Origin of the sequence: Mesorhizobium sp. AA23, assembly GCF_001672435.1 — a bacterium.
Classification (GTDB): domain Bacteria; phylum Pseudomonadota; class Alphaproteobacteria; order Rhizobiales; family Rhizobiaceae; genus Mesorhizobium.
This window is the reverse complement of sequence record NZ_LYTP01000008.1, coordinates 56,208-110,868: the sequence shown is the minus strand read 5'-3', so window position 1 is coordinate 110,868 and position 54,661 is coordinate 56,208. Positions and strand designations below refer to the sequence as shown.

Below are 54,661 nucleotides of genomic sequence, written 5' to 3'. Positions count from 1 at the left end.
TCGCGGCCACCTTCCCCCTCAACGGAAAAGGGAAATCTAAAGCGGCATCTCCGAAGTCTGCTTGACCGTCTGGCTGGGCACGTCGGTCTTGACGTTCTGCACCCCCTTGATGCGACTTAAGTGCTCCGACTGGAAGCGGCGATAGTCCTCGATGCCCGCCGCCACAACCCGCACCATAGCGTCGCAATCGCCCAGCATCAGATAGCATTCCAGCACCTCGGGCAGCTTGGCCACCTCCCTGGCGAAATGCTCGATCGTGTCCTCGTCCTGCTGCTTCAGCCAGATGCGAGTGAAGAAGGTATGACCGCGACCGATCTTGGCCGGGTTGAGCAGCGCGACATAGCGGTCGATGACGCCAGCCTCCTCCAGCAATTTTACGCGCCTGAGACAGGGTGACGGCGACAGGCCGACCTCCCTCGCAAGATCGTTGTTGGCCATGCGCCCGTCGCGCTGCAGGGCGCGCAGGATCCGCTTGTCGATCTCATCCAGCTTCATGGCGTCTGATTCCAATATTGGCTTAATTCTCGCTATCCAATGCCAAACCTTGGCAGAAACGGCGCATCTTCGCAACCCGATTGCGGAGCATTTCGGCTATGGTGGCCAGCGATAACCGACCATCGAGCAACCGGAGAAGGCGGCCCCGCAAGGCTGGCCGAAGAACGCCATGAGCGTTTCCGAGATAACCCTGGGCCACCCTCCCGCCGAAGCACGCGGCGCCGAATTCCGGCGGGGCGCCGCCGCCTCGACGCCGGTGCTGCTTGGCATTGTCCCCTACGCACTCGTGCTGGGCGCGCAGGCCGCGCAGAAGGGCTTGAGCGTCGTCGAGGTGCCGTTGATGACGGGCCTCAACTTCGCCGGCGGCTCCGAATTTGCCGCCATCCAGCTCTGGACCTCGCCGCCGCATGTGCTGTTGATCGCCGCCATCACATTGCTGGTCAACAGCCGGCATTTCCTGATGGGCGCGGCACTTGCGCCGTTCCTGCGCCACCTGCCCAAGCGCAAGGCGCTGCCCGCGCTGTTCTTGATGTGCGACGAGAGCTGGGCGCTCGGGCTCGCCGACGCGAAGCGCCGCGCGGCAGGCGGGCTGCGGCCAGCCTTCAGCCTCGCCTATTATGCGGGAACTGCCCTTCCTTTCTATCTTGCCTGGGTGATTTTCACGACCTGCGGAGCGGCGCTCGGGCCGGTGCTTGGCGACGTCGAGCGTTACGGCTTCGCCATGGCCTTTCCGGCTGTGTTCCTGGTGCTGCTGCGCGGCATGTGGAAGGGTTTTGCCGCGGCGCGCCCCTGGCTTGTCAGCCTGGTGGTGGCGGCGGCAACTTATCTGGTCGTTCCGGGCGCCTGGTACGTGGCGGCAGGCGCGCTGTCCGGGTTGGTGTCCGCCTGGCTTCTGGCAGGTGAGAAATGATCGAGCCCTGGACCGTTCTCGCCATCCTTGCCATGGCCGGCGTCACCTATTTGACGCGGATCGGCGGCTATGTCGTGCTCAGGAACCGCACGCTCAGCCCACGCGCCACCGCCGTGATGGAAGCCGCGCCTGGCTGCGTGCTGATCTCGGTGATCGCGCCCGACTTCGTGTCGAAGAATCCGGCCGACCTGGCGGCGCTCGCCATCACATTGCTCGCGGCGACAAGACTGTCGATGCTGCCGACGGTGGTCATCGGCGTGGCTTCGGCCGGGGTATTGCGGTGGGTGATGGGGTAAACGCCGGCGGCCGCCCTCTGCCATGCCGGGGCATCTCCCCAAGGAGGAGATTGGCTCTCCATCGCATCAACTGCCGTAGACCCCAATTTCGCCAGACGCGATCGAAGCGGTCTCGTCGATCCAGCCCAGATGCTTTTCCAGCGCCGGTCCAGCGGGTCGGGATCCTGCGGGTCGATGATCGCGGGACCATTGTATCGGGCGAAATGCCGAGCTGATCCAGGCCGAGCTGCTGTTCGATCTCGGCAATCGCGGAGGGTGCTCGCGTTTTTAGCCGCGGCTTATTTTGCGACACCCACCCGGGCTTGTGGCTTCTCAGCCGCGGCCCGCGCCACGATCGCCTCCAGCGGCTCTGGCCGGTGCAGGAAATAGCCTTGGCCATAGCCGACGCCCATGCCGACGAGGATCTCCAGCGCGCTTTTCCCCTCGACCTTCTCGGCCACGACGGCGCAGCCCATCGAGCGGGCGATGCCGGCGATTGCCGAGACGATCTCGCGGTCGAAGCGGCTGTCGGCGATGTGCTGGACGAAGGAGCCGTCAATCTTGATCGCATCGATAGGAAAGCGCCGCAGATATTCGAACGAGCTCATGCCGGCGCCGAAATCGTCGAGGCTGACACGGCAATGGCGCAGCCTTGCCCGGCGCACGAATTCCTCCGCTGCGTCGAAATTGGTGACAGCCGCGGTCTCGGTGATCTCGAAACCGATTGCAGACGGCGGCGCGCCGTTCTCGGCGATCGCCGCGTCGACGAAATCCCAAAGCTGCGGATCGGAGAGCGTCTGCGCCGACAGGTTGAAGCCGAGCGAGACGGCGCCGGAGAGCATCGCCCTGCCATGGCGCGACAGCGCCGTGCGGATGATCCAGCGGTCGAGCCGGGCGGCAAGCCCGAAGCGTTCGGCCACCGGCATGAACTCGCCCGGCAAGATCAGCTTGCCGTTGCGCGCCTCGAGCCGCGCCAGCACCTCGACATGGCGGCTGTCTTGCCAAGGCCTGCCGAGGCGATGGATCTCCTGGCCGAACAGCTTCAACCGGCTGTCCTCCATGGCATCGACCAGATCGGCGGCAAGCCGCGCGGCGTTGAGGCCGCCGGCTCCGGAAGCTGTTTCGGCCGAGAACACGGCGAAGCGGTCGCGCCCGCCGGCTTTGGCGGCGTAGCAGGCATCGTCGGCGCAGGCGAGCGCATCGGTTACCGTCGTCCGGGGATCGCGCACGAAGGCGATGCCGATGCTGGCGGCTAGCCTGCGGGACGACACGGCGGAGCCGAGATCGGCGTCGCGCACCGCGGCGAGCACGGCACGCGCCAGCCGCTCGGCGCAAGCGTCGCTGCAGTTCGGAACCAGCAGCGCGAATTCGTCGCCGCCGAGGCGCGCGGCGTGCGCCGAAGGCGGCAGGCTGGCGCGGATGCCGCCGGCGACGCTCTTCAGCGCGATATCGCCCGCGGCATGGCCGGCATAGTCGTTCAGCGCCTTGAAGTAGTCGAGGTCGACATAGAAGACGGCAAGCGGCAGCCGGTCCGCCGCGCCGATGTTTTCGGCGAGCAGCCGGTCGAAGGCCGAGCGGTTCCACAGCCCGGTCAGCGCATCGTGATGGGCGGCGTAAGCGAGCTCCTCGGCGCGCTTCGTCTCGTCGGTGATGTCGCGCACCGTGCCGAGGATCTGGCCGGCCGAGCCGGCGACGGCGATCAAACGCACCAGCGACTCGACATGGCGGACCGAGCCGTCGCGCCGGACGATACGGTATTGCGTGGCGGTCACGCTTTTCGAGCCCGGCGGCGGCAGATGCGCGCGCTCGGTGGCCTCCTTGTCGTCCGGGTGGAGATAGGTGTGCCAGAGATCGGCCGTCACCTCGTCGGTATCGCTGACCATGCCGAAGATCTCCCTGGTGCGCGGGTCCCAATAGCTCTTGTTGGTGCCGATATCGTAGTGCCAGATGCCGGTGCCGCTGGCGGCGAGCGCGAGCCGCAAGCGAACATTGACCTGCTCAAGCGCGGCCTCGGCCTCCTTCTGCCTGGTGATATCGGTCTGCACGCCCATCAGGCGCAGCGGCTTGCCCTCGGCATCGCGCTCGACGATGCCGCCGCGGTCAAGCACCCAGACCCAGCGGCCGTCCTTGTGCTTCAGCCGTAGTTCCGTCTCGATCGACTCGGTGTCACCAGCGATATGGCGGTCGCCGCTCGCCAGTGCTCGCTCGCAGTCGTCGGGATGAGTGAGCTTCAGCCACAGATCGGAGGTATCGAGCTCGCCCTCGGCATAACCCAGCATCTTCCACCAGGTCGGCGAATAGTAGCAATCGCCCGTCGCGAGATTCCAGTCCCATAGGCCGAGCTGGGCGCGATCGAGCGCCAGCGCCCAGAATTCGCCGTTGCGTTTGGTGTCGTCCGCCATGCCCTCGTTCTTGCCGTCCCCGTTCGGGCATAGTGCATGAAAGCTGACAAAAAAGGGTTACTGGGGTGAAGCTGCCAATCTCCCCGCTTTTTGGAGGAAATGTCTGGCAGAACAGGGGGCGCGAAGGATCGCGGCCCATCTGCTTCGTCATCCGAGGGCGAAGCAAGGAGCGAAGCGACGCGCGCAGACCCTGGGATTCATGCCGTTACGCTAAAGCGTTGCAACAGCTACAGTATTCTGCGCTGCCGAACTCTACGCCAAAGGGCATCGAATGGATCCTCGGGTCAAGCTCGAGGATGACGAAGCAGAAGCTCCGCCGCTTTCGCCAATCGCAGACGCCCTTACCCCGCCGCCAGCCTTCGCCTCACCACCGCCGCGTGGAAACGCGCGCCATGCAGCAGGCCTTCATCGTTGAAATCGTAGGCCGGGTTGTGCAGCGGGGCGGAATTGCCGTTGCCGAGGAAGACGAAACAGCCGGGCACTTCGGTGAGGAAGCGGGCGAAATCCTCCGAGGCGGTCATCGGCTCGGCGGCGATGCCGACGGCATCGCCGGCCAGCACCGTTCGGGCCGCAGCAAGCGCCTCATTCACCAGCGCCGCGTCGTTGATCAAGGGCACGAACTCGCGCGTGTAAGTGACCTCAGCCGCTACGTTATAGGCCTGCGCCGTGCCTTCGGCGATGAGGCGCATCTCCTTCTCGATCGCCGCGCTCACCTCGGGCCGGAAACTGCGACAGTCGCCAAGGATGCGGGCGAGGCCGGGCAGCGCGTTGCGGGTGCCGTCGGTGATGAGCTCGGTGACCGAGACGACGCCGATATCGACGGGGCTCAGGCGCCGCGAGACGATGGTCTGCAGGTTGACGACCAGCGCGCAGGCGGCAATCAGCGTCTCGCGAGCGTCGTGCGGCCTGGCGGCGTGGCCGCCCAAGCCTTTCAGCACGATCTCGAAATTGTCCTCGGCCGACATGATCGGACCGCTCCGGGTTTCGAAGTGGCCGATGGGCAAGCCCGGCATATTGTGCAGCCCGAAGATTTCCTCGAAGGGAAAGCGTTCGATGAGCCCGTCTTCGATCATCGCAAGCGCGCCCCTGCCCCACTCCTCGGCCGGCTGGAAGATGAACCGCACCGTGCCGTCGAAGCCCCCTTCTTCCGCCAGCAGCTTCGCCGCGCCGAGCAGCATGGCGGTGTGGCCGTCATGGCCGCAGGCATGCATGGTGCCGGGCGTCTGCGAGGTCCAGGCTCGCGTCCCTTGCTCGGCGATGCGCAGCGCATCCATGTCGGCGCGCAGCGCAATCGCGCGATTGCCGCTGCCCCTGGCCAGCGTGCCGACAACGCCGGTGCCGCCGATGCCTTCCGCGACTTCGAGCCCGAAGGCGCGAAGCTTCTCCGCCACGAAGGCGGCGGTGCGTTTTTCCTCGAAGCCGAATTCCGGGTGGGCGTGGAGGTCGCGCCGCCAGGCCGTCATCGCGCGATGCAGCTGCTGCTGGTCGAGGTCAGCCATCTTCTCTTTCCCCAGCGCTCGTTCCAGGCGAGTCTTCCCGAAGTTGCGCTTCATTTCCATCGATTCCGGGGGGAAGCCCGCTTTCCTGAAAATCCTTCAGGCGATCTGCAGCTCGAGCTCCCGCGCCACCGCCCCGACCAGCTCGGTGTAACGGCCGGCGTCGGTTGCGCCTTCCGAATTGATGACGACGACGCGCGACGTCGCATCGAGCCCGAGAGCCGCGCGCATGCCCTTGTCTCCGGCTGCGCGGATCAGCCCGGCAAGCCCCGCGCCGCCGCTCTCGCCGGAAACGATGGCCGGATCGTTGCCCAAGGGCCGGGCCAGTCGGTTCATCACCGCGACTGCGTCTTCTTCGTCGACGGTCATGAAGGCATCGCCGACGCGGGCCAGCACCCGCCAGGCGATCAGGGACGGCTCGGCACATTCCAGCATGGCCATCACCGTCGACTGCTGAGGCGCGATCGTTACGGGACGGCCGGCCTCCATCGAGGCGTAGACGCAAGCCGAGCGCCTCGGCTCGACCACCACGGCCTTCGGCCGCCGCTCGCCGAGCAGAATCGCCATATAGCCCGCAAGCGCCGCCGCAAAGCCGCCGACGCCGGCCTGCAGGAAGACGTGCGTGGGCGGTTCGGCCATGTGCCGCAGCGCCTCGCGCACGATCACGGTGTAGCCCTGCATGACAAGCCCCGGAATGCGCTCGTAGCCGCGCCAGGAGGTGTTGGAGACGATCTTCCAGCCGCGCTCGGCGCCGACCCGGGCGACCTCGCGGACCGCATGATCATAACCGCCCTCGACCTGCACGATCTCGGCGCCGAAGCGGGCGATGGCCGCCACGCGCTCGGCGCTGACGCCGGCATGGACGTAGATGACCGAACGCGCGCCGACGAGGCCCGCCCCCTGCGCGACCGATCGGCCATGGTTGCCATCGGTGGCGCAGCAGAAGGTCATCTGGGCGGCGATAGCGCGCAGCTTCGGATCGTTGATTTCGCAGATATCGACTTCGCGACCGAAGCGCTTGCCGGCCTCTTCCAGCACCAGCCGCATGACGGCATAGGCGCCGCCCAGCGCCTTGAAGCTGCCAAGGCCAAGACGCTGGCCCTCGTCCTTGACATGCAGTGCTGCGATGCCGAGGCCATTGGCCAGCGCCGGCAGGGCATAGAGAGGCGTTTCGGCATGGTCGTCGCGAGCCCTGAGATAATGCTCGGCCCGGTCGGCGCCCGCCAGGGCGAGGGCCTCGGCGTCGGCCGGCACCAGCGGCTGGTTGTGTTCGGGGCGCTGGTTGATGAGCAGCATGCTATTCTTTCTTCGATACACTGAACTTTTTTGACGCGCGCGAGAATCGCGCTCCCTAATCTGGCTAGTGATTGAAGTTTGTTTCGATCAGATGTCGCCGGATTCCCGCCTTGGTGGCACGCAACGTTTCGAGATGACTATTTTTGGTGGTGTTTCGCCTTGGCGGCACCTGCCGTCGACAACATACCGTTTGGTTCCGCGATCAGTCGGCTGCCAGCCGGGCGGCGACGCCAAGCAGGACATTGGCGCCCGCAACCAGTTCGTCGGCGGCGGTGAACTCGTCCGGGCTGTGGCTGATGCCGCCCCGGCTCGGCACGAAGATCATCGCGGACGGCGCAATGCGGGCAATCATCTGCGCGTCGTGCCCCGCGCCCGACGTCATGCGCCGGCAGGAGAGGCCGGCGGCTCTGGCGCCATCCTCTATCAGCGAGACGATGCCGGCATCGAACGTCACCGGCTCGAAGCGCGCCAGGCTTTCGGCATGGATGGTGACGCCGGCGCTTGCGGCAAGGTCGTCCAGGAAGGCGGCGAGCGCCGCTTCCGCTTCGCGAAGATGCATTTCGTTCGGATCGCGAAGGTCGATGGTGAAGATTGCCCGCGACGGGATGACGTTGATGGCGTTTGGCTCGAAAGCGATGGTGCCAACGGTGGCGACCGTGGGCGTCGGCGAGGCGCTGGCTCGGTCCGCGAGGAAGCTGATCACCCGCGCGGCGGCGACGCCGGCATCCTGGCGCATCGACATCGGCGTGGTGCCGGCATGGTTGGCCACGCCGTCGATGGTTATGCGCTGCCAGGAAATGCCCTGCAGGTTTTCGACCGCGCCGATGGCGATGCCCTCGCGCTCCAGCACCGGTCCCTGTTCGACATGCAGCTCGACATAGACATGCGGCTTGAGGAAGCCGGGCTGATGTCGGCCGGCATAACCGATGCGCTCCAACTCTCTGCCCAGCACCGAGCCGTCGGTGCCGATCGAGGCCAGCGCCTCTTCGATATCCCGGCCGGCGGCAAAGACCAGCGAGCCCATCATATCAGGCGAATAGCGCACGCCCTCCTCATTGGTGAAGGCGGCGACCACAAGCGGGCGCGCCGGCGCGAATCCTGCCTCCTTCAGGCTCTCGATCGCTTCGAGGCCGGCAAGCACGCCGTAGCAGCCGTCATAGATGCCGGCGTCGATCACCGTGTCGATGTGCGAGCCGAGCATCACCGCTTCCTGGCCTGCCTCGGCGTCGCCCTGCCAGATGCCGAAGATGTTGCCCATACGATCGATGGCGACGTCGAGCTCTGCCTCTTCCAGCCAACCGACAAGGCGGTCGCGGCCAAGCTTGTCCATGTCGGAGGCGGCAACGCGGACGAGCCGGCCCTGCGCATCGCGACCGAGGCTGCCGAGCTCCTCGATACGGCCAAGCAGACGGTCGGCATTGATCGTCAGATTGCTCATGCCGGCTGCCTCGCCAGCGCAACCTCGTCCGGCGCCATCCCGACCAGCTCGGCATAGCGGCCGGGGTCTGTCGCGCCTTCGGAGTTGATGATGAGCACGCGCGAATGGGCATCGAGGCCGAGAGCCCCGCGCATCTTCTTGTCGCCGGCAGCGCGGATCAGCCCGGCGAGCCCCGCCCCGCCGCTCTCGCCGGAAACGATCGCCGGATCAGTGCCTGAAGGCCGCCCCAGGCGGTTCATCACCGAAACCGCGTCGTCCTCGTCCACGGTCATGAAAGCATCGCCGAGCCGCGACAGGACGCGCCAAGCGACCAATGACGGCTCGTAACATTCGAGCATCGCCATCACCGTGGGCTTGCTGTGCGCAATCGCGACTGGACGCCCCGCCTTCGCGGTGGCGTAGACGCACGCCGCCCGCGCGGGCTCGACCACGATTGCCGTCGGGCGATCTTCGCCAAGCACGATGGCGAAATGGCCGGCCACCGCCGCGGCGAGGCCGCCGACGCCGGCCTGCAGGAAGACGTGGGTGGGCGGCTGCGGCAAGCGCCTCAGCGCTTCGCGCACGATAACGGTGTAGCCCTGCATCACCAGCCCCGGGATGCGCTCATAGCCCGGCCAGGATGTGTCGGAGACGACGGTCCAGCCGCGCTCGGCGGCGACACGGGCGGCTTCCCTGACCGACTGGTCGTAATCGCCGGCGATGCGCACGATCTCGGCGCCGAAGCGGGCGATCGCCGCCACGCGTTCGCTGCTTACGCCCGAATGGACGAAGATGACGGAGCGCGCACCGACCAGGCCGGCGCCCTGCGCCACCGAGCGTCCATGATTGCCGTCGGTCGCGCAGGCGAAGGTCATCCCGGCCGCAATCGCCTGCACGTCGGGCCCATGCAATTCCGCGACATCGATGGCGCGGCCGAGCCGTTCCTCGGCCTCTTCCAGCACCAGTCGGATGACGGCGTAGGCGCCGCCCAGCGCCTTGAAGCTGCCGAGGCCGAGGCGCTTACCCTCATCCTTGACATACAGCGAGCCGACGCCGAGTTCGCCGGCCAGCGCCGGCAAGGCATGCAGCGGCGTCTCGGCATGGTTGTCGCGCGCGGCCAGGAAGCGCTCGGCGTCCGCGGCTCCGGCGAGCCCAAGCGTCGCGGCGTCTTGTTCGGTCAGCGGCTGGCGATGGCTCGGGTGGTGGTTGAGCAGGAACATGGATCGGCTTTCTCTGTCTTGTTGGCTGAAATTTATTGCAATTCCAGTGAGAAAGGCGCCTCTATTTCGGCACCTGAAATGCAAGTTTGTTTCGTTTAGATGCTGTCATGTCCATTTTGCCCGACCTCGACGCCTTCGACCGCGCCATCCTCGCCATCCTGCAGAAGGACAACAGCACGCCCCAGCGCATTATCGGCGAGACGGTGAACCTCTCGGCGCCGGCCGTGCAGCGGCGCATCAAGCGCATGGAGGAAATGGGCGTCATCCGCGCCAATGTCGCGCTGGTCGATCCGGCCAAGGTCGGCCATCCGATCACCATCTTCGTCGAGGTCGAGGTGGAGAGCGAGCGGGCCGAGCTGATCGACGCCGCCAAGCGCGGCTTCGCCGCGGTGCCCGAAGTACAGCAGTGCTATTACGTGACCGGCGAGGCCGACTTCATCCTGGTCGTCACCGTGGTGACGATGGCCGACTACGAGGCGCTGACCCGGCGATTGTTTTTTGAGAACAACAACGTCAGGCGGTTTCGCACGTTCGTTGCGATGGATCGGGTAAAGGTCGGGCTGGAGGTGCCGGTGGGCGCACCTCACTCAACATGATCCCTCGAGGCATTTCGTATCGCGGCATGATACTCTGCGCTTGATCTCGCAGACGTATCATGCAAAGATACGTTGCGAGGGGCAGTGGATGATACGTTCGTTCACAGACAAGACCACTGAAGCGATTTCGACAGGCAAAGCTCCGAAAGGATTTCCGGCAGATCTCATTCGTGTCGCTCAGCGGAAACTGTTCATGCTGGACAACGCAGCCGAACTGGCCGACCTCAAAGTCCCACCGGGAAATCGGCTTGAAGCGCTGAAGGGCGATCCCGCCGGTCAGTACTCAATCCGTATCAACGACCAATTTCGTGTTTGCTTTCGGTGGACCGATGGAGGAGCGGACAATGTGGAGATCACCGACTACCATTAGCTAAACCAACCAGCTCTGTCCGACAGGAGCGGAACCAATGATCAACCTCGATAAGCCTATTCATCCCGGCGAGATATTGCGGGCCGAGTTCCTTGAGCCACTCGACCTGAAGCCCTACACCCTGGCGAAAAAGCTTCACGTCCCACGTACCCGCATCGAGCGCCTCGCCAACGAGACCACGCCCGTTACGCCGGACACCGCTCTGCGTCTCGCCAAATTCTTTGGCACCACGCCACAGTTCTGGATGAACATGCAAGCCAGTTACGACCTGGCCGTGGAGGGCGCGTCGCTGCAGGAAGAGCTCAAGGAAATTAAACGGTTCGAGGCGGCTGCTTAAGAGCTCTTGCCGCCCTCCCTCCCCAGCAACCGCGCATAGATCTCCCCCACGATCCCGCGCCGGAAGATCAGCACGCAGACCATGAAGATCACGCCGGTCGCTATCGTCACCGGGAAGCCGGAGGTGGCAAGCGTGTTCTCGAGGCCGACGACGAGGCCGGCGCCGACCACCGGGCCGACCATGGTGCCGATGCCGCCAAGAAGCGTCATCAGGATGACCTCGCCCGACATCTGCCAGGTGACGTCGGTGAGGGTCGCGAACTGGAAGACGATCGCCTTCACCGCGCCGGCGAGGCCGGCAAGGGCCGCCGACATGACGAAGGCGGCGAGCTTGTAGCGGCCGACGGAATAGCCGAGCGAAATGGCACGGTTCTCGTTCTCGCGGATCGAGCGCAGGATCATGCCGAAGGGCGAGTTGACGATGCGCCAGATGGCGAAAAGGCCTATCAGGAAGATGGCGAGCACGAAGAAATACATGTTCATCGGCACGTTGAGGTCGAGCATGCCGAAGAGATGGCCCCGCGGCACGCCCTGGATGCCGTCCTCGCCTTCGGTGAAGGGCGCCTGCACGCAGAAGAAATAGAACATCTGCGCCATCGCCAGCGTGATCATGGCGAAATAGATGCCTTGCCGGCGGATGGCGAGGAAGCCGACGACGAGGCCCATGCCTGCCGCGCCCGCAGCGCCGAGCAGGATGCCGGCCTCGGGCGGCCAGCCCCAGGCTTTCACGGCATAGGCGCAGAAATAGGCGGCGCCGCCAAAGAAGGCGGCGTGGCCGAAGGAAAGCAGCCCGGTGTAGCCGAGGAGCAGGTTGAAGGCGCAGGCGAACAGCGCGAAGCACAGCATCTTCATGACGAAGATCGGGTAGATGACGAACGGGGCGGCGACGAGCGCCATGATCCCCAGCGCCACAAGCGCCCGTTCCAGCCGGACGGAGGCAGCGGCGCGCTCTGCGTGAAGGGTCGCCTCGCTCATCTTACGCGTCCCTTCCGAACAGGCCCGCGGGGCGGAGCAAAAGCACGATTGCCATGATGACGAAGACCACCAGGTTCGAGGCCTCCGGATAGAAAACTTTGGTCAGGCCCTCGGCGAGGCCGAGCATGTAGCCGGTGACGATGGCGCCGAGGATCGAGCCCATGCCGCCGACCACGACGACGGCGAAGACGACGATGATGAGGTCCGATCCCATCAGCGGGCTGACCTGGTAGACGGGCGCCGCAAGAATGCCGGCCAGCCCGGCAAGTGCTGCGCCCAGCCCATAAGTGAGCGTCAGCAGCAGCGGCACGTTGACGCCGAAAGCCTGCACCAGCTCGGGGTTCTCCGTGGCGGCGCGCAAATAGGAGCCGAGCCTGGTCTTTTCGATCAGCAGCCAGGTGCCGATGCAGACGATGAGCGAGGCCACCACCACCCAGCCGCGGTAATTGGGCAGGAACATGAAGCCGAGATTGGTGCCTCCGGCAAGCAGGGTCGGCACCGCGTAAGGATTGCCGGAGACGCCATAATAGAAGCGGAACACGCCTTCGATGACCAGCGCAAGGCCGAAGGTGAAAAGCAGGCCATAAAGCGGGTCGAGCCGGTAGAGCCGCGACAGTGCTACGCGCTCCACCACGATGCCGAACAGGCCGACGGCCAAAGGCACGATGATCAGCGCCGGCCAGTAGCCGATGCCGAGATGGACGAGCAGCAGATAGCCGATGAAGGCGCCGAACATATAGAGCGCGCCATGGGCGAAATTGATGATGCGCAAGAGCCCGAAGATGACGGCCAGCCCGAGGCTGAGCATGGCGTAAAAAGAGCCGTTGATCAGGCCGACAAGCAGTTGGCCGAGCAAGGCTTGGATGGGGATGCCGAAGATCATGGTCATTTGGCCATCATACCCCCAGCACCTCGTGCAGTTTGTCGGTGTGCGCGGAAAGCTGGCCGACCGGGAAACCTTCCACCACCTTGCCGTGATCCATCAGGTAGAAGCGATCGGCGATGCGGGCGGCGAAGCGGAAATTCTGCTCGACCAAAAGGATGGTCATGCCACGCTTCTTCAGCGTCGCCAACAATTCGCCGATGCGCTGGACGATGACCGGCGCAAGGCCTTCGGTCGGCTCGTCGAGCAAAAGCATTTCGACGCCGGTCCTCAGGATGCGGGCGATCGCCAGCATCTGCTGCTCGCCGCCGGAAAGCTTCGTGCCCTGGCTGTTGCGACGTTCCTTGAGGTTGGGGAAGAGGTCGAAGATCTCCTCCACGCTCATGCCGCCCTTGGCCACCACCGGCGGGAGGATCAGATTTTCGTCGACGGTGAGCGTGGCGAAGATGCCGCGCTCCTCCGGCACGAAACCGATGCCCTGGTGGGCGACGCGGTGCAGCGGCAGGCGGATCAGGTCCTTGCCATTGAAAGTGACGCTGCCCGTCCGTTTGCGGATCAGCCCCATGATGGCGCGCAGCGTCGTCGTCTTGCCGACGCCGTTGCGGCCAAGCAGCGTAACCGTCTCGCCGCGCAGGACTTCGAGGTTGACGCCGTGCAGCGCATGGCCCTCGCCGTACCAGGCATGAAGGTCGCGCACGGCAAGCAGTGGCTCACTCATGCTCGGTCCCCATATAGGCGACGCGCACGCGCTCGTCCTGGCTCACAGTCGCGTAGTCGCCGGCGGCAAGCACCTGGCCGCGCTGCATGACGGTGATCCAGTCGCAGAGATCGGCAACGACGGTGAGGTTGTGCTCGACCATCAGCACGGCGCGGTCTTTCGCCAGCGAGCGGATGATGCCTGAGATCGTGCCGACATCCTCATGCCCCATGCCGGCCATCGGCTCGTCGAGCAGCAGAACTTTTGGATCGAGCGCCAGCGTGGTGGCGATTTCCAGCACACGCTTCCTGCCATAGGAGAGATCGCCCGCCAGCCGATGCGCGGCGTCGTCGAGCCCGACTATGGCTAGCAGCTCGCGCGCCCGGGGCGTCAGCTGGTCCAGCGCCGAGACCGGGCGCCAGAACTGACAGCCCAGCCCGCCCGGACGCTGCAGCGCGACGCGCACATTGTCGAGCACGCTGAGATGCGGAAAGATCGCCGATATCTGGAAGGAGCGTACAAGGCCCATGCGCGCCACCTTGGCCGGCGGCGTGCGGGTGATGTCGGTGCCGAGCAGCTGGATGGTGCCGCTGGTCGGCTGCAGGAATTTGGTCAACAGGTTGAAGATGGTGGTCTTGCCGGCGCCATTCGGGCCGATCAAGGCATGGATCCTGCCGTGGTGGACGTCGAGGTCGACATCCTTCACGGCGACGAATCCGGCGAAGTCGCGCCGCAGGCCGCGTGCGGAAAGCACCACCCGCGGCGTCTGGTCGATGCCGTCCCGGCGGACGGCGGTGGCGGTGTCGAGCGTCACTTGCTGACGAGCGGGCAGCCGCTGTCCTCGGCCTTCATGAAGGCCTTGTCGCCGGGAATGGTCGCCAGGTAGGTGTAGTAGTCCCAGTCCTTCTTGCTCTCCTCCGGCTTCTTGACCTGGTAGAGATACATGTCGTGCACCATCGAGCCGTCGGCCTGCACCTTGCCGTTCACAGTGAACACGTCGTTGACCGGCATCTCATGCAATTGCTTGGCCACCGCTTCGGTCTCGTCGGTGCCGGCCTTGTCGATGGCCTTCAGATACTGCGTCACCGCCGAATAGGTGCCGGCCTGAACCATGTTTGGCATGCGGTTGGTGCGCTTGAAGAAGCGTTGCGCGAAATCGCGGCTCACATCGTCGCGGTCCCAGTAATAGCCTTCCGTCAGCACAACGCCCTGCGCCGCCTGCAGGCCAAGGCCATGCACCTCGGCCAGCGTGAAGAGCAGCGCCGCCAGCCGCTTGCCGCCGGCGACGATGCCGAACTCGGCCGCCTGCTTGATCGAGTTCGAGGTGTCGAGGCCGGCATTGGCTAGGCCGATGATCTTGGCGCCGGAGGACTGCGCCTGCAGCAGGAAGGAGGAATAGTCGGTGGAGCCAAGCGGATAGCGCACCTCGCCCAGCACCTTGCCGCCACTGGATTCCACGAGCTTGGCGGTCTGGTCCTTCAGCGAATAGCCGAATGCATAGTCGACGGTGATGAAATACCAGCTGTCGCCGCCCTGCTGCACCAGCGCGCCGCCGGTGCCGACCGCCTGGGAGTGGGTGTCGTAGGCCCAGTGGAAACCATAGGGCGAGCACTGCTTGCCGGTGAGGTCGGTGGAGGCGGCGCCGGTGACGATGTCGATCTTCTTCTTTTCCTTGGAAAGCCCCTGGACGGCGAGCGCGACGGAAGACGTGGTGAGCTCCATGATCGCGTCGACCTGCTCGGTGTCGTACCACTGGCGCGCGATGTTGGAGGCGATGTCCGGCTTGTTCTGGTGGTCGGCGCTGACGATCTCGATCGGCGCGCCCTGCACCTTGCCGCCGAAATCCTCGACCGCCATCTTGGCGGCCTCGACCGACCATTTGCCGCCGAAATCGGCATAGACGCCGGACTGGTCGTTCAAGATGCCGATCTTGACCTTGCCGTCCGAGATTTCGCCAGCCGCCGCCGGCATTGCGGATGCCGCAATGAGCGCGGCGGAGACGAGATAGGATGCTTTCACTGGTAGTTCCTCCCTTGTGGTCAACCACGGGAAACGCGGCGGACCTCGCAATGGTTCAACAGTTCCGTCGGATTGTGGATTGAGGCCTCGATCCCCCCTGCCACTCCTATTCTTGCGGGCCTGCTCGTTTGCGGCTGGGCCGCCGCGCGCCTTGGGTGCACGGGCGCGAGCCTAGCATCACATTTCGCTGGCCGGGAATGCTATTTTCGTAGCATGCGGATGGGTTGGGGGCAGCATGGTGTCCCTTCACCAGGGCAGCCGCTTGCCATCGCTAAAAAGCCGCCGCTCGGACCGTCGGGCAAGGTTGCGGCGCAGACGATGCCGGCTGCGCCTTGCGCGACGGGGCGGCCGCCGGCACCCCCCATGTCGCGACCCAGCCGGGGCAGGTCGAATTGACCAGCAAGCGCCCCCTCCCCGCCAGACACAATCCGGAAACAAGATTCAACAGCCCGGAAAAACTCGCGAAAAGACCGGCTGTCATAAGCGGCACCGGAGCAGCCGAACTACGGCCAGCGACAACCTGATATCGATCTTCGAAAAAGGAATGCCGACTTATGAAAAAGACCCTTCTCTCCGTTCTCGGCCTGGCGGTCGCGCTTGCTTTCGCGGTGCCGGCGCTCGGCACTACCGAAGCCAACGCTGCCGCGACCACGACGGCTGCGACGACGACGACCACCGCGGCTCCGGCTGCGGCCACCGAGACGGCCAAGCCGGACGCCAACGGCCCGCACAAGAAGCATGTCAAGCATCATCGCCGTCACGCCCGCAAGCATTACGTGAAGAAGCACTCGAAGCATCACGCCAAGAAGCATCATGTGAAGCACCACACCAAGAAGCGTACCCACAAGAAGCACGGCAAGAAGCTCGCCGCATAAGGCGCGTCGCCGGCTTTTGGCTTTTCAGCAATTGGCCAAAGACTTCATGACCGGATGATCCCGGACCGCTTCAACAGGGTTCGGGATCATCGCTTCCCGGAAACGCCGTCCCTCAAAGGCGGCGTTTTTGCTTACCGGGTCGCTGGCGCGGTCGTCCGGTCCGGATCGTGCCCTACTTCTTCTGCGGATAGATCGTCTCGCCGCGCTTCAGCATTTCGACGAAGGTCTCGATCTTCTTCTTGCGCCCCGCCTCGGTCTTCATGTTGTGGACGCGGAAGGCGAGCGCGAAACGGTTCTGCGCCGAAAGCTTTGCCAGCATCGCTTTGCCCTTCGGTTCGGCATCGATCGCGGCCTGCAGGTCGGGCGGAATTGTCATCTCTTTCGAGCCGCCATAGGCGCGGTCCCAGCGGCCATCGGCTTTGGCCGCCTCGACTTCGCCCAGGCCATGCTCCGTCATGCGGCCGTCTTCGATCAAGCGCGCGACGTTGTCGACGTTGATCCTGCTCCAGATGCTCTTCCTGCCGCGCGGCGTGTAGCGCTGCAGAAAGCTCTTCTCGTCGAGCGACTTGCGCACCGCATCGATCCAGCCGAAGCAGAGCACGACGTCGATCGCTTCCTTCGGAGTGATCGAAGGAAGGCCAGAGCCAACCTTGTGGATCTTGATCCAGACCTCGCTTTCGCCGGCGTGGTTTTGGCTGAGCCAGGCGTAGAAGCTTTCAGCGTCCGAGAACTCGTGGACCTTGCTCGGGTCGACCTTGATGGGGGCCATCGGTGTTCCTTCTTGCCTGAGCCGAGGCTCCGATCTTCCCCTTTGTTGGGGAGACGGCCGGCAGACCAGAGGGCGCGCTGCCCCGCCAGCCCTGTCGAGACGCCGCCGCCTTAGCTTATAGTCGTGGGAATTTAAGGCCGCGTTTCTTCGCGCCCCCCTGCCCTGCCTGGTTGAATTATCAAAGCCGCGCCAGCCAACCATCGGACTCTCCGATAACACTATCGGTTTCTTCCGTTTCCGCTCCGCCGGCCGGCCTGCCACATCACCGTCCATGCAAAGGAAAGGCATGGACATGGACGAGACAAAAATCCTGATCGTCGGCGGCAGTTCGGGCATGGGGCTGGCGCTTGCCAGGCGCTGCCTCGCCGAAGGCTCCGGCGTCATCATCGCCGGGCGCAATGCAGCGAGGCTGAACGCCGCGCGCGATGAGCTCGGCTGCCCGGCCGCGCTGGAAACGGCGGTGGCAGACATCAGCCGCGAGGCCGAGGTCGCGGCGCTGTTCGCGCGCGTCGGCCGGCTCGAGCATATCGTCAGCACGGCGGCCGATATCGAAGGCGCCTACCGGCTTTTGCCCGAGATCGAGCTTTCGGCGGCGCAAAAAGTTGTCGACAGCAAGTTCTACGGGCCGCTGCTGTTGGCCAAGCATGGCGCGCCGAAACTTTCGGCCAATGGTTCGCTCACCTTCGTCTCCGGCATTGCCGCCTACCGCCCGGCCGCGCGCGGCTCGGTGGTCGCGGCCGTCAACGCCGGGCTCGAAGGGCTGGTGCGGGCCTTGGCCATCGAGCTGGCGCCGATCCGCGTCAATGCCGTCTCGCCCGGCTGGGTCGACACGCCGATCTGGCAATTCGTTGCCGGCGATGCGAAGGACGAGACGCTTGCCGCGATGGCGAAGCGCCTGCCGGCGGGACGGGTCGGACGGCCGGAAGACATTGCGGACGCGATCCGCTTCCTGATGGGCAACGGCTTTACGAAGGGAACGAGCGGATCGGGCCCGGCCATGCGATTTCGGCCACCTCGCCGCGATCGAGCGCCGCGGCGACCGCCAGCCGCGGCACAAGGCCGAAGCCGGCGCCGGCCGCCACCAGGCCGGCGATGGCGTCAATGCTGCCAGCCTCGGCCGCGAGCTTCGGTCCGCCGAGGCCCGCCTCGGTGAAGGCCGTGTCGACCATGGCGCGGTAGACGCATCCGGTTTCGGTGGCGACGAAGCGCTTTTCGGCAAGCTCCCCCAGATCGACATCCGCCCGGTTCTCGCCCGGCGGCGCGATCAGCACCAGTGGCTCGGCCGCGACGGGGCGCCTGGCGAAGCGCTCGTCGGGCTCGCTGGCGCCCGGTCTGTCGAAGCAGAAGGCGACGTCGATCCCGCCCTCTCCCAGCCTGCGGCTCAACTCGCCGCTGCCTGCGATTTTCAGCCTGATGTCGATGTCGGGATGAACGGCCTGGAAATCGGCGAGCCAGCCGGGAAGTTTTGCCGAAGCGATCGTCTCGAGCGCGCCGATCGACAGGCTGCCGGCCGTCTCGGCCTTGGTGGCATCGATGGCGGCCCGGGCGTCGTCGGCGAGCGCCAGCAATTCCTCGGCGTAAGCTTGCAGCGCCTCGCCGGCCGGGGTCAGGTCCAGCCCTTGCCGCGACCGTGTCAACAGCGTCGCGCCCAGCTCGGCCTCGAGCGACTGGATCTGGTCGCTGACGCTCGACTGCGCGAGATTGAGCTCGCCCGCCGCGCGCGTGACGTTGCGTGTGCGCGCGACCGCGAGAAAGGTCTTCAGCAGCCTTGGATGCACGTTACTGCAGCTGCGGCTTCTTGAGGAAGGAGTTGCGGTCGGCCGATTTTACGCGAAGCCAGGTCTCACGGCCGTCGCGCACGACGCGCAACGGAATTTCCGCGCCGGCCGGGTTCTGCCAGAGTTTTCGATAGAAGTCGGCGAGACCGTCAACCTCGCCGTCGCGCACGTCGGAGATGATGTCGCCTTGGCGAAGGCCAGCCTTTGCCGCGGGACCACCTTCGGCGACGCTCATCACCACCACCATGCCGTTCGACTCCGCCGAGAAGGCGCCGAGCCACGGGCGCGGCGGCTTGCCGACCTGGCCGCGCTTGACCAGATCGTCGAGGATCGGCGTCAGAAGGTCGATCGGCACGATCATGTTGATGTCGGCGACCTCGCCGGCGCGGCTCATCTGCAGGCGCAGCGAGCCGACGCCGAGCAGCTTGCCGTCACGGTCGAACAGCGCAGCACCACCCCACGACGGATGCGCCGGCGCGGTGAAGATCGCCTCGTCGATGAGATATTCCCAATAGCCGGCGAATTCCTGCTTGGTGACGATGTGGGCGTCGACCTGCTGGCCGATGCCGTCGGCAAGCGTCACGGCGTCGCCGATATTGGCCTTCCTGGCATTGCCGAACTTGACTGCCGGCAGCCCGAGCGGCGCCAGCGCCTGCACCAGGCCGAAGCCGGTCTCCTGGTCATAGGCCAGCGCATGCGCCGCAACCACGCGGCCGTCCTGGTCGGTCAGCCAGACCTCCTCGGCCTCGGTGATGAGATAGCCGATAGTGAGAACCAGCCCGTTGTCGCGGATCACCACGCCGCTGCCCTCGCGGCGCGTGCCCAGCGCATTGGCGGTAAAGGCGTCGTCCGGAACCGTGGCGCGCACGGCCACGACGGAGCGCGAGATTTTTTCGATGGTCATCGTCGATCCTGAATTGCGGGTCTTTTTCTATAAGTATGGCCAAAGGGACGCGGTGCAAGGGCATCTGTCCCTGACGGAGAAGGCGGGGCGCTGCTGGCCCAAGCATTAGTTCAACGAAATTTGAACTTTTTTCTTTGACGCCCGCGCAACCGCACCTAAATCTTGCGCCAACGAACCCCGCATCCGCCCACCAGCAACAAGGCCTCCCGAGATGAACCAGTACAACCCGCCGAAAGTCTGGACCTGGAACAAGCCGAATGGCGGCACCTTCGCCTCCATCAATCGGCCAGTCGCCGGGCCGACGCATGAGAAGGAATTGCCTGTCGGCAAGCATCCGCTGCAGCTCTATTCGCTGGCCACGCCCAACGGCCAGAAGGTGACGATCATGCTGGAGGAGTTGCTGGCGCGCGGCCACAAGGGCGCCGAATACGACGCCTGGCTGATCCGCATCAATGACGGCGACCAGTTCGGCTCGGGCTTCGTCGAGGTCAACCCGAACTCCAAGATCCCGGCGCTGATGGACCGCAGCGAGCCGAAGCCGGTGCGCGTGTTCGAGTCGGGCTCGATCCTCACCTATCTGGCGGAAAAATTCGGCGAGTTTGTGCCGACGGAGCGTGCAGCGCGGGCCGAAACCTTCTCGTGGCTGTTCTGGCAGATGGGCTCGGCGCCCTATCTCGGCGGCGGCTTCGGGCATTTCTACGCCTATGCGCCGGAAAAGATCGAATACGCCATCGACCGCTTCGCCATGGAAACCAAGCGGCAGATGGACGTGCTGGATCGGCGGCTGGCCGAAAGCGAGTATCTCGCCGGGCCGGATTACACCATCGCCGACATGGCGGTCTGGCCCTGGTATGGCGGGCTCGCCAAAGGCCGCAGCTACAACGATGCCGCGCAGTTCCTCGCCGTGCATGAATACAAGCACGTGCAGCGCTGGGCCGACGCGATCGACGCCAGGCCGGCGGTAAGGCGCGGCCGCATGGTCAACCGCATCTCCGGCGATCCGGCCTATCAGTTGCACGAGCGCCACGACGCCAGCGATTTCGAGACGAAGACGCAGGACAGGTTGCAAGCGGCGGAGTGAGCTGCTGATCTCCCCGCCTTGCGTGGGAGATGGCCGGCAGGCCAAAGCGGGTCGATGCGCCTGGAGCGCCGACGCCCGACGAACCATAAGAGGGCAAGTTGGCGCATAATGCGCGCCGACCCCCTCTGTCGCCTTCGGCGACATCTCCCCCTCGAGGGCCCTCAAGGGGGAAGATCAGCTACCTCCCGTAGGTATACGTCACACTGGCCTCCGCCAGCGCCTGGCTCTTCGCCGCGACCGACACCATTTCGGGCGACGGATTTTCCGGCGTGCGCAGCTTTGCCTCACTCAGCGCATAGAGCGTGAAGACATAGTGGTGCGTGCCGCTGCCGGGCGGCGGACATGGGCCGAAATAGCCGGCGCGACCGACGCCGCCCGTGCCGGACACCGTGCCCTTCGGCAGGCGCTTGCCGCCTTTGGAGCCGGCGCCTTCGGCGAGGCCCTTGGCGCTTGCCGGGATGTTCCAGGCAAGCCAATGCCAGAACCCCTTGCCGTCGTTGGCATCGGGATCGAACATGGTGAGCGCGTAGCTCCTGGTGCCCGCCGGCGGATCCTTCCAAGCAAGCCCGATCGAGACGCTCTTGCCGCCGCATCCGGGCTTGTCGCCGAGATATTTTGCGTCCCACTTGTCGTTGGAAACCGATGGGCTGGAGATCTCGAAGGCGGATGCCTGGGTGGCGAAGGCAGCAAAGGCAAGTCCAATCAGGCTGAGGCGCGAAGTCATGGCTTCACTCCTTCTACTTGGATTGCCCAAAGTCTATCCGAAAGGCGCGCCGGAGCCGAGCAACTTTGCGTGACGGCCGGCAGGCGCCGGAGCTGCCGATTCCCCCACAAGGAGGAGTTCCGGAGCACTGCCGACGAGCAGTGTCACGCGCGGCGGCGAGTCCATACTATCCCCCTCTCGCCAACGCGGGCGACCCGATTTGTCCTTGCCGGCCCTTCCTAAAAGTGCCGCCACCCGATCTCGCTGTCAGGCCAGAATAACAGAGCTATGCGGTTCTTCACGAATTTTTTCAGCCGGAACATCCCCTGGAAAGCTCCGTTGGAAACTTAGTCAACGATGCAAACCAATGGAGATTTCCTGATGATGAAGAAGATTCTCGCAGCTTCCGTTCTTACCCTGGCGCTCGCGACCTCGGGCGCCATGGCTCAGACAGCCGGTGCAAGCGGCGACGCCAGCGGCAGCGTTTCGGGCGGCGTCTCGGGCACGACTGGCGGCGCCTCGGGCAGTGCGACGGGCGGTGCCACGGTCACCACGCCGACAACCCCTGGCACGGATACGACCACCACGAATTCCATGAATTCCACGAATTCGACGAACCAGCCGGCCGGCATGCAGGATCGCTGCAAGGATACGGGCGCCAACGATACCGACAACAACACGGCCAGCGGCAATACGACCTCGAACATGCAGAACTGCAACAAGTAGGGCGGTTTCGATTCGCACCGGATCGCCGACACAAAAAAGCCCCGCCGGTGGAAGCCGTCGGGGCTCTTTCGTTGAGGCCTTGAAGGTGGGACTTCGCTGCCTGCCGATCCAGGGGGTGTTGGATCGGCCGCGACCCTAGCCGAAGAATCGGCGTGGCTATAATCACGGCTGCGCACATACCAATCACGCCTGCGCGAGAAGGAGGTGATAGCCGGCTGTCGATCTCTCTTTGAGGGAAGAGCGGCTATCTGAGCAGCTTCGCCAATCGCGGCACGCCCTCGCCCACCGCGCGGTCGTCGGCCAGCGTGAAGGACATGCGCAGCGTGTTGCGGCCGGTGCCGTCGGCGTAAAAGGCGTTGCCCGGCACGAAGGCGACGCGCGCCTCCTGCACCGAACGCGCCAGCAACGCGGTGGCGTCAGTGCCTTCGGGCAGCGTCAGCCAGACGAACATGCCGCCTTCCGGCCGGCTCCAGGAAATGCCGTCCGGCATGTTTTCCTCGAGCGCGCCGAGCAGCGCGTCGCGGCGACGGCGATAGGCACCGATCAGCTTCTCCACCTGGGCGTCGGAGATGGTCTCGGCAACGCGATGCATGACCATCTGGTTGATCGACGGGCTGTGCAGATCGGAGGCCTGTTTCATCAGCACCAGCTTTTCCACCACATGGCGCGGGGCGCAGACCCAGCCGACGCGCATGCCTGGGGACAGGATCTTGGAGAAGGAGCCGCAATAGAGCGTGCGGGCATTGTCGATGCCGCCCGAGCGGGCGCAATCCAGCGCCAGGATCGCGGGCACCGCCTCGCCGTCATAGCGCAGCGCCCGGTAGGCGGCGTCCTCGATGACGGCGATGTCGAGCTCGCCGGCGAGGTCGAGCACCGCCTCGCGCTGCTTGCTATCCAGCGTGTTGCCGGTCGGGTTGGCGAAATCCGGCACCAGATAGGCGAATTTCACTTTGCCGCCGTTAGCCGCGGCGGCCGCGCGATAGGCGTCCGGCGTCATGTTGCCGCCGGCGGTGTTCAGCCGGTCGTAACGCGGCTCGTAGGCGTTGAAGGCTTGCAGCGCGCCGAGATAGGTCGGCCAGGTGACCAGCGCGGTGTCGCCGGGCGACAGAAACAGCTTGCCGAGATAATCGAGCGCCTGCTGCGAGCCGGAGGTGATGAAGATGTTGCCCTCGTCGCATCGGATGCCGAGTCCGCCCATATAGCCGGCCAGCCATTTGCGCAGCGGCAGAAAACCTTCGCTGACCTGGTATTGCAGCGCGGCCCCCGCTTCCGCGCCGCCGAGCACGGCCTGATAGGCGTCGCCGATGGCCTCGGCCGGAAACAGCGAGGCATCGGGAATACCGCCGGCGAACGAGATGATGTCGGGCTGATCGAGCAGCTTCAGGAGCTCGCGGATTTCCGAGGCCTTCATGCGCGAGGAGCGCGAGGCCAGAAGGTTCAACAGGGTCAAAGCGCACCTCCCGCAGTGCTTCGTTCAGGGTTTTAGCATTTAGGTCAGCTTCGTTGACCTATTATCAGGCCACGTCCGTCGCGTGAATACACAAAACGGCCATGGCGCATCGCTCTGACGACATTTGGCCCACATATCCTGACGGAGATATCTGACACGACGGCGGTCCGCTCATCGCGGGATTGTCGTAATATTAGAATAGGCGCATATTGTCGCAAGCCGAAGCCGTGCTCCGGCTGAACCGCCTGTTGGCCATGGTGCCCGGGCGGTCCGTGACCAGGTCAAATGTCACTGAAACAACAAGCACCTCGGCTGCTCAAACCATTGGGCAGCCTGAGGCAATGATATTTGGAGGAGATAGCCATGAAGGTCACCATACTGGCAAGTTACGAACCCCATGCCGCCAAAGGGCTGATGCAGGGATCGAACCGCGAAGCTGCAATCCAGGCGCTCTTTGAAAGCGTCGGCGGCAGGATGAGCAGCGTCATGTTCACGCGCGGCATTTACGACGTCGTCGTCAATGGCGAGGTGCCGGATCAGGTCGCCGGGATGGGCATGGCCCTTGCCGTGCGCGCGAGCGGCTCGTTGAGCGAGCTGGTCGTCCTCGAAGAACTCGACATGAAGGCGGTGCTCGCGGTCGCCAACAAGGCTGCCGGGGCCTACAAGCCCGCCGGCTGACGGCCTGGCCAGGCAGCAGGGACGGCGCGTTCGTCGTCCCGTGCTGCCGGCATCACGTCACCGCAAGCCGAGGCTTTGCTGACGCATGCCCTTATCCCCAAACCGCTCCGCACTTTGGGCAACATGCATTAGAACGGCAATCGAATCTCGTCGTCCCGGGCCGTATCGGGCCATCCGATGTCCTTGCGGATCTCCGGCGGCAGTTCGTTCAGCTCGCGCGTCGTTCTGCGGCGCCTTCTCGCCTGCGCGAACGCGGCGCGGATTCGGTTAAGGCTCTTAAACATCGCAACCTCCACAAAGCAGCGGCAGAACTGGCGGCCGCCCTCCGGGCGCCGCTTTTGAGGTGCGTCTGTAACCAGGCGATTGCGCGCAGACGGTGAAATGCTTCACGAAGCCGGAGCGGCCTGAAACATTTGTGTGCGAATTAAATTGGGTTTCGACGCCGCGGCATTAGTGGCGAGCGCCAACAGGCGGCGCTGCCGGCTATGACGGGCGCACAATTGCTGACTGCCTTGCTCGCCAAGATAGGCGTCAGGCGTTAGTCCGTACTACCGGAAGGAAGTTGCTGCGCGGTCTGCGCCGAGAGCCGGCCTTTGCGGACGAGCGTCGGCTTCGAATATTCTTTTTTCATGGCGAAATCTCCCCTGCCTCGCCGGAAAAATGCGGTACGGCTATCGGACTGTCAAGCAGATCGCAGGCCGGTGGATGGCAGGCCGGTGAGGCCGGCCCGATCAACCACCTTCCCGTCCTTGACCACTTCCCTGCCTGCGCGATACACGGTTCGCTCCTTCGGCACCGCCACCACCGCTTCCGGCACATGCTCGGCCCTGAGCGCGACGAAATCGGCCTTGGCCCCGACGGCGATGCCATAGCCTTCGAGCCCCAGCGCCCTGGCGCCGGCATGGCTCACCACGTCGTAGGCTGCTTCCAGCTGGCAATCCTCGTAGAAGCCGGAGCGGTAGCCGATCATGTTGGCGCGGTTCAGCATGTCGCCATCGCCGTAAGGCCACCAGGAATCGCGGATGTTGTCGGAGCCGGCAAAGACCGTGACGCCCGCCTTGCGCAATGCCGCCACCGGCGGGAAAGGATGGTTGCCGGGCGCGTTGGTCATGATGGCGACGCCGGAGGCGGCGAGCAGCTCGCCGGCTTTGGCCAGCGCGTCGGCGGAAATGTCGCCCAGCGCATAGGCGTGGCTGACGGCGACTTTGCCTTGCATGCCCAGTGCCGTGCTCCGCGCGGCGATCTCCTCGATCTCGAACAGGCCGAGGGTGCCGCCGTCATGCAGGTGGATATCGATTCCGGCGCCATGTTTTTCGGCAAGGCCGAAGACGACGTCGAGATGGCCCTTCACATCGCGGTCAAAGCTTGCCGGGTCGAGCCCGCCGATCAGATCACAGCCGAGCTTCAAAGCCTCGTCCAGAAGCTCGGCGGTGCCGGGCGACGACTGGATGCCGCTTTGCGGGAAGGCGACGAGCTGGATGTCGATCAGCTCGCGATATTTTCCGCGCACGGCAAGGATCGTCTCGACATGTTTCAGCCCGACCGCGGCGTCGACCATGACATGGCTGCGCATCGCAAGGCTGCCATTGCCGACGCAAAGCTCGAGCTGGTTTTTCGCGCGCTCTTCCATCGGCGCGGCCTGCTCGAGGTTCCGCATCTGGAAGGCGACCCGCTCGCGCACGTCGAAGCCGTTGGTGCAGGGAATGTGCGGGCGCCAGACATCGCCATAGAAGGAGGTGTCGAGATGGATGTGGCCCTCGACGAAGGCCGGCAGCACGAGCTGGCCGGCGAGGTCGACGGCGCCTGGCGGCGTGCCGGCGGCATTGGCGGCGGGCGTGATGGCGCTGAAGCGGCCGCCGGCGACGGTGAGGTCGGCCAGGGAGCCGTCGGCGATTTTCGCGTTGAGAAAGCGGGGCAAGATGCAATCCATCAGCAATGATGCATCAGTCGTCGTCCCTCGGCAGGCAGAGGTCAATGCGGATCGGGATAGAAAGTGTTTCGCCGAAGTTCTCTGTCACCCGCGGTTGGCAGATCGCGCGCCCGATCGCCTGCGCCGCCGTTAACCTTAATTCCAAGCGGCGGTGGGGAAGTCCCTGTCGCCTGCCTATTCCGCTATCGCGGAAGTTTCGGCACGAGAAAAACATGCCATAGTCCAGGCTGCGGTACGAGGCCGCCTTGGTCGACGCGGACGCCCAAGCACATCCCCAACAATGTCGCCCCCAACGGCCGCGTCGACCTTGTACTGAACGGCGATCTGACCCGGGTCGCCGTTTTGTTTTTGGCCATCAGGCCTGGGACTTGGCGTATTCCGCGACCAGCCCGTCATATTCCTCGAAGGCCGGCAAGGCCGCGTAGCTGTGCAGGGCGGGCGTCTCGGCCCAGGGCAGCTTCTCGCTGGTCCAGGTCTCGACGAAAGGCGTGAACCAGGCGGGGTCGTCCAGCATGGTCGGGCGCAGGTTGACGAACCAGTCGAGCCCCTCCGGCCGGGTGAACATCCAGCTCATGCAGTAGCCGCAGAAATAGTGCTTCGAAGCGCCGCGCAGGCCGCCGATCACCGGCTCGCCCTTGGTGATCTCGAAGCCATCCGCGGGAATGGCGGCGCTCAGCGAATAAGCGCTCGACGACATCTTCTGGCAGCCGGTGCAATGGCAGGCCATGGTGAGCAGCGGCTTGGCGGAGATCCTGAGGCGCACGCGGCCGCAGCGGCAGCCACCTTCGGCAGGCAGGGAGGGAATTGGCATGAGCGCTCCTTGGTTGGTTTTCCCTTCTCATCCGTCGCCTTCGGCGACACGTTCTTCCCACAAGGAAGAAGGAGGAGCCAAGCCCTCAGCCCCCAATCAGCGCCGCGGTCGTCGTCAGCCGCGCGCCCTGCTCGGCGAAGGCTTTGTTGTGCCGGACGATGATGTCGGGCGCTTTCTCCTCCTCGGAATCGAGCGTCGAATGCGCATCCGAAACGACGGTGACGCCGAGGCCCTGGGCAAGAGCGCCTTTCACCGTGGCGGCAACGCAGAAATCGCTCTGGGCGCCGATGAGCACCACGTCGCGAACGCCCTGCCCCGCGACCCACTGCCCGAGATCGGCGTTGGAGAAGGCATTGCCGACGCTCTTGCCGAAGGTCGGTTCGCCGGCCGCCTGGCCGAGCTGCGGCCATACCGGCCAGCCGGAAGCGCCCGGTGCCAGCGGATCCCCCGCCGGCCCGTCATGACGCACGAAGGCCACCTTGCGGCCGGTTTTGCGCGCCCAATCGAACAATTTTCGCGCGCGCTCGGCAATGACGTCGGCATCATGGATCGGCGGATCGAAACGGCCGTCGAACATGCCGGTCTGGAGGTCGATGACGATCAGCGGAGCGGCGGCCGAGGGAGCGGTGTCTGGCATGGGCGCGAAGATAGCGGAGGTGGGGGGTGGGTCAAGCACGGGGACGAGCGTGGTCCACGCCCTTGTGGCAGATCGACAGTTCGGCGCCGCTTGCCAGAGCTTGGGTTCAGGCCGTACGAGCTAGAGCTTTCTGCTAGCGGTTCCTCAGAACATAGACGCTGCCAGCAAGGAGGCCCACGGCTATGGCGAACAACACGAGAGCAATAGCGATCCGCCAGGCAGGATTCATTGAGTGGCGACCCGGCAGCGAACTGCCGGCTTCGCGCATTGTTCTAACGGCTACCTTAAGAATTTCCAGGGCCAGAACCACGCAGACCGCAGTAGTTGCGAAAGCCAGCAGCATCTTCGGTGCAGGTGGATGATTGTATAAACCGACGATGGACTCACCCAAGCGGTAAAGGACGATGGGCGCATATCCCATGGCCGCGAAAAGGCCGCCGCCCACCGCAAAGTACATGGCCAGGCGCCAGAGCCAGTCTGAATGTCGCCTGCCGGCCGATTTCCGGGCCCGATAGTCGAGCGCCGCAAAGCAAAGGGTCCCAGCCGACCAGCAAAGTCCGATCCACCAATTCATGGATGTATTCTATTGTTCCGCTGGTTAGTTTGAGATTAAGGACGCCGGCCTCCTACAGGCACGGCACCGCTGCCGGAGCGCTCAATCTTCTTCCAGCACCCTCATCCGTCTCGGCGCTACCCGCCGATCCTCTTTCTCCCACAAGGGGAGAAGATAAGCGCCCTACCCAATCCCGCCGGTCACAACATAAGCCCCGCCAACTCGCCGATCCGGCAGCCTCACGATCGCCGTGACGATCGAGCCGTAGGCGCGGCGCCAGACGCTGTGGAAGCCCTGATGCGTCGCAGCCGGCACGACGGCCCGGCCGGTGTGGCGGTTGGCGCTTCCCTGCATGGCGACCGGTTCGCCGTTGACGTGGACTTTCACGGCTGCATCCGGCCCGGCCTCGCCCGCGTCGATCTCCAGCGCGATCGCGATCTCGTCCGTGTCGCCGGCATGGATTGTCTCGGCGGTGAGGGCCAGCATAAGCAGCGCTTCGCTGGGGCGGCCCAATGTGCCCTCGCTCCGTTCAAACACATCATCGGCCAGCGGCGGCGTGCGTGGCGGGACGGTGCGGCGCTGGGTGGCGCGCTCGTAGCCGCCGGCCATCGTCAGCAGCGCCACGTCGTCATAGGCCTTGCCGGCGAAGGTCAAGCCGACCGGCATGCCGATGTCGGCCATGGTGCCCATCGGCACCGTCACCGTCGGGATGCCGAGATGCCGCCAGACCAGATTGCCGTTGGCGACCCAGGTGCCGTTGCGCCAGGCAAGATCGGCGGAGGCCTCGTTGACATCCGCATCGGCCGGGCCGACATCGGCGACGGCCGGCAGCACCACGGCGTCGAGGCGGTTGGCGTCGAGCCAGTTCTCGAAGTCGATGCGGCGCGTCTCTTCCAGCCCCTTCAGCCCGTCCTCCATGGTGGGAATGGCCTCGAGCGGGCTCACCCCGTCCTTCGCCCGCTCGACATAGTCCGCCAGGTCGAAGCCGTCGTCGCCATAGCGGTCGGGCAGCGTGCCCGGCGGCTGCGGGAAGATTTTCGGGCCATCAACCGAGGCGAGATCGGGAATCGCGGGATCAGCATTGGCGCGCAGGAAATCGTCCCACGACCAGATTGACAGGTCCCAGATCTCGCGGTTTGCAAATTCCTCCGGCACCAGGCCGCGATCAACCATGGAGCGCGCGCCCGGACGGTCGCGCTCATAGTTCGATACGACGGGGAAATCGACCTCGACCACCTCGGCCCCGAGTGCCTGCAGGTCATGCGCGGCCTGCCGCCAGAGCTCCAGCACCGAGGCGCGCGTCTCGATCGGCCGGCCGGCGCCGAGATCCTTGCCGATATACATTTTCGGCACGCCGAGCCGCTTGCCCTCAAGCGCGCCTTGCAGGGGAAGTCCGGTATAGCTCGTCGGCCTCAGCGCTGATGCCTTCGGGATCGAAACCCAGGGCTGCACGCGCCAGAAGTCGCCGCGCGTGTCATGATCGTCGGCGACGATGACGTCGAGCAGCTCCAGCATGTCCGGCACGCTCCGCGTATGCGGCACCACCACATCCATGGTCGGCACCAGCGGCCAGTTGCCGCGTACCGAGATCACCCCGCGCGACGGCGTGTAGGCGACCAGCGCGTTGTTGGAGGCGGGCGCGCGGCCGGACGACCAGGTTTCTTCGCCGAGCCCGAAGGCGGCGAAGGACGCGGTCGTCGCCGTCCCCGAGCCGTTCGACGAGCCGGAGGCGAAGGCGGCGGTGAGATAATCCTTGTTGTACGGGCTCTCGGCGCGACCATAGGCGCCGCGCTGCATGCCGCCATTGGCCATCGGCGGCATGTTGGTGAGGCCGATGAGCACCGCGCCCGCGGCGCGCAGCCGGGAGATCGTGAAGGCGTCCTCGCTAGCGATCAGATGCTCGAAGGCCGGCGAGCCGGCCGCGACCGTCAGGCCTTTCACCTTGTAGCTGTCCTTGGCGGTGTAGGGGATGCCGTCGAGCGGCCCAAGCGTTTTGCCCGCGCGGCGTCGGCGGTCGGAAGCTGCCGCCTCCTCGAACACCTTTGGATTGAGGATGGGCACGGCGTTCAGCGCTATGCCGTGGCGGTCGTAATGGGCGATGCGCCGCAGGTACGCGCCGGTGAGCTCGACGCTTGTGACTGTGCCGTCTTCCAGCGAGCGGCGCAGGTCGGCGATCGAGGCTTCGACTATATTCATGGCTTGGCGAACCTCTTGTCAGCAATCACGCGTCCGGCGAAGGTTGGCTCGAAATTCGTAAGCCGCGATCCGTCACACCCCCCTCTGCCCTGCCGGGCATCTCCCCCGCAAGGAGGGAGCTTGGATGTCGCGCAAGCTTTTGCCAAACCGCCGACGTTGCAGGGAGGGCCCCGTAGCCGATCTGCTGATCTCCCCAAAGGTCGGGGAGATGGCCGGCAAGCCAGAGGCGGGCGCTGTCCTGCCGACAATTCAGACGATCGAAGAGGTGCTAGTTCGGTGTTTTGACTTGCGTTCGATCCACCAGTCGTTCTGCCAATCTTCATAGCCGAGAAGCGAGCCCTCCATCCGCTCGAGAGATTCGTTCCAGCCGGTTTTGGCGAACACTTTCGATAACAGCAGAAACGCGTCTATCCGCCACTCCTCCCCGGGGAGTGAGAAGAAGGCGCGCCGCCACCCTTGGAAGTCGGGGAAACGGGCGTGCTCGGCTTCGGTAAAGGGAGTATCGATGACATGACGCACCAACCGGCCCGAGCGCACAAACGGGTCGAAGCGAGCCAACGTTTCCGACAGCCATTCCGCCGGATAAGCGTCATGGAAGACTGCCAGCGGCTTGCGACCTTCCAGCATCAGCGGCAGCTCGAAATTCGTATGAACGAGATACGGGACCTCACGGATTGGATGCCAGGACTCGATGCGGTTGAGCCTTCGATCAAGCTCGCGGGGTGGAATGCATATCGCGCCAAGTCGCTCGAGGTCGTCCGGGTCCAAATGCCATGAACCGGATAGCTGTGGACTGTCGCACGCCAGAACCGCGCGAAGCTCTTCCAGGTCTGAGACGCGAATTCGGGCTTCGGCGACCGCCGAACCGGTCGCAGGATCGATCTCCTGCAGGACAAAATAGATGGATTCGGCAGTGTTGCTCACATGGTGACGATGGCTGCTTGGACAATACTTGTACAGGCTTTCTTCAGACAGGCCACATTCCTTCGCTTGCCCCTCTGCCCTGTTGGGCATCTCCCCCGCAAAGGGGGGAGATTGGATGTCGCCCAAGCTGTCGCCAGTCTCCTACTTTGCTACTCCGGCGCGCCGGCGAACAGCACCTTGCCCTCCCCGCCTGCCGCCGGCCAATCGCGGATGGTGCGATCCATGCCGCCGGTCAAAAACGTACCGTGGGCGGCGAAGGCGACCGAGTAGATCGGCCCGGTGCCGGGGTCGAACTCGGCGATCTCGGCGCCCGTATCCATATTCCAGATCCGCGCCGTGCCGTCGAGCGAGGCGGAGCCGAGCCGTTTGCCGTCGGCCGATAAGGCGAGCGCATAGACGGTGCCGGAGTGGCCGTCGAAGCGGCGGACCTCCTTGAAGGTGTCGAGATCCCAGAGTTTTATCGTGTAGTCGCCGCTGCCGGTCACCGCATGGTGGCCGTCGGCCAGGAAGAGCGCGCCATAGGCGCCGCGCTCGTGGCCGTGCCAGTTGCGCAGCTGCTTGCCCGCAAGGATGTCCCAGAGCTTCAGTTCGCCGTCGATGCTGCCGGTGAGCGCCCTGGCGCCATCTGGCGAGATGGCGACGGAACTCACCGACCAATCGTGGCCCGGCAGGACATGCAGCACCGTGCCTTTCTGCAAATCCCAGACGACGACGGAACCGGTGTCGTGGCCGCTGACGGCGAGCTTGCCGTCGGGGCTGATCTTCAGTTGCCGGACGCCGCCGTTCGCACCGGACGAGAAGACATGCAGCACTGTGCCATCGGAAAGCTGGCGCAGCACGATCTCGCCGTCGTCGCCGGCGGTGAGCGCGCTTCTGCCGTCGGGCATGAAGAGCGCGCTGCGCGCCATGTCCTTGTGGACGCCGAGGTCGCGGATCAGCCGCTTGCCGTCGATATCCCAGAGCTTGATCATGCGATCGGTGCTGGCGCTCATGATCTGGTGGCCGTCGGCCGACACCGCCAGCCAGACGACGGCATCGCCGTGGCCTTCCGGCGCGGTCGGCTGGGCTGGGGGCGGTGGCCGAGGCGGCGCCAGCGTCTGCGGCGGCGTGGCCGGCGCCAGCGCGGTCTGCCGGGCCGGCGTGGTTGCAGGCTGCGCCGGTGCGGCGGGCTGCGGCGGAGCGGCCGCCGGCTCGGACGATGCGGTCGTCGGCGCCGGCGCGACAGGCGCGGAGGCCGGCTCGGTCCCAGGCTCTGCCGGAGCGAAGGCGACTTCCCTGGCCGGCGCGGCCGCATCGCCCCCTGTTTCCCGCCACCGGCCGAACTGGTCGGCGAGGATGACGACAAGGGCAATGAGCGGCACGGCAAGCGCGATGCGGCGCAGCCGCGGACGCCCGGCCGGCACGGTCGCAGCGTCGCGGCCGAACAGCGGCGCCGAAGGCTCATGCCTTGGCGCGCCCGGCAGCAGGCCGGCAAGGAACGAAAGCCCGGCGAGAATCGAAAGCATGCCCGCCGCGCCGAAGATCCCGGCGCTCGTCGTGGCCGGGGGCTTGCCCCCCAGCGCCAAATAAAGCTTGGCGAAGCAAGCGAAGCCGACGACGAGCATCGCCAGCGCCAACAGCCTGTCGGTCGATCTTTTCATCGGCATCCCCCAGGCGCCTCCACTCCAACTGGCGGAAGGCGCATCGGCCATTCTAGCCGAGCTTTTCGCCGGGGCTAAGTGCAAGAGATCACACGAAGAAAGGTAAACGTGCTTTGGCGCGGCGTGACTTCTTCAATCCCGCCGCCGGCCGAATTTCGGCTTTACTCAGCCGGCCGGCCAATATCCCGATGCTCAGAACCGAAGCGTGATGTCTTTCGCTCCATAAACAAGCGGCCCGTGAGCAGAAAGCCACACTCCCCAAGAATAACAAGCTCGACTACCCGCGCTGGTTGACAGCAAACGCTCTTATGACATTATCCGCCCGGGATTTTCAGGAGAGCCACAGCATGAAGAAGATTTACGAGAAGCCTGTGTTGGTCCGCAAAGGCAAGCTTTCGATGGTCGTCGCGGGTTCGACACCGGTCCCGGGTTGATTCGGGGACAGCTCGATCAGCTTCATTGATGTTTGAGGCCAGCTGTCATCCTGGCTTGTTGCGTGACAAGGCGGCTGATTATCGTCTTGTCAGTTCGAATGGTTAACGGGGGTTCAATCATGAAGAAGACTTACGAGAAGCCTGTGTTGGTCCGCAAAGGCAAGCTTTCGACAATTGTCGCCGGCGGTCCTTCTACTGTTGCCAATGGCGGCCCGGCGAGCTGATCTGCCGGACAATCTGCTGTTGATGCCTGCCGACCCTGGCTCCTTCTTGCGATCCAGGAAATTCGGAGAACCGGCCATGAAGAAAACCTATGAGAAACCAAGGCTGGTCAAGAAGGGCAGGCTTTCGGCAGTCACCGCCAACGGCGCCACTTCGCTCACCTTCTGACCATTACAGCGCGTTGCACCGAAATTCAGGCAACGCGCTGCAATTCCTTGTTTTAATGCACTTCTTCTCCCGAAGCTGCGGCATCCTCTGGGCGACATAGTTCGTCTTTGACATATCCCATTCGTAAGCCGCCGCGCTTCGGCGACATGCATCAGAGCGCCAGCACGAGATCATCCAACACCATCTGCCAGTGATGTTTGGTCGATAGACGCACGCGCGTCACCGCCTTCAGCATCGGCGCGTATTGAACCGGCGCCAGCGCCGACAGCGTGACCTCGTCGCGCGCGATCAACTCGTCCCCCAGCCAGCTTTCGACCAGCGCGCTCTCCCCTTCCGAGCGCAGCCATGCGGCGCTCAGCATCACCGAATGGAAGCCGAAAGGCGCCGCACGGCCGAACTCTGCCGGATGGCCGCTGCTGGTATAGGCGATATAGGCGCCCGAGACGTTGCCGTTGACGTAGCCTTCGCTGTTCCTGGTGTGGTCACGCGACATGGCGTTGAGATTGTACCAGTCGAGCCCGGCGTACCCGGAAGGAATCTTGCTCAGGCCGCGCGTGGTGATGTCGTCGAAGCCGATGGTGCTGAGCGCCGCGTCGGGCTCAAGCGCCCCGGACGCAAGCAAGCCGAGGTCGGCCGGATAGGCCGACAGCGCGAGGCGCCGGTCGAACCCGCCGCCGGCGATCACGACCTGATCGGCCTCGGCGGCGAGCGGGAAGCGGAAGGTGGTGGCCGCGCCGAGCGGGTGGCTTTCGAGCAGCTGGCCGTTGCCCATCACGGATAGGGTTGCGGTGGCCGCGGCCGGCGTCCTGCCGCTCACCATGCGCGCGGGGGTAAGGCCGACGGGCCTTGGCAGGCCCTCTCCGGCCAAACCGACAAGCGAGCCGGGCGCATCCGTCACGCGCACAGGCTGGTTCTCGTTGGCGCCGCTGGCGCGCCAGCCGGGCGGCACGGAGACCGAAAAGCGAAACGTTCCAGGCGAGCGGATCACGGCGCTGCGCCGCGTCGACGACATCGGGAAATTGGCAAAACCGGCAGCGTTGCTTCGCGCCGCGACGATGAAGCGGCCGGACTGGTCGAACAGCCGCACCACGATGCCGGCCATCGGGCGGTCGGCCTGACCATAGGTTCCGTCGCCGTCGACATCCATGAAGACGAAGGATGAGAAGTTCAGCTTGCCGGATGTCGGACCCCAGGCAGTGCGGGGTGCATAGTCGCCGGTCGGATTGGGATTGCCGCGCGCTCTGCGGCGCTTGCGCCGCCAGCGCAAAGCGAGCGCCATGAGGGCAGTGGCGCCGGCGATGACAAGGACGGAGATGAAGAGAACGAGGGCGTTGTCAGCCACGGCGGGGAAGCGTTGGCTGGAGAAAAATACTCAAGCTGAAAAGCATAAGGTCCGCGCCCCCTCGTAGTCCTGCAAAAGCTAACGCGAGCCGACGTTGCTGCACAGACATTATTTGCGAGAGGCTGGCATCAAAACATAGAGATGCCGGCGGGACAGCGCCGGCTTTCCCTTCTCCCGTCTAGAAGCTCAGGTCGCCAGTTCCACCCACACCGGCGCATGGTCGCTGGCGTTTTCCTCGCCACGCACCTCCCGATCGATGCCCGCTCCTTTCAGCTTCCGCGCCAGCTTCTTCGACAACAGAATGTGGTCGAGCCGTAGGCCGGCGTCGCGCGGCCAGCGGTTCCGGCGGTAGTCCCAGAACGTGTAGAGCTTCTCCTGCTTCGGAAAGACCTTGCGCAGCGCATCCGTCCAGCCCTGATCGATCAGCGCCGCAAAGGCGGCGCGGCTTTCAGGCTGCACCAGCGCGTTGTCGTCATAGGAGCGGGTGGCGTAGATGTCGCGCGGCTCGGGCACAATGTTGAAGTCGCCGGCAAGCACCACCGGCAGGCCGGTGTCGAACAATTCGTTCGCATGCGCCGCGAAGCGCTGGTGCCAGGCGAGCTTGTAGGTGAATTTCGGCCCGGGCTGCGGATTGCCGTTCGGCGCGTAGAGGCAGGCAATCACGATGCCGTTGACCGCCGCCTCGATGTAGCGCGCCTGGCGGTCGGCATCGTCGCCGGGCAGCGCGTCGCGTGTCAGCACCGGCTCGGCGCCGCGAGCCAGGATGGCGACGCCGTTCCAAGTCGGCTCGCCCTTCCACACCGCGCCATAACCGGCCTTCGCCAGCCGGGTCAGCGGAAACTGCGTGTCGCGGGATTTCAGTTCCTGCAGGCAGACGACGTCGGGCTTGGCTTTGACGAGCCAAGCCAAGAGGTTTTCCAGCCGGCTGTTGATGTTGTTGATGTTGAAGGTGGCGAGTTTCATTTGCCGAAGACGCCTCTTCATTCGTCATCCTCGGGCTTGACCCGAGGATTCATGCCGTGACCATCGCCGTGGAACTCTGCGGGGGAAGATTCTGAGCCGTTGCAATGCCTTAGCGTCACGGCATACTAGGGTCTGCGCCGCGTCGCTTCGCTCCTTGCTTCGCCCTAGGATGACGAAGCGAGAGGCGCCATCCGAGCTTTTATCGTCTCCGCCACCGTCTTCAGGTGATCCGCCACCGAAAAACCCGACACCGCCTTGCGGGGCTTGAGATCGTGGTCGCCGTCCTCCAGCCAGACCACCTCTATTGCCGCTGACAGCCCGTAGGTCGCGACCTCGTCCCTGGTGCCAAACTCGTCGCGCGTGCCCTGGAAGATCAGCGTCGGGGTCTTCAGGTCGGTGAGATGTTTTGTCCGCAGTTGCTCCGGCTTTCCCGGCGGATGGAAGGGGTAGCCCAGACAAACCAGGCCAGCGATCTCGCCCTTGGCAAACATCTCGTCGGCGACCATCGAGGCGACGCGCCCGCCCATCGACTTGCCGCCAATGATGAGCTTGCCGGTCAAGCCTTTGGCGCGCAGATCGCCGATCGCCTTGACATATTCCGGGTTCACCGTCTCGGCGCGCGGCGGCGGCTTGCGATGGCCAAAACGGCGCGCAGCCATGTAGTGGAACTCGAAGCGCGCGACGCGGAAACCGGCGGTGGCGAGAGCCTTCGCTGTCACGGCCATTGAGGCCGAGTCCATCGCCGCACCGGCGCCATGCGCGAGCAGGACGGTGACAGGGGCGGAGTCGGGGCCGTCGAAGAGGAAGTAGGTCATCGGGCGGGCTTCCTGGCAAGGCCGCACTCCGTCTCAAGCGCGAACATCTCGCTCGCCAGCCATGTGCAAATCCACGAACTGGATCCCCTTCTGCGCCAGTCTTGCCCATTCGGACTCCGCGTCGAGCTCCAGATAGCGTGCCCAAAGCCGGCGGGCTTCGGCCAGATTGCCGGCGTCGAACTCAAGCCGGGCCAGGTTGAACACCGGGTCGGCATAGGCCTTGTCGAGCGCCATCGCCTTCTGCAGGTGCCGCCGCGCCGACGCGACCTTGCCTTCGTCGCCCACCAAGCCGGCGAGGTTGAACCAGGCTTCGACGAAGCCGGGATCGAGCTTTATCGCGCGGGCATAATCATGCGCGGCTTCCGCTGCGCGGCCGACGCCGCGCAGGCAGTTGGCGCGGTTGAAGGCGGCGATGGCATCTTTTGGATCGATCGCCATGCAGCGCTGGTAGAGCGCTGCGGCCTCGTCGTGCCGCCCCTCCTCTTCCGCGGCTTCCGCCTCGGCGAACAGCTCCTCGAGCGTGTCGTCTTCCGGTGAGCCGAGGTCGAAGAGAAGCTGGCCGTCGAGCTCGCTGCGGCCCTCGTCGAGATAGATCGCGTCCGGCCGGCCATGCTGCGAACCGAGATTGAGCGACTTGGCGGTGAGCGAGGCGACCGGACCGGAGCGATGCACCGAGCGCGCGATCGCGCCCCATGTCGCGCCGCTGGCGATCAACCCGGCATATTTTCTGGCCAGGATCAGGTCGCGGAAGGAATAGGGTTCGCCGTCATGTTCGAAGGCGTCGAACAGCGACAGCATGTCGAGATCGCTGGCGGCAAGCCGCGACTGGTCGATCAGCGACTGCCGGGACAGCGACGACGCCTGAGGCGCCTTCAACAAGCCGAGCAAGCGCAGGAAGCCGTTTTCGCTGACCAATTCGCGCCCGGCTTCGCGCTCGGCCTGCACGCGGCGCTCGATGTCGCCATCGCCCGTTCTTGCCGTGGCCGCCTTGGCCAGCAGCGTACGGCCGAACACGACGTGGGTGGTGCGGCGGGTGACGCCGCGCCTCAACTCGGCATGGCGGCGCTCGACCTCGCGCGCGGCGAGCCTGAGCGGAAACGCGGCCAGCGGGCCGACGGCGCCGAAGACGGCGCCGGGAAGGATCACCGGCCCTCCCGTCACTTCTTGCTCTTGCCGACGGCTTTCAACAGGTTCGCTTTCAGCGGGTTCTCAGGCGCGCCGCCGCCGGCGGCCGCCTTCTTGGCGGGCTTGGCCGGCGCCTCCTCGGCCTTGCTCTTCGATTTGGCCGGCGGCTTGGCCGACTGCGACAGGCTCGCTTTCAGCGCATCCATCAGGTTGATGACATTGCCGCGTTCGGGCGCCGCCGCGATGATCGGCTTGTGGCCTTTGAGCTTCTCGCGGATCATCCCCATCAGCGCCACTTCGTAGCGATCCTCGTAATTCTTCGGATCGAAATGAGTTTCCTTCTGCTTGATCAGCGCCTGGGCGAGATCGAGCATTTCCGGATCCGGCTTGCCGGCCGGGATGTTGCCGAAATATTCAGCCGTGCCGCGCACTTCGTTGGGGTTCCTCAAGGTGCAGACGAACATGCCGTTCTCGCGCGGGCCGATCGTCACCACGCGCTCGCGGCTGGAAAGGACCAGGCGGGCGATCGCCAGCTTGCCGGATCTGCGCATCGCTTCGCGCAGCACCGCGAAGGTCTCCTCGGCCATGGCGCCGTCCGGGGCAAGGTAATAGGGCGAGTCCTGGTAGATGACGTCGACCTCATTCTCGTCGACGAAGGCCTCGATGTTCATCGTGTGGTTGGATTCGATCCGGACCGCGTCGAGATCGGCATCATCGATGATGATGTACTGCTTGTCCTCATATTCGTAGCCCCGGACCAGGTCCGAGCGTTCGACCAGGCCGAGTTCGGGGTCGACCGGCTTCATGTTGATGCGGTTGTGGGTCTTCTTGTGCAGCTGGTTGAACGAGATGCGCTCGCTCGCGCTGGTGGCCGGATAAAGCCGGACCGGACAGCTGACGAGGCTGAGCTTGAGGTAACCTTTCCAACTTGCCCTGGGCGCCATGATGAACTCCTACGCGGCCATGCACTGACAGTTTTACTTTTTTTGGAAGCCTGATCTTTGCCGAAAACCGGTTTCCCACTTTTCGGGATCATGCTCCGGCGCTTCGTCCGAAGGACGGTTGGCGCTCCGGAAATGCTACACCGACCCTTGATGGTACATGCAAATTGCTGACGAAGTGTTCTTGGGCCGGTTGGCGCGGAGGATAATTCAAATTGTAGGAAGCGTCGATGGAGATGGAAACCGAACGCTGGCAGGACAGAGGGGGGTGTGACGGATCGCCAACGCCTGCGGTTTACTTTCCCTCAACCACCGGCAAATCCCTGGCGGCCTCGTCGATCTCCGCCCAGGGATCGCCCGAGGTCTCCAACAGTCCCGGCAGCGAGGCGTAGTTCAGATCCTCGGGCGCGTCGATAGCCTCCAGATCGGTCCAACTCATCGGGGTCGATGCCGGCAGGTTGGTGCGGGCGCGCAGCGAATAGGGAGCGGCGGAGGTGTGGCCGCGGGCGTTGCGGTGGAAGTCGATGAAAATGCGCTTCTTGCGGTTTTCCTTGCCCATGACGGTGACGAAAGTGTCGGGCGCGCTTGCCGCGAGCAAAGTGGAAATGGTGCTCGAGGCCTGGTGCAGTTTCTTCCAGTTCTGCTTGCGCGTCACCGGCACTGTGATGTGGATGCCCTTGCCGCCGGACGTCTTTGCAAACGGCACCAGGCCGAGGCTCTCCAGCCCGCCCTTGATGTGGACGGCCGCCTCGACCACCTCGCGCCAGGAAATCCCCTCGCCCGGGTCGAGGTCGAAGACGATCTGGTCGGGCCTGTCGAGCTTGGTGCGGTGCGTGCCCCAGGTGTGGAACTCGACGACGCCGAACTGCGCCAGTGCCAGATAGCCCTTGGCGTCCTCGACCGAGAGGTAGGTCTTGGTCTCGCCTTCCGAACTGACGCTCTCGAACACCGCCACCGAAGGCGGCATGCCGGTGAAGGCGTGGCGCTGGAAGAAGCAGTCCTGCGGCCGCCCCGTCGGGCAGCGCACCAGCGACACCGGGCGGCCGATGATGTGCGGCAGCATGAAATCGCCGACCAGCGCGTAATAGACGGCAATGTCGAGCTTGGTCGGCCCGGTCTTGCCGAACAGCCGCCGCTCCGGATTGGTGACCCAGATGGTGGCGAGGTCGGACTCGGCGATCAGCCGCTTGCGCTTGACCGCAACCGGCGTGGTCAGGCCGCCGACATCGCGCAGGCCGCGGAAGACGCCGTGGCGGATCGCATTGTCGGCGGTGCGGTTCGAATAACGGACGCGTGCCGACAGCAGCGGCTTCACCCAATGCATCTCGCGCATGATCTCGCGCGGCACGCCTTCGGGCGGCGTGGCGCCGGCGGTCAGCCGCTCCAGCCGGGTCAGCAGGTCGGTCGCCATGTCGCGGTCGAAGCCGGTGCCGACCTTGCCGCGATAGTGCAATTCGCCGTCGACGAACTCGGCCATGCCCAGCGCTGCAAGCCCTTCCGCCCGGTCGGAAACGGTGTAGCCGGCGATGACGAAATCATCCGTCTTTTGCGCCTTGACCTTGGTCCAGCTCTTGGTTCGGCCGCTCATGTAGATGGCATCGGCGCGCTTGGAGACGACGCCTTCCAGCCCAAGGTCCGAGGCCTGGTCGTAAAGCCCGCGGCCATCGCCCTCGACGTGGTCGCTGTACTGGATGGCGGAGTTTGCCGCCTGGCCGGCGAGCAGTTCGGCAAGCAGCGCCTTACGCTTCTGCAGCGGCGCCCTGCGCAGGTCCCAGCCATCGAGATGCAGGAGATCGAAGGCGTAGAAATGCAGCTTCGAGCCGGCGCCCTGGGCCAGCGCGTCCTGCAGCAGCGCGAAGCGCGAGATGCCCTTGTCGTCCAGCACCATGATCTCGCCGTCGATGATCGCCCGGCTGACCGGCAGCCGCGAAAAGGCTTGCGGCAGGTCGCCGTAGCGCTTGGTCCAGTCGAGGCCGCCGCGGGTGATCAGCCGCACATTCCCGTCCACGACATGCGCCATGGTGCGGTAGCCGTCGAATTTGATCTCGTGCAGCCAGAGCGTGCCGGTGTCCTCGCCGCCGGGCGGCTCGCTCACCTGCGCGGCGAGCTGCGGCTCGATGCGGCTTGGCGGGTCTGCCTTGACCGCGCCGGGCAGCGCGCCGGGTTTCAGCGAGCCAGGTTTCGGCGGCAGGCGCTGCGGCTTTCTCGGCGCTGCCAGTTCCTCGATGCGCCGGCCGGACTTGACGCTTTCCGGCCGCGCTTCGAGAATGTCGAGCTCGGAGTCGGAGGCGAGATCGCGCTCCTTGAAAAGCAGCCAGTTCTTCTTGTTCTCGTCCTCGCCGGGCTTGGGCTTCAGCCGGGTCAGCATCCAGCCGCCATTGAGCTTCTGGCCGGCGAGGCGGAACTTGAAGGCGCCGGTGCGCAGGCTCTTTTCGACATCCTCCATCGGCGCCCAGGTGCCGGTGTCCCAGACGATCATCGGCCCGCCGCCATACTCGCCCTCGGGGATGACGCCCTCGAAGTCGATATATTCGATCGGATGATCCTCGGTCTCGACCGCGAGGCGCTTGTCGGCCGGATTGAGCGAGGGCCCGCGCGGCACCGCCCAGCTCTTCAGCACGCCGCCGACTTCGAGGCGCAGATCGTAGTGATCGGCGGTGGCGTGGTGCTTGTGGATGACGAAGCGATTGCCGCCGCCGACCTCCGGCCCGCCCGCGGGTTCAGGGGTGCGGGAGAATTCGCGCTTGGCGCGGTAGGTTTTGAGTTGGGGAGCTGGCATGGGTTAAGTGCCGAAGCGCGTAGCCGACAGTGGCAAGGGCCGCGATCCTTCGCGCCCCCGAGCCCGCGCGATCGTCATCCTCGGGGTTGACCCGAGGATCCATGCCGTGACCTTTACCGCCGAGTGCAGCCGAGCAGAACTTGGACCGTCGTGACGCGTCCAGGTCACGGCGTGGATCCCAGGGTCTCCGCGACGTCGCTTCTCTCCTGCTCCGCCCTGGGATGACGAAGGCACTCCACTCAATCGTCGGTCGCCGGCGTCAATTCCAGCTCGGCCGGCGTCAGACCCTGCCGCAGCTGGCTCAGCCGGAATTCGTCGACCCAATAGGCCTCGCCGTCGACCAGCACGCGGGCGCTGTAGGTGCCGCCGGAAAAGCTCTGCGCGGTGACGTAGACCTTGTGGCGGTCGAGCGCCTTCTTCACCGCGGCGCGGCGGGACTTTTCTCTGGCGACGGGACTGGCCATGGCTCACTCTGTAGACGCTGGCGCTGAACAGTCTCTAAGGATGAATGAGAGCGGGGGGCGAGTCAATTTGGCGGGGCGACGGAGCGCCAAGCTCCCGTCAAGCGGGCGAGACGGCCGGCAGGCCAGACCAGAGAGGCACCGGAAGGACCGAGGCGTTTGAGCCAATAAGGGCCGCCGCTTTGTTGCTATCGATCTCCCAACAAGAAACTACGATGCGTCGGCGGGACAGCGCCCCCTCTGCTCTGCCGGCATCTCCGCCACAACAAGGGGAAGATTGGCTGTCGCCAGCGCCGCGCCCTATCTTGGAGTGCAACGAGGGAAGCACATGTCTCACATCCGGGCGATGACGAAGAACGATCTGCCAGCCGTCTCGCGGCTGCTGGGAGGATCCTGGCGGCGGACCTATTCGCCGATCATGGGTGAGGAAACCGTGGCCCGGCTCTCCGACGAAAAACATGCGCCCGACAAGCTCGCCGAAGAGCTCGGCGACGACAACAAGATGTCGTTCGTGGCCGAGCGGACCGACGGATCGATCGCCGGCTATGCGATGGCAGCGATGGACGAGAGGGGCGATGTCATGCTCGACCGGCTGCATATCGAGCCGGAAGAGTTCGGCAGCGGCCTCGCCGTCGACCTCTTGCACGCGGTGCTTGCGGCCCATGCCGGCATTCCAAGCATCGCCCTGGAGGTGATCGAGGGCAATGAGCGGGCGATCGCCTTCTACCGCAAGCACGGCTTCGAGGTGGTCGAGCGCCGGCCGGCCGCACATGGCGTCGGCGGCCATGCCTCGCTGATCATGCGCCGAATGCTGCCGATGGCTTGAGGCCGCGCTGGACGCATCGCGTCCCGGCATTATAATTTCGCGGGCGCTAATTTCTTACCGGAGACAGATGAATGAGCCTCGGCAAGCAGAAACTCGGCAGCCAGGGGCTCGTCGTGTCGGCCATCGGCCTCGGCTGCATGGGCATGAGCCAATCCTACGGCCCGGCCGACGAAGCGGAGTCGATCGCGACGATCCACCGGGCGATCGAGCTTGGCTGCACCTTCCTCGACACGGCCGAGGTCTACGGGCCTTTCATCAACGAGGAGCTGCTTGGACGCGCGCTGAAGGGCCGGCGCGACGAGGTGACGATCGCGACAAAATTCGGCTTCCGCATCGTCGACGGCAAGCAGGATGGCACCGGGCGCGACAGCCGGCCGGAGCATATCCGCGAGGTGGTCGAGGCTTCGCTCACGCGGCTCGCGACCGACCGCATCGACCTGCTCTACCAGCACCGCGTCGACCCTGATGTGCCGATGGAGGATGTCGCGGGCGCGGTCGGCGAGCTGGTGGCGGAGGGCAAGGTGCGCTTCTTCGGCCTGTCGGAGGCGGGGGTTTCCAACATCCGCCGCGCCCATGCCGTGCACCCGGTCTCGGCGCTACAAAGCGAATATTCGCTGTGGGAGCGCAATCTCGAGCCCGACATCATCCCGGCGCTTGCGGAACTGGGCATCGGCCTGGTGCCGTTCGCGCCGCTCGGCCGCGGTTTTCTCGCCGGCGACGTGAAGCGGGCGGAAGACTATCCCGAAGGCGATTTCCGGCGCGGCGACCCGCGCTATCAGGGCGAAAATTTCGACGCCAATGTCGCCGCGGCCGCTACGGTCCGCGAGATTGCGGTCGCCAAGGGGGTCAAGCCCGGCCAGGTGGCGCTCGCCTGGCTGCTGGCCAAGGGGCCGGAATTCGGCATCGACATCGTGCCGATCCCCGGCACCAAGCGACGGACCTATCTGGAGGAGAATGTCGCCGCCGCCGACATCAAGCTCGACGCCACCGAGTTGCTGGGGCTCGACATGGCGCTGACGCCTGAGAAGGTATCGGGGCCGCGCTATAACGAGCGGACGATGTCGATGGTGGATCGGTAGGCATTCAGCTAATCTCCCTCCTCGAGGGGGAGATCAACTCGGTCGATCCTACTGCTTATTGCAATCCGCCAGCGCCGCCATCGCCTTCTTGGCCTCGGCCTCGCTGGCGTATCTCTTCTTGCCCAGATCGACGACAAGCGTTCCGTCGGGCTTCTTCGGCACGATCTCGCATTGTTTCGAAACGGCGTCCCTGGCGACCCACCATTCCTCGGCCGCGACAGCAGGCAGGCTGGCAATGCCGGTAGCGAGGATTGCGATAGCGACGGTGCGAACCATTCCTGGCCTCCATTGTCGGTTGCTGGAAAGCAGGCCGGAGTTGCCGGCGCCGTTCGTCGACGAAGCCAGCACACTGCCTTGGGCAAACGCCCTCCCCGGGCCTTCTGTTCCGGCTCAGCCGTGATCTCGGGAGTCACACGCCCGCATGCTGGCGTCCAATCTAACTTTTTGTGAGGATATCGGCCCTAACCTCCGCGCGAGGGAACCAGAGGTTTCACGTGCACGCCCTCGTCGACGATTTTTCCGAGTACCATGTCCCGCCGCGACGCATCCTGATGCACCATCCGCGGCATGGCTCATCGCTGAGGGCACTATCGCAGGAGCGGCTGGTCGAATTGAACTTCCTCGACCTGCCGCATGTCGAGGAATTCTATGCCGAGTACGATACCTTCGCCGCGTTGGTCGCGAACCATGTCGAGACGCTCTACCTCGAGGACGTGCTCGGCGATCACGTGCCGTACCGATCCGAGTCATCCGTCAACCCCAATCTGATCTTCATGCGCGACAGTTCAGTGACCCTGCCTTGGGCGCCGACGAAATTCATACCCACACGCCCTGCTCTGCCCAGCCGGGCTGCCGAGGCCGGGATCGTCAGCCATGCGCTGAAGCGGCTCGGCATGGCCCCGCTCACGCATCTGGGGAACGACGAATATCTTGAAGGCGGCGACGTCCTTCCGGTGACCTTCGACGGGCGCCGCGTGCTGCTCGTCGGCTTCGGCGTCAGGACGACCAAGGCGGCAGCTATCAAACTTGCGCTCGATCTCATCCCCGACCATGTCGACTACATCATCGGCCTCTCGCACGATCCGGCGTTGCTGCATCTCGACACCGGCTTCACCGTGCTGCCCAACAAGGTGATCCTGGCCGCCGCGGGCATGTTCGGCGCCGGCTTCCTGATCGATGAGAATCGGCGGCTCAACCCCGTCAATCCGCTCGCCTATGCCGAAGCGCTCGGTTGCTCAATCGTGCGCTGCGACAAGGCCGACGCCATCGCCCATGAACGCTGCAACCTCCTGCCGCTGGGCAACCGCCGCTACCTCGCGTTCGACATGCCGGCAGAACTCAAGGCAACGCTGGAGCAGGCGGCAGGCGTGACCATCGAGCGAGTCAAGGGGACCGAGATCGCCAAGGCCACCGGCGGTGTGCACTGCCTGACGAGGCCGCTTTACTGCTGACGCCGGTGCGGCTCGGACCTTGAATCATCGCGCGGCTCGCAACGTCGTTTTGTCCTTTGCCGATGAAACCGCTGTGCGGCTTCGACGAACCCGGCAGCCGAGACAGCTGCCCGGCGACGACTGCCAGGCTCTCAAAGCTTGTCGTATTTGATGTTCGAGGCGACGTACTCGTTCTTGAGTCGGCGTTGGCCGCCTTCGAACGGTCCGGTGTTGAAGGCGAACACCCTGAGCTCGGGCATGTTGTCGGCAGTGGCCGTCCGCTTCCAGGCGTTGAGAAAATCGCCGTTCATGGCGGCCAGCTTCTCGAACACCGTCTCCTGCAACATCTCGGCGGGAAACGGCAGCGTCGCGCCCTCCACCAGTTCGACCGCCACCTCCATGCGCTTGTTGTGCGCGGCGTCTTCGTAGGAAATGAGGCGAAAGGTCGACAGTATCGGCGCCAGCACGTCGAGGCCGAACAGGATCTCTCGCAGGCTGTCCGGCGTGACCTTGGCTCCGTAATACTCGATCGACATATCGGAGCGGCCGTAGATGAACAAAAGCGGCAGGTCGAGGATACGGCCGCTGTTCTTCAAAATGTTGCTATGCCCGGCTTCGCGCAGGATGCGCTTCAACTCGCTGAAGCGCAGCACGTGGCCGCGATCGTGGATGTTATAGCGGATCTTGGGCGAGATGTTGTAAGGCCGAGAAATGGTTGCCACCAATTCGCCACTGGCGTTCTCCTCCAGGTAGTAGGCCAGCGGATTGTACTGGAAGATCATCGGCGTGACGCCGTATTCCGTCCGCACGATGGCCTTGCGCAGCCGCTCGTCGCCGAGCAGCGCGCGGCGCAGGTTGATGGTGAGTTCGCTTTCGAGCGCCAGGTTGACCTCAAGATCGGAGGCGCCGTAGCTGCCGATCACACGCCGGAATTTCTTCAAGAGATAGCCACGGAGGCTCTCCGAGACGCCTTCGCCGCCGAAGGCCGCATCGATGGTATATTTCGACCAGTCCAAACGCGGGTCGTCGACCAGCGTCTTCAGGAACGGCGGATAGCCCATCACAACATAGCGGAAGCGCGGCCCGAACTCGTTTATGGTGTTGACGATCTTATCGAGGTTCGGCCCCGTCGATTTCAGGATTGTCGTGTCGGTCAGCGAGATCGCCACATTCATGCCTGTCGCCCACGCGCCGAGCGCGAACGCATTGAGGATGAACAGGGTCTCGTCCTCGCCGGTGATGCGCAGGAACGTCATCTGCATCATCTGCTTGGTGATCATCCGCTCGGTCTTGCCGCGCACCCAGCTGGTCGGCATGCCGCTGCTGCCGGAGGACTCGTCGACCATCACGCCCATCGACGGCAGCTTGCCATCCAGCAGACGTTCCTCCTGCGGATATTTCTTGACGTAGGATTCCTTGTCCATCTCCGGAATCGAACTGAGGTCGGGCTTCGTCACATGATCGAGCATGATCTCGGGCTTGCCGCCGAGCCGGTCGATATAGTCTCGATAGGCCGGAACCCGCCTGTAGGCATGATAGAAATTCGCCCAGGCGCGCCACGCGCCGATGCCCCAGCGCAGCCGCTCGAAGCCGGGAATGAGCAATATCTTGTAAGCATACCGCGAAGACGCGAATGCCCGCTCGACGACGTTGACCAGCGCGACAAGCGCAAGGAAGAAGGGCCGTACCGCCCGCTTGATCAGCCGCATAGGATGATGTCCTCGTAGGGGAGCCGGTAGCTCAGCGGCGGCGGCTGGCTCTTGCCCAGCCGGAGCAGCAGCCAGACCATGTCGGCGCCTCCTTTTTCGTCCGGCATCCTGAAATAGCCGATCATGTTGGTGCGCGCCTCGTCTGAGGTGATGACCGAGCCATAAGGCTGCCAGTAATAGCCATGGCGAGTAACGATGAGCCACAGCCGGAACATGGTCGTGCCGGCACGAAACCAGTCCTCCATGGTGACGTAAGGACCGCGCAGCCAGCCGATGGTGCCGACGCCCTTCATGCTGCGGCCGTAGATGAGGCCCACGAGGCTCTTGATGCCGGGCAGGGTCCAGAAGCCAGGCCTGGTGAAGAAGCTTTTGAGCAGAAACGCCGAGAAGCCGAGGCAGCGCGCCGAGAGGCCGTCGCCGGTGATGTCTTCCTCGCGCGTGCCGAAACGCAGCCACCGCACCAGTTCCTTGCGGATGGGCACGTTCTCCATGTCGTGGAAAAGCGCCTGGCGATTGAGCTCGATCACCCAGTCGATCGCCTCGGCGTCGTTGCGCGCCTCGAAGCGATGGCCGGTTCGAAGGGCTTCGGCCTGCATCTCGCCAAGCAGCGTCTGCGGGATCGCGCGACCGTCATAGGGAAGCCGGGAGGTGTGGCGGTCGAGGATCAGCCGGGGATCGAAATCCGCAATCGGCGCGATCGCCGGGCGCAGCGTCAGCCTCGATATGACCTGGGGCGTCTGGGTGTCGCCACCCTTGTACATCGGAGAGAAGTCGGTTGCGCAGTCGAGCTCGAAGCCCAGGCCATGCGCTGCGATTGAACATATCTCGGCAAAGATGCCAGCGGTGAGCCAAGTGAAGCGACCCTCCGGGTCGGCCACATAAAGTCCACGCCGCGGCAGGAACACGATCTCCGCCTCGCGATCGTTTAGGATACGGAGCCGGAAAGGCTGCGTGTTGTGCGGGCTGGGGCAGCTCACCGCATAGCGGGCAATCTTCCGCCATTGTTCCGATGACTTCGCGTCGTCTTCCTGCACGCTATTGCGCTCCGCCAATTTCGACCAGGCAATAGCAAACAAACAATACGAGACGGTAAGTTCAAATGGCTAATGAATACTTTTGAAACACCCTACATCATTCCGGGGCCTGACAAGCGGCACCCCGTTTCGTGCCCATCAACCGCCCGAATGCGGGTCGATGCTGTAGGGATGCACGGGATAGCCTGAGCCGATCGTCCCGCTCACCCGATCGATCCAGGCGCTGACCGCCGGATAGTCGGCAAGCGAAAAGCCGCAATCCTCGGCGCGATGGCCGTAGGCATAGACGGCGATGTCGGCGATGGTGAGCGAGCCGCCGACAAGGAACGGCGTGTCCTGCAGGCTGCGCTCGAGAGCGCCAAGCGCGCGGGCGCCCGCCTCACGCTTGCCGGCCACCATCGGCTGATTGCGGTCCAGCCGCCCGGTCAGCGACCAGAAGCGCAGCGAGCCGATGACCGGCTCGACATAGTACTGCTCGAAGAACAGCCACTGCATGGCCTTGGCGCGCGCGAGCCGGTCCGCCGGCAGGTAGGGCGTCCCCTCCGCGACGCAAGCGAGGATGGCGTTGGATTCGGCGATCGCCGCACCATTCTCCACGGCGAGCACGGGAACGGCGCCGGCCGGATTGAGCTTCAGGAAGGCTTCCGTGCGGCTCTCGCCCTCGAAGATCGAGACAATGCGGGTTTCATAAGCGATGCCGAGCAGGCCAAGCAGGACACGAACCTTCCAGGCATTTTGCGAGGGCAGATAATCGTAGAGCGTGAGCATGGGTGCGTCCCTCCTTGGCCAGGCTGGCTTCGCATGGGGCGTGCGCGGGCGCCACCCGATTTATGCGCCTTGATTTCCTCCCTTGAGGGGGAGATGTCGCCGAAGGCGACAGACGGGGTCGTCTCCCGTAAATCGTCAGCGTCGTGTTCGTGGCGGACCGCGTAAGGCGCTGCGACCCCCTCTGGTCTTCCGACCATCTGCCCCTCAAGGGGGGAGATCGGCAGTTCCGCCACGCCTCACCCCGCGATATCCCTCGCCACCGCCTGCGCCTCGATGCCGATCTCGCGCAGCAGGCCGGTGACCGGATTGTAGAAGCCGACGAGGTAGACACCCAGCGCCGTCGCGAGTGGATTCACTCCACTCTTCCCCGGCCGCAGCTCCGCCGGCAGGATGCCGTCATAGCCAGGACGGTAGCCCGTGGCGAAGATTACGGCGTCGAAGTTTTGTTCCTGCCCGCCGGCGAATGTTGCGCCGTCCTCGGTGAAGCTGACGATATCGGGGAGAATGCCGATCCTGCCCGCCTTGATCGCTGCTACAGTTCCGACATCGATGACCGGAATGCGGCCGGCGTCGATCTGCTTGAGGATGCCTTCCTTCGGCCTGACGATGCCGTATCGCTCCAGCCTGCCCAGCGCCAGGTCGAGGATTTTCGGGAACATCCAGTCGTTCAGCGCCCGCGGCATCGGCCGGCTGGCGATGCCAACCATCTGGATCGGCACGCCGAAGAGCTGGCGCGGCACGATGTGGACGCCCTTGCGCACCGAGATCGTCGGATGCGCGCCGCTCTCGGCAAGATCGAGCGCGATCTCGGCGCCGGTGTTGCCCATGCCGACGACCAGCACGTTCTTGGCCGTATAGGGCGTGGCCTCGGTGTAGGCGGCGCTGTGCAGCACCTCTCCCTTGAAGGTTTCGATGCCGGCAAAGGCCGGCGTTATCGGCTCTGCGTTGTTGCCGGTGGCGATGACGATCTTGCGGGCGTTGAAAGGCCCGGCATCGGTCTCGACCACGATTTTTTCGCCCGCCCGGCGGATCGATTTCACCGTGACGCCGAAGCGCGGCTCCAGGCTGAAACGCGCGGCATAGGCATCGAGATAGGCGACCACTTTTTCACGCGGCACGTAGTGTGGGTGGTTTTTCGGGAACGGCACGAAAGGGAGTGACGAGAAGGACTTCACCGTGTGCAGGTGCAGCCGCCGGTAATGCCGCCGCCAGGCCGGCGCCAGCTCGCTCGCCCTTTCGAGGATGATGAAATCGACTCCGGCCCGCTTCAGGCAGGCCCCGACAGCCAGCCCCGCCGGTCCCGCGCCGACAATGACGACACTGGTATCCAAGGCAGCCTCCTCCCCCAAGGCAGCAAGAAGCTATGCCCGAGGTGTCGGAGGAGCAAGTAGGGGAATCACCTAGACTTGCGGGACAGGGTGCACCGAGCGAAATCGGATGAATGGCCGAGCGAGGCGCCGGAGTCTTATCTCGCTCCTTATCGGGAAATGTCGCCGACGGCGATGGAGCGATCGCTGCGCGTGAAGTGCCGGCGCGTTGCGCGGAGGAATACAACGTCGGCGATCTGCGTGAGACGACCCCTCAGGCCTCAAGGGGGGAGATCAGGATTCGCGCTCTACTCCGTCCCGCTCGGCGCTTCGGCCTCGTCCTCGGGCGGTTCGAGAATCTCGATCAGCCGCGCTACCCTGGCGCCCGGCATCGCGCGACCCTCGTTCATCAGCGCCTCGTCGGCGCCGATCCAGGCGAAGGCCTCGCGCAATTCCTCGAGGCTGGCGCCGGTGAGCGCGACGTCGGCGATGACGGCCTCGTCGACAGGGCCAAGAACGGAAATGATCTCGTTGCGGGTCATCCTTGTCTCCCTGGGGCGGAACGATGACAAGGAAACGGCGGACGGGTGGAGCGGGTTCCGACGGCGTTGTCTCCGCCTTGTGGGAGAAAGCGCCGCGCGGTCTTTGCTCTTACCCCGACAACCGCTATGCACGGAGGCTCGTCCCGGAATTCTGCCGAGTCCTCATGAAATCCGTCTTGCTGCTTTCCGCCCTGCTCCTCTCCTCACCCGCCCTCGCCCAATGGAAGCCGAGCGAGAAGGTCGAGACCTATGCGATCTCAGGACAAAGCGTGGAGGCGCTCTATGTCTCGATCGGCGAGAAAGGCCCTGTGATCGGCAGGGACTCGGCCGGTAACGGGCGGCGGGCAATCGCGCAGACCAACTTCAAGCTGACCTGGCAGCGCGATTATCAGACTGAAGGCGACGCCTGCGTGCTGAAGACCGCTCGCCCGAAGCTGATCATCACCTACACGTTGCCGAAGCCCGCCGCAAAACTTGCCCCCGCCGTGCAGGCGCGGTGGGACGCGTTTGCCGACGGCCTCGCCGCACACGAGAAGGTCCACGGCGCCGGCATCGTCGACATGGTGGACAAGATCGTCGCCTTCAGCACCGGCCTCACCGTTGCCGACGACCCCGGCTGCACCAAGATCAGGGCGGAGCTGACGAATTATCTCGACCAGCTTTCCAAGGCGCAGCGCCGGGCCAGCCGCGACTTCGACAAGGTCGAGTTCGGTCCGGGCGGGAACTTGCAGAAGCTGATTGCGGCGTTTCTGATCGGCGGGTGAACACGGCCAAGGAGCGGCCGCGCCCTTCCCGCGGTGGCAGCAGGGCCACACCGGAAGCACCGCTATCAGCATTACCGCATCTCGAATGGGACAGCTGCCAATCCCGTCTGCGCGGAAACGGGCACTGTCGGCTCTTTCTCGGCTAGGTTGAAATCTACACCTTAGTACTTGCTAATGCGCATTCAGCGCTCTTCACCGACTGATCGGCGGCCACGCGGCACGGCCCTGGATTGACTTAGCTCACGGCAGGCTGGCTCATTTGTCCTTTGAGACGAAAGTCTAAGGGCATGCGCCGCAGCTTTACAGGCGGGTTTGGTAGCGCTACCGTTTCACAGTCGCGTGACCCGGGGGGAGCTGGGGCAAACGTCGCCGACGCCAGTGGTGGATGCTTGCCGGCATCCGTTTCAGCCACACCTTGATTGGAAACGGCTCCCCGCGAAACCCGCAGGGACCATCGGGAGGAGTTCGATGGCGTCTGTCGCGATTGGCGATGTCTACAAGTCGTTCGGAGCCACCCAGATCCTGCACGGCGTCAGCGTCGACATAGAGGACGGCGAGTTCGTCACGCTGGTCGGGCCGTCGGGATGCGGAAAATCGACGCTTCTGCGGATGATTGCCGGGCTGGAAAAAATCTCCCGCGGCCATATTTCGATCGGCAGCCGTGTCGTCAACGATGTTGCGCCGAAGGAGCGCGACGTGGCCATGGTCTTCCAGAACTACGCGCTCTATCCGCACATGACCGTTGCCGAGAACATGGCGTTCTCGCTCATGCTGAAGGGAGTGGCCAAGGCGGAGAGCGATGCCGGGGTGAAGCGGGCGGCCGAGATCCTCGGGCTGGTGCCGCTTCTGTCGCGTTATCCACGCCAGCTTTCGGGCGGCCAGCGGCAGCGCGTCGCCATGGGCCGGGCGATCGTGCGCAATCCGCAGGTGTTCCTGTTCGACGAGCCGCTCAGCAATCTTGACGCCAAGCTGAGGGTCCAGATGCGGGCCGAGATCAAGGAACTGCACCAGCGGCTGAAGACGACGACGATCTATGTCACGCACGATCAGATCGAGGCCATGACCATGGCCGACAAGATCGTCGTCATGCATGACGGCCTCGTCGAGCAGATCGGGCCGCCGCTCGAGCTCTACGACCGGCCGAACAACCTCTTCGTCGCGAGCTTCATCGGCTCGCCGGCCATGAACCTGCTCAAGGGCACATTCGCCAATGACGGCGCGCCGTCGTCGTTCCGGGGCGCGGGTGGCGTCTCCGTGCCTCTGTCGAAACCACCCGCGATCGGCAACGGCGAAGCCGTCGTGCTCGGCGTTCGGCCTGAGCATCTGCGGCTGGCCGAGGACGGCATTCCGGTCACCGTGGTGGTGATCGAGCCGACCGGCTCGGAAGTGCAGATCATCGGCCGGACGGCCGGCGGAGAGGATATCGTCGCCAATTTCCGCGAACGCCATTCCTTCGCGCCGGGAGAAACCATCCGGCTGTCGGTGGAACCCGGCCCCATTCATCTGTTTCACGGCGAAACGGGCCAGCGGATCGAAGCGGCGCCATAGACCACGCAACGAGGAAACCCACAGGAGGAGACGAGCATGAAGTTCACCAGACGCGACGTGATCCGCACGACCGCCGGCGCGGCCGCCGGGGCCTTGGGCAGCCGCTTCGTCGGCTCGAGCGCCTTCGCCCAGGAGGGCCTGACCTACAAGCCGGAGGAAGGCGCCAAGCTCCGGCTGCTGCGCTGGTCGCCTTTCGTGCAGGGCGACGAGGACCAATGGCTGAAGAATACGAAGCGGTTCACCGAGGCGACCGGCGTGGAGGTGCGCGTCGACAAGGAGAGCTGGGAAGACATCCGGCCCAAGGCGGCCGTCGCCGCCAATGTCGGCTCCGGTCCCGACCTGATGTTCGTCTGGTTCGACGACCCGCACCAATATCCCGACAAGCTGCTCAACGTGACCGAACTCGGCGACCATCTCGGCAAGAAATATGGCGGCTGGCACGACGGCCCGAAGCAGTATGCGACGCGCGAGGGCAAGTTCCTCGGCCTGCCGCTCGCCACCATCGGCAACGCCATCGTCTATCGCGAAAGCTGGGTGAAGGAGGCCGGCTTCTCGGAATTCCCGAAGGACACGGCGGGTTTCCTCGAGCTGTGCAAGGCGCTCAAGGCAAAGGGCCATCCCGCCGGGTTCACCCATGGCCACGGCGTCGGCGACGGTAACAACTATGCGCATTGGCTGCTATGGAGCCATGGCGGCCAAATGGTCGACGAAGCCGGCAAGGTGACGATCAACAGCCCCGAGACGCTGAAGGCGATCCAGTATGCGCAGGAGCTCTACAAAACCTTCATCCCCGGCACGGAAAGCTGGCTCGACGTCAACAACAACCGCGCCTTCCTGGCCGGCGAAATAAGCGTGATCGCCAACGGCATCTCGGCCTACAACACCGCCAAGGTCAACAAGGACAATGACCCGAAGCTGGCCGAAATAGCCAAGGACATCCGCACCACCAATCTGCCGATCGGTCCGGTCGGGAAATCGGTCGAGCTGTTCCAGGTGACCACGGCCGTCATCTTCAACTACACGCCCTACCCCAACGCGGCCAAAGCCTATCTGCAGTTCATGTTCGAGGACCCGCAGATGTCGGACTGGATCACGTCGTCGGCCGGCTATTGCTGCCAGACGCTGAAGGCTTTCGACAACAATCCGGTGTGGAAGGCCGACCCGAACAATGCCGCTTACGCGAAAGCTTCGGCGACGCTGCGACCCAACGGCTATGCCGGGCCGCTCGGCTATGCCTCGGCCGCGACCATGGCCGACTATGTGCTGGTCGACATGTTCGCCAAGGCGGTGACAGGACAGGCGACACCGCAAGAGGCGATGGAAGAGGCCGAAAAGCGCGCCAACCGCTATTATCGCGTCTGA

Annotated in this window: 54 protein-coding genes and 1 pseudogene; 18 read left to right on the top strand and 37 right to left on the bottom strand. The window is 64.7% G+C overall.

The window, feature by feature from the left end; all coding sequences use genetic code 11:
• Positions 1-36: 36 nt before the first annotated feature.
• The gene (locus tag A9K66_RS09160; RefSeq protein ID WP_067322596.1) at positions 37-495 is read right to left on the bottom strand and encodes an Lrp/AsnC family transcriptional regulator; all 459 of its coding nucleotides are present in this window, start codon (positions 493-495) and stop codon (positions 37-39) included.
• 169 nt (positions 496-664) lie between these two features.
• Between A9K66_RS09160 and A9K66_RS09155 the strand changes: the two genes are divergently transcribed.
• Both A9K66_RS09155 and A9K66_RS09150 read left to right on the top strand, forming a co-directional pair.
• Positions 665-1,405, top strand: a complete 741-nt coding sequence (locus tag A9K66_RS09155) for an AzlC family ABC transporter permease (RefSeq protein ID WP_067322593.1) — start codon at positions 665-667, stop codon at positions 1,403-1,405.
• Positions 1,402-1,701, top strand: coding sequence for an AzlD family protein (locus A9K66_RS09150; RefSeq protein WP_067322590.1), 300 nt, complete (start codon positions 1,402-1,404; stop codon positions 1,699-1,701). The genes A9K66_RS09155 and A9K66_RS09150 overlap by 4 nt, the downstream gene beginning before the upstream one ends.
• 278 nt (positions 1,702-1,979) lie before the next feature.
• On the opposite strand, the gene A9K66_RS09145 is transcribed toward A9K66_RS09150, so the two are convergent.
• From A9K66_RS09145 to A9K66_RS09125, 5 genes are all read right to left on the bottom strand, one after another.
• Positions 1,980-4,082 (bottom strand): EAL domain-containing protein, encoded by a 2,103-nt coding sequence (locus tag A9K66_RS09145; RefSeq protein WP_067322587.1) that lies wholly within the window; start codon positions 4,080-4,082, stop codon positions 1,980-1,982.
• Between the two features lie 341 nt (positions 4,083-4,423).
• Positions 4,424-5,581, bottom strand: coding sequence for a M20 aminoacylase family protein (locus A9K66_RS09140; protein ID WP_067322670.1), 1,158 nt, complete (start codon positions 5,579-5,581; stop codon positions 4,424-4,426).
• A 96-nt stretch (positions 5,582-5,677) separates the two neighbouring features.
• On the bottom strand, positions 5,678-6,874 hold the full coding sequence (locus A9K66_RS09135) for a diaminopropionate ammonia-lyase (protein ID WP_067322584.1): 1,197 nt from the start codon (positions 6,872-6,874) through the stop codon (positions 5,678-5,680).
• Positions 6,875-7,076: 202 nt separating this feature from the next.
• Positions 7,077-8,312: a Zn-dependent hydrolase gene (locus A9K66_RS09130; protein WP_067322581.1), complete on the bottom strand. Its 1,236-nt coding sequence runs from the start codon at positions 8,310-8,312 to the stop codon at positions 7,077-7,079.
• Positions 8,309-9,511 (bottom strand): diaminopropionate ammonia-lyase, encoded by a 1,203-nt coding sequence (locus tag A9K66_RS09125; protein WP_067322578.1) that lies wholly within the window; start codon positions 9,509-9,511, stop codon positions 8,309-8,311. Before A9K66_RS09125 ends, A9K66_RS09130 begins: the two co-directional genes overlap by 4 nt.
• Before the next feature lie 107 nt (positions 9,512-9,618).
• Here A9K66_RS09125 and A9K66_RS09120 point away from each other — a divergent pair, with 107 nt between their 5' ends.
• The 3 genes from A9K66_RS09120 to A9K66_RS09110 all read left to right on the top strand — a co-directional run bounded on the left by A9K66_RS09120 (position 9,619) and on the right by A9K66_RS09110 (position 10,814).
• Positions 9,619-10,107, top strand: a complete 489-nt coding sequence (locus A9K66_RS09120) for an Lrp/AsnC family transcriptional regulator (protein ID WP_067322574.1) — start codon at positions 9,619-9,621, stop codon at positions 10,105-10,107.
• Between the two features lie 88 nt (positions 10,108-10,195).
• Positions 10,196-10,477, top strand: coding sequence for a type II toxin-antitoxin system RelE/ParE family toxin (locus A9K66_RS09115; RefSeq protein ID WP_067322666.1), 282 nt, complete (start codon positions 10,196-10,198; stop codon positions 10,475-10,477).
• Between the two features lie 37 nt (positions 10,478-10,514).
• Entirely contained in the window at positions 10,515-10,814 is a 300-nt protein-coding gene (locus A9K66_RS09110; RefSeq protein ID WP_067322571.1) for a HigA family addiction module antitoxin, read from the top strand.
• Here A9K66_RS09110 and A9K66_RS09105 read toward each other — a convergent pair.
• From A9K66_RS09105 to A9K66_RS09085, 5 genes are read right to left on the bottom strand one after another with little or no spacing between them, the layout of a single operon-like run.
• On the bottom strand, positions 10,811-11,788 hold the full coding sequence (locus tag A9K66_RS09105) for a branched-chain amino acid ABC transporter permease (protein WP_067322567.1): 978 nt from the start codon (positions 11,786-11,788) through the stop codon (positions 10,811-10,813). The genes A9K66_RS09110 and A9K66_RS09105 overlap by 4 nt on opposite strands.
• Position 11,789: 1 nt before the next feature.
• Positions 11,790-12,677, bottom strand: coding sequence for a branched-chain amino acid ABC transporter permease (locus tag A9K66_RS09100; protein ID WP_066998448.1), 888 nt, complete (start codon positions 12,675-12,677; stop codon positions 11,790-11,792).
• A 7-nt stretch (positions 12,678-12,684) separates the two neighbouring features.
• Positions 12,685-13,389 carry an ABC transporter ATP-binding protein gene (locus tag A9K66_RS09095; RefSeq protein WP_066998451.1) on the bottom strand — a complete coding sequence of 235 codons (705 nt, stop codon included), beginning with the start codon at positions 13,387-13,389 and terminating at the stop codon, positions 12,685-12,687.
• Complete coding sequence (locus tag A9K66_RS09090) at positions 13,382-14,182, bottom strand: ABC transporter ATP-binding protein (RefSeq protein WP_245307469.1); 801 nt, start codon at positions 14,180-14,182, stop codon at positions 13,382-13,384. Before A9K66_RS09090 ends, A9K66_RS09095 begins: the two co-directional genes overlap by 8 nt.
• Positions 14,179-15,387, bottom strand: a complete 1,209-nt coding sequence (locus A9K66_RS09085) for an ABC transporter substrate-binding protein (protein WP_067322564.1) — start codon at positions 15,385-15,387, stop codon at positions 14,179-14,181. The genes A9K66_RS09090 and A9K66_RS09085 overlap by 4 nt, the downstream gene beginning before the upstream one ends.
• A gap of 554 nt (positions 15,388-15,941) precedes the next feature.
• Here A9K66_RS09085 and A9K66_RS09080 point away from each other — a divergent pair.
• Positions 15,942-16,262, top strand: coding sequence for a hypothetical protein (locus tag A9K66_RS09080; RefSeq protein WP_067322560.1), 321 nt, complete (start codon positions 15,942-15,944; stop codon positions 16,260-16,262).
• A 172-nt stretch (positions 16,263-16,434) separates the two neighbouring features.
• Here A9K66_RS09080 and A9K66_RS09075 read toward each other — a convergent pair whose 3' ends face one another.
• Complete coding sequence (locus A9K66_RS09075) at positions 16,435-17,031, bottom strand: YdeI/OmpD-associated family protein (RefSeq protein WP_067322557.1); 597 nt, start codon at positions 17,029-17,031, stop codon at positions 16,435-16,437.
• Between the two features lie 286 nt (positions 17,032-17,317).
• Here A9K66_RS09075 and A9K66_RS31120 point away from each other — a divergent pair.
• Positions 17,318-18,013 (top strand): annotated as a pseudogene (locus A9K66_RS31120) (SDR family oxidoreductase); the annotation flags it as partial.
• Here A9K66_RS31120 and A9K66_RS09060 read toward each other — a convergent pair.
• Positions 17,997-18,809: a LysR family transcriptional regulator gene (locus tag A9K66_RS09060; RefSeq protein ID WP_067322549.1), complete on the bottom strand. Its 813-nt coding sequence runs from the start codon at positions 18,807-18,809 to the stop codon at positions 17,997-17,999. The pseudogene A9K66_RS31120 and the gene A9K66_RS09060 sit on opposite strands and share 17 nt — an antisense overlap.
• A gap of 1 nt (position 18,810) precedes the next feature.
• Positions 18,811-19,713, bottom strand: coding sequence for a S1C family serine protease (locus A9K66_RS09055; RefSeq protein ID WP_067322546.1), 903 nt, complete (start codon positions 19,711-19,713; stop codon positions 18,811-18,813).
• Between the two features lie 211 nt (positions 19,714-19,924).
• On the opposite strand from A9K66_RS09055, the gene yghU reads away from it, so the two are divergent.
• Positions 19,925-20,794 carry a glutathione-dependent disulfide-bond oxidoreductase gene (gene yghU, locus A9K66_RS09050; RefSeq protein WP_067322543.1) on the top strand — a complete coding sequence of 290 codons (870 nt, stop codon included), beginning with the start codon at positions 19,925-19,927 and terminating at the stop codon, positions 20,792-20,794.
• Between the two features lie 178 nt (positions 20,795-20,972).
• Here yghU and A9K66_RS09045 read toward each other — a convergent pair whose 3' ends face one another.
• Complete coding sequence (locus A9K66_RS09045; protein WP_067322541.1) at positions 20,973-21,518, bottom strand: YbhB/YbcL family Raf kinase inhibitor-like protein; 546 nt, start codon at positions 21,516-21,518, stop codon at positions 20,973-20,975.
• Positions 21,519-21,878: 360 nt separating this feature from the next.
• Between A9K66_RS09045 and A9K66_RS09040 the strand changes: the two genes are divergently transcribed.
• Positions 21,879-22,223, top strand: a complete 345-nt coding sequence (locus A9K66_RS09040) for a hypothetical protein (protein WP_067322538.1) — start codon at positions 21,879-21,881, stop codon at positions 22,221-22,223.
• Positions 22,224-22,467: 244 nt separating this feature from the next.
• Here the strand turns inward: A9K66_RS09040 and A9K66_RS09035 are convergent, their stop codons facing one another.
• Positions 22,468-23,634, bottom strand: a complete 1,167-nt coding sequence (locus A9K66_RS09035) for a PLP-dependent aminotransferase family protein (protein WP_067322659.1) — start codon at positions 23,632-23,634, stop codon at positions 22,468-22,470.
• Between the two features lie 402 nt (positions 23,635-24,036).
• Between A9K66_RS09035 and A9K66_RS09030 the strand changes: the two genes are divergently transcribed.
• Positions 24,037-24,351 (top strand): GYD domain-containing protein, encoded by a 315-nt coding sequence (locus A9K66_RS09030; protein ID WP_067322535.1) that lies wholly within the window; start codon positions 24,037-24,039, stop codon positions 24,349-24,351.
• A gap of 128 nt (positions 24,352-24,479) precedes the next feature.
• Here the strand turns inward: A9K66_RS09030 and A9K66_RS29330 are convergent, their stop codons facing one another.
• The 8 genes from A9K66_RS29330 to A9K66_RS08995 form a co-directional block, all read right to left on the bottom strand.
• Complete coding sequence (locus A9K66_RS29330; RefSeq protein ID WP_082953795.1) at positions 24,480-24,635, bottom strand: DUF1127 domain-containing protein; 156 nt, start codon at positions 24,633-24,635, stop codon at positions 24,480-24,482.
• 398 nt (positions 24,636-25,033) lie between these two features.
• Positions 25,034-26,281, bottom strand: a complete 1,248-nt coding sequence (locus A9K66_RS09025) for an amidohydrolase family protein (RefSeq protein WP_067322532.1) — start codon at positions 26,279-26,281, stop codon at positions 25,034-25,036.
• A gap of 355 nt (positions 26,282-26,636) precedes the next feature.
• Entirely contained in the window at positions 26,637-27,092 is a 456-nt protein-coding gene (locus tag A9K66_RS09020; protein WP_067322530.1) for a GFA family protein, read from the bottom strand.
• A gap of 85 nt (positions 27,093-27,177) precedes the next feature.
• The gene (locus A9K66_RS09015; RefSeq protein WP_067322527.1) at positions 27,178-27,729 is read right to left on the bottom strand and encodes an isochorismatase family protein; all 552 of its coding nucleotides are present in this window, start codon (positions 27,727-27,729) and stop codon (positions 27,178-27,180) included.
• 133 nt (positions 27,730-27,862) lie between these two features.
• Positions 27,863-28,303 (bottom strand): hypothetical protein, encoded by a 441-nt coding sequence (locus tag A9K66_RS09010; RefSeq protein ID WP_127325577.1) that lies wholly within the window; start codon positions 28,301-28,303, stop codon positions 27,863-27,865.
• Positions 28,304-28,465: 162 nt separating this feature from the next.
• A complete protein-coding gene (locus A9K66_RS09005) occupies positions 28,466-30,478 on the bottom strand; it encodes an amidase (protein ID WP_067322521.1) in 2,013 nt (670 codons plus the stop codon).
• A 249-nt stretch (positions 30,479-30,727) separates the two neighbouring features.
• Positions 30,728-31,528 carry a hypothetical protein gene (locus A9K66_RS09000; RefSeq protein WP_245307468.1) on the bottom strand — a complete coding sequence of 267 codons (801 nt, stop codon included), beginning with the start codon at positions 31,526-31,528 and terminating at the stop codon, positions 30,728-30,730.
• A gap of 23 nt (positions 31,529-31,551) precedes the next feature.
• Positions 31,552-33,042, bottom strand: coding sequence for a WD40 repeat domain-containing protein (locus A9K66_RS08995; protein ID WP_067322656.1), 1,491 nt, complete (start codon positions 33,040-33,042; stop codon positions 31,552-31,554).
• 553 nt (positions 33,043-33,595) lie between these two features.
• Between A9K66_RS08995 and A9K66_RS30195 the strand changes: the two genes are divergently transcribed.
• The gene (locus tag A9K66_RS30195; protein WP_156751045.1) at positions 33,596-33,700 is read left to right on the top strand and encodes a putative RiPP precursor; all 105 of its coding nucleotides are present in this window, start codon (positions 33,596-33,598) and stop codon (positions 33,698-33,700) included.
• A gap of 76 nt (positions 33,701-33,776) precedes the next feature.
• A complete protein-coding gene (locus A9K66_RS30730) occupies positions 33,777-33,866 on the top strand; it encodes a lasso RiPP family leader peptide-containing protein (protein ID WP_164746769.1) in 90 nt (29 codons plus the stop codon).
• A gap of 151 nt (positions 33,867-34,017) precedes the next feature.
• Here A9K66_RS30730 and A9K66_RS08985 read toward each other — a convergent pair whose 3' ends face one another.
• The 7 genes from A9K66_RS08985 to A9K66_RS08955 form a co-directional block, all read right to left on the bottom strand.
• Positions 34,018-35,208, bottom strand: coding sequence for a hypothetical protein (locus A9K66_RS08985; protein ID WP_067322513.1), 1,191 nt, complete (start codon positions 35,206-35,208; stop codon positions 34,018-34,020).
• A gap of 186 nt (positions 35,209-35,394) precedes the next feature.
• Positions 35,395-36,171 (bottom strand): exodeoxyribonuclease III, encoded by a 777-nt coding sequence (gene xth, locus A9K66_RS08980; protein WP_067322653.1) that lies wholly within the window; start codon positions 36,169-36,171, stop codon positions 35,395-35,397.
• Positions 36,172-36,335: 164 nt separating this feature from the next.
• Positions 36,336-36,986, bottom strand: a complete 651-nt coding sequence (locus A9K66_RS08975; protein ID WP_067322510.1) for an alpha/beta family hydrolase — start codon at positions 36,984-36,986, stop codon at positions 36,336-36,338.
• A 33-nt stretch (positions 36,987-37,019) separates the two neighbouring features.
• Positions 37,020-38,132, bottom strand: coding sequence for a tetratricopeptide repeat protein (locus A9K66_RS08970; RefSeq protein ID WP_156751043.1), 1,113 nt, complete (start codon positions 38,130-38,132; stop codon positions 37,020-37,022).
• 11 nt (positions 38,133-38,143) lie between these two features.
• Positions 38,144-39,055, bottom strand: coding sequence for a Ku protein (locus A9K66_RS08965; protein WP_067322505.1), 912 nt, complete (start codon positions 39,053-39,055; stop codon positions 38,144-38,146).
• Positions 39,056-39,347: 292 nt separating this feature from the next.
• Positions 39,348-41,831, bottom strand: coding sequence for a DNA ligase D (ligD, locus tag A9K66_RS08960; RefSeq protein WP_067322502.1), 2,484 nt, complete (start codon positions 41,829-41,831; stop codon positions 39,348-39,350).
• A gap of 239 nt (positions 41,832-42,070) precedes the next feature.
• Positions 42,071-42,295, bottom strand: coding sequence for a hypothetical protein (locus tag A9K66_RS08955; RefSeq protein ID WP_067322499.1), 225 nt, complete (start codon positions 42,293-42,295; stop codon positions 42,071-42,073).
• A gap of 325 nt (positions 42,296-42,620) precedes the next feature.
• On the opposite strand from A9K66_RS08955, the gene A9K66_RS08950 reads away from it, so the two are divergent.
• A complete protein-coding gene (locus A9K66_RS08950; protein ID WP_067322496.1) occupies positions 42,621-43,118 on the top strand; it encodes an N-acetyltransferase in 498 nt (165 codons plus the stop codon).
• Between the two features lie 71 nt (positions 43,119-43,189).
• On the top strand, positions 43,190-44,197 hold the full coding sequence (locus A9K66_RS08945) for an aldo/keto reductase (protein ID WP_067322493.1): 1,008 nt from the start codon (positions 43,190-43,192) through the stop codon (positions 44,195-44,197).
• A gap of 48 nt (positions 44,198-44,245) precedes the next feature.
• On the opposite strand, the gene A9K66_RS08940 is transcribed toward A9K66_RS08945, so the two are convergent.
• The gene (locus tag A9K66_RS08940) at positions 44,246-44,473 is read right to left on the bottom strand and encodes a hypothetical protein (RefSeq protein WP_067322490.1); all 228 of its coding nucleotides are present in this window, start codon (positions 44,471-44,473) and stop codon (positions 44,246-44,248) included.
• A 218-nt stretch (positions 44,474-44,691) separates the two neighbouring features.
• On the opposite strand from A9K66_RS08940, the gene A9K66_RS08935 reads away from it, so the two are divergent.
• Complete coding sequence (locus tag A9K66_RS08935; RefSeq protein ID WP_067322487.1) at positions 44,692-45,648, top strand: arginine deiminase family protein; 957 nt, start codon at positions 44,692-44,694, stop codon at positions 45,646-45,648.
• 131 nt (positions 45,649-45,779) lie between these two features.
• Here A9K66_RS08935 and A9K66_RS08930 read toward each other — a convergent pair whose 3' ends face one another.
• The 5 genes from A9K66_RS08930 to A9K66_RS08910 all read right to left on the bottom strand — a co-directional run bounded on the left by A9K66_RS08930 (position 45,780) and on the right by A9K66_RS08910 (position 50,987).
• Entirely contained in the window at positions 45,780-47,336 is a 1,557-nt protein-coding gene (locus tag A9K66_RS08930; RefSeq protein ID WP_067322483.1) for a hypothetical protein, read from the bottom strand.
• Positions 47,327-48,370 (bottom strand): hypothetical protein, encoded by a 1,044-nt coding sequence (locus tag A9K66_RS08925; RefSeq protein ID WP_127242167.1) that lies wholly within the window; start codon positions 48,368-48,370, stop codon positions 47,327-47,329. The genes A9K66_RS08930 and A9K66_RS08925 overlap by 10 nt, the downstream gene beginning before the upstream one ends.
• A 138-nt stretch (positions 48,371-48,508) precedes the next feature.
• Positions 48,509-49,138 (bottom strand): glutathione S-transferase family protein, encoded by a 630-nt coding sequence (locus tag A9K66_RS08920; protein WP_066998531.1) that lies wholly within the window; start codon positions 49,136-49,138, stop codon positions 48,509-48,511.
• A gap of 236 nt (positions 49,139-49,374) precedes the next feature.
• A complete protein-coding gene (locus tag A9K66_RS08915) occupies positions 49,375-50,469 on the bottom strand; it encodes an NAD(P)/FAD-dependent oxidoreductase (protein ID WP_067322478.1) in 1,095 nt (364 codons plus the stop codon).
• Positions 50,470-50,753: 284 nt separating this feature from the next.
• Entirely contained in the window at positions 50,754-50,987 is a 234-nt protein-coding gene (locus tag A9K66_RS08910) for a hypothetical protein (RefSeq protein ID WP_067001193.1), read from the bottom strand.
• A 164-nt stretch (positions 50,988-51,151) separates the two neighbouring features.
• On the opposite strand from A9K66_RS08910, the gene A9K66_RS08905 reads away from it, so the two are divergent.
• From A9K66_RS08905 to A9K66_RS08895, 3 genes are all read left to right on the top strand, one after another.
• The gene (locus A9K66_RS08905; protein ID WP_067322475.1) at positions 51,152-51,751 is read left to right on the top strand and encodes a DUF922 domain-containing protein; all 600 of its coding nucleotides are present in this window, start codon (positions 51,152-51,154) and stop codon (positions 51,749-51,751) included.
• A 468-nt stretch (positions 51,752-52,219) separates the two neighbouring features.
• On the top strand, positions 52,220-53,299 hold the full coding sequence (ugpC, locus tag A9K66_RS08900; RefSeq protein ID WP_067001190.1) for a sn-glycerol-3-phosphate ABC transporter ATP-binding protein UgpC: 1,080 nt from the start codon (positions 52,220-52,222) through the stop codon (positions 53,297-53,299).
• Between the two features lie 36 nt (positions 53,300-53,335).
• Positions 53,336-54,661, top strand: a complete 1,326-nt coding sequence (locus A9K66_RS08895) for an ABC transporter substrate-binding protein (protein ID WP_067322471.1) — start codon at positions 53,336-53,338, stop codon at positions 54,659-54,661.

What these genes read in the sequence shown, in the direction of transcription:
- A9K66_RS09130 (WP_067322581.1), bottom strand. Translation starts at nt 8,312, where the DNA reads ATGAGCAATCTGACGATCAATGCCGACCGTCTGCTTGGCCGTATCGAG.
- A9K66_RS08920 (WP_066998531.1), bottom strand. Translation starts at nt 49,138, where the DNA reads ATGCTCACGCTCTACGATTATCTGCCCTCGCAAAATGCCTGGAAGGTT.
- A9K66_RS09010 (WP_127325577.1), bottom strand. Translation starts at nt 28,303, where the DNA reads ATGAATTGGTGGATCGGACTTTGCTGGTCGGCTGGGACCCTTTGCTTT.
- A9K66_RS09055 (WP_067322546.1), bottom strand. Translation starts at nt 19,713, where the DNA reads ATGACCATCGAAAAAATCTCGCGCTCCGTCGTGGCCGTGCGCGCCACG.
- A9K66_RS09015 (WP_067322527.1), bottom strand. Translation starts at nt 27,729, where the DNA reads ATGCCAGACACCGCTCCCTCGGCCGCCGCTCCGCTGATCGTCATCGAC.
- A9K66_RS08965 (WP_067322505.1), bottom strand. Translation starts at nt 39,055, where the DNA reads ATGGCGCCCAGGGCAAGTTGGAAAGGTTACCTCAAGCTCAGCCTCGTC.
- ugpC (WP_067001190.1), top strand. Translation starts at nt 52,220, where the DNA reads ATGGCGTCTGTCGCGATTGGCGATGTCTACAAGTCGTTCGGAGCCACC.
- A9K66_RS09160 (WP_067322596.1), bottom strand. Translation starts at nt 495, where the DNA reads ATGAAGCTGGATGAGATCGACAAGCGGATCCTGCGCGCCCTGCAGCGC.
- A9K66_RS30195 (WP_156751045.1), top strand. Translation starts at nt 33,596, where the DNA reads ATGAAGAAGACTTACGAGAAGCCTGTGTTGGTCCGCAAAGGCAAGCTT.
- A9K66_RS09115 (WP_067322666.1), top strand. Translation starts at nt 10,196, where the DNA reads ATGATACGTTCGTTCACAGACAAGACCACTGAAGCGATTTCGACAGGC.
- A9K66_RS29330 (WP_082953795.1), bottom strand. Translation starts at nt 24,635, where the DNA reads ATGTTTAAGAGCCTTAACCGAATCCGCGCCGCGTTCGCGCAGGCGAGA.
- A9K66_RS09005 (WP_067322521.1), bottom strand. Translation starts at nt 30,478, where the DNA reads ATGAATATAGTCGAAGCCTCGATCGCCGACCTGCGCCGCTCGCTGGAA.
- A9K66_RS09040 (WP_067322538.1), top strand. Translation starts at nt 21,879, where the DNA reads ATGATGAAGAAGATTCTCGCAGCTTCCGTTCTTACCCTGGCGCTCGCG.
- A9K66_RS09025 (WP_067322532.1), bottom strand. Translation starts at nt 26,281, where the DNA reads ATGGATTGCATCTTGCCCCGCTTTCTCAACGCGAAAATCGCCGACGGC.
- A9K66_RS09120 (WP_067322574.1), top strand. Translation starts at nt 9,619, where the DNA reads ATGTCCATTTTGCCCGACCTCGACGCCTTCGACCGCGCCATCCTCGCC.
- A9K66_RS08995 (WP_067322656.1), bottom strand. Translation starts at nt 33,042, where the DNA reads ATGAAAAGATCGACCGACAGGCTGTTGGCGCTGGCGATGCTCGTCGTC.
- A9K66_RS09030 (WP_067322535.1), top strand. Translation starts at nt 24,037, where the DNA reads ATGAAGGTCACCATACTGGCAAGTTACGAACCCCATGCCGCCAAAGGG.
- A9K66_RS09140 (WP_067322670.1), bottom strand. Translation starts at nt 5,581, where the DNA reads ATGGCTGACCTCGACCAGCAGCAGCTGCATCGCGCGATGACGGCCTGG.
- A9K66_RS09075 (WP_067322557.1), bottom strand. Translation starts at nt 17,031, where the DNA reads ATGGCCCCCATCAAGGTCGACCCGAGCAAGGTCCACGAGTTCTCGGAC.
- A9K66_RS08950 (WP_067322496.1), top strand. Translation starts at nt 42,621, where the DNA reads ATGTCTCACATCCGGGCGATGACGAAGAACGATCTGCCAGCCGTCTCG.
- A9K66_RS09155 (WP_067322593.1), top strand. Translation starts at nt 665, where the DNA reads ATGAGCGTTTCCGAGATAACCCTGGGCCACCCTCCCGCCGAAGCACGC.
- yghU (WP_067322543.1), top strand. Translation starts at nt 19,925, where the DNA reads ATGAACCAGTACAACCCGCCGAAAGTCTGGACCTGGAACAAGCCGAAT.
- A9K66_RS09020 (WP_067322530.1), bottom strand. Translation starts at nt 27,092, where the DNA reads ATGCCAATTCCCTCCCTGCCTGCCGAAGGTGGCTGCCGCTGCGGCCGC.
- A9K66_RS09035 (WP_067322659.1), bottom strand. Translation starts at nt 23,634, where the DNA reads ATGAAGGCCTCGGAAATCCGCGAGCTCCTGAAGCTGCTCGATCAGCCC.
- A9K66_RS09150 (WP_067322590.1), top strand. Translation starts at nt 1,402, where the DNA reads ATGATCGAGCCCTGGACCGTTCTCGCCATCCTTGCCATGGCCGGCGTC.
- A9K66_RS09145 (WP_067322587.1), bottom strand. Translation starts at nt 4,082, where the DNA reads ATGGCGGACGACACCAAACGCAACGGCGAATTCTGGGCGCTGGCGCTC.
- A9K66_RS09100 (WP_066998448.1), bottom strand. Translation starts at nt 12,677, where the DNA reads ATGACCATGATCTTCGGCATCCCCATCCAAGCCTTGCTCGGCCAACTG.
- A9K66_RS08895 (WP_067322471.1), top strand. Translation starts at nt 53,336, where the DNA reads ATGAAGTTCACCAGACGCGACGTGATCCGCACGACCGCCGGCGCGGCC.
- xth (WP_067322653.1), bottom strand. Translation starts at nt 36,171, where the DNA reads ATGAAACTCGCCACCTTCAACATCAACAACATCAACAGCCGGCTGGAA.
- A9K66_RS08910 (WP_067001193.1), bottom strand. Translation starts at nt 50,987, where the DNA reads ATGACCCGCAACGAGATCATTTCCGTTCTTGGCCCTGTCGACGAGGCC.
- A9K66_RS08945 (WP_067322493.1), top strand. Translation starts at nt 43,190, where the DNA reads ATGAGCCTCGGCAAGCAGAAACTCGGCAGCCAGGGGCTCGTCGTGTCG.
- ligD (WP_067322502.1), bottom strand. Translation starts at nt 41,831, where the DNA reads ATGCCAGCTCCCCAACTCAAAACCTACCGCGCCAAGCGCGAATTCTCC.
- A9K66_RS09080 (WP_067322560.1), top strand. Translation starts at nt 15,942, where the DNA reads ATGAAAAAGACCCTTCTCTCCGTTCTCGGCCTGGCGGTCGCGCTTGCT.
- A9K66_RS08975 (WP_067322510.1), bottom strand. Translation starts at nt 36,986, where the DNA reads ATGACCTACTTCCTCTTCGACGGCCCCGACTCCGCCCCTGTCACCGTC.
- A9K66_RS08955 (WP_067322499.1), bottom strand. Translation starts at nt 42,295, where the DNA reads ATGGCCAGTCCCGTCGCCAGAGAAAAGTCCCGCCGCGCCGCGGTGAAG.
- A9K66_RS08930 (WP_067322483.1), bottom strand. Translation starts at nt 47,336, where the DNA reads ATGCGGCTGATCAAGCGGGCGGTACGGCCCTTCTTCCTTGCGCTTGTC.
- A9K66_RS09045 (WP_067322541.1), bottom strand. Translation starts at nt 21,518, where the DNA reads ATGACTTCGCGCCTCAGCCTGATTGGACTTGCCTTTGCTGCCTTCGCC.
- A9K66_RS09125 (WP_067322578.1), bottom strand. Translation starts at nt 9,511, where the DNA reads ATGTTCCTGCTCAACCACCACCCGAGCCATCGCCAGCCGCTGACCGAA.
- A9K66_RS09135 (WP_067322584.1), bottom strand. Translation starts at nt 6,874, where the DNA reads ATGCTGCTCATCAACCAGCGCCCCGAACACAACCAGCCGCTGGTGCCG.
- A9K66_RS09105 (WP_067322567.1), bottom strand. Translation starts at nt 11,788, where the DNA reads ATGAGCGAGGCGACCCTTCACGCAGAGCGCGCCGCTGCCTCCGTCCGG.
- A9K66_RS08940 (WP_067322490.1), bottom strand. Translation starts at nt 44,473, where the DNA reads ATGGTTCGCACCGTCGCTATCGCAATCCTCGCTACCGGCATTGCCAGC.
- A9K66_RS09095 (WP_066998451.1), bottom strand. Translation starts at nt 13,389, where the DNA reads ATGAGTGAGCCACTGCTTGCCGTGCGCGACCTTCATGCCTGGTACGGC.
- A9K66_RS08905 (WP_067322475.1), top strand. Translation starts at nt 51,152, where the DNA reads ATGAAATCCGTCTTGCTGCTTTCCGCCCTGCTCCTCTCCTCACCCGCC.
- A9K66_RS30730 (WP_164746769.1), top strand. Translation starts at nt 33,777, where the DNA reads ATGAAGAAAACCTATGAGAAACCAAGGCTGGTCAAGAAGGGCAGGCTT.
- A9K66_RS09110 (WP_067322571.1), top strand. Translation starts at nt 10,515, where the DNA reads ATGATCAACCTCGATAAGCCTATTCATCCCGGCGAGATATTGCGGGCC.